The 57,671-nt window shown below is 40.8% G+C and carries 58 protein-coding genes, 1 pseudogene and 2 riboswitches (2 of these 61 cut by a window edge); of the genes and pseudogenes, 5 read left to right on the top strand and 54 right to left on the bottom strand.

Annotation, left to right across the window (positions count from 1 at the left end; all coding sequences use genetic code 11):
• Both H4683_RS05750 and H4683_RS05745 read right to left on the bottom strand, forming a co-directional pair.
• On the bottom strand, positions 1 to 689 hold the beginning of the coding sequence (locus H4683_RS05750; RefSeq protein WP_192597879.1) for a RecQ family ATP-dependent DNA helicase. Its footprint begins 748 nt before the window's first position; only the first 689 of its 1,437 coding nucleotides appear in the window; the start codon lies at positions 687 to 689; its stop codon lies beyond the left edge, outside the window.
• Complete coding sequence (locus tag H4683_RS05745; RefSeq protein ID WP_192597878.1) at positions 689 to 1,729, bottom strand: YpbB family protein; 1,041 nt, start codon at positions 1,727 to 1,729, stop codon at positions 689 to 691. The genes H4683_RS05750 and H4683_RS05745 overlap by 1 nt, the downstream gene beginning before the upstream one ends.
• Before the next feature lie 108 nt (positions 1,730 to 1,837).
• Here H4683_RS05745 and H4683_RS05740 point away from each other — a divergent pair, with 108 nt between their 5' ends.
• Positions 1,838 to 2,089 (top strand): ferredoxin, encoded by a 252-nt coding sequence (locus H4683_RS05740; RefSeq protein WP_192597877.1) that lies wholly within the window; start codon positions 1,838 to 1,840, stop codon positions 2,087 to 2,089.
• Between the two features lie 84 nt (positions 2,090 to 2,173).
• Here H4683_RS05740 and H4683_RS05735 read toward each other — a convergent pair whose 3' ends face one another.
• From H4683_RS05735 to H4683_RS05680, 12 genes are all read right to left on the bottom strand, one after another.
• Positions 2,174 to 2,755 carry an ECF transporter S component gene (locus H4683_RS05735; RefSeq protein ID WP_192597876.1) on the bottom strand — a complete coding sequence of 194 codons (582 nt, stop codon included), beginning with the start codon at positions 2,753 to 2,755 and terminating at the stop codon, positions 2,174 to 2,176.
• A 214-nt stretch (positions 2,756 to 2,969) separates the two neighbouring features.
• Positions 2,970 to 3,101, bottom strand: a riboswitch (FMN riboswitch).
• 76 nt (positions 3,102 to 3,177) lie between these two features.
• On the bottom strand, positions 3,178 to 4,398 hold the full coding sequence (locus tag H4683_RS05730; protein WP_192597875.1) for a hypothetical protein: 1,221 nt from the start codon (positions 4,396 to 4,398) through the stop codon (positions 3,178 to 3,180).
• Positions 4,364 to 4,927, bottom strand: coding sequence for an RNA polymerase sigma factor SigX (locus H4683_RS05725; RefSeq protein ID WP_192597874.1), 564 nt, complete (start codon positions 4,925 to 4,927; stop codon positions 4,364 to 4,366). Before H4683_RS05725 ends, H4683_RS05730 begins: the two co-directional genes overlap by 35 nt.
• 45 nt (positions 4,928 to 4,972) lie before the next feature.
• Positions 4,973 to 6,757: an ATP-binding protein gene (locus tag H4683_RS05720; RefSeq protein WP_192597873.1), complete on the bottom strand. Its 1,785-nt coding sequence runs from the start codon at positions 6,755 to 6,757 to the stop codon at positions 4,973 to 4,975.
• Positions 6,750 to 7,475, bottom strand: a complete 726-nt coding sequence (locus tag H4683_RS05715; protein ID WP_420826544.1) for a response regulator transcription factor — start codon at positions 7,473 to 7,475, stop codon at positions 6,750 to 6,752. The genes H4683_RS05720 and H4683_RS05715 overlap by 8 nt, the downstream gene beginning before the upstream one ends.
• Positions 7,476 to 7,611: 136 nt before the next feature.
• Positions 7,612 to 8,796, bottom strand: a complete 1,185-nt coding sequence (ccsB, locus tag H4683_RS05710) for a c-type cytochrome biogenesis protein CcsB (protein WP_192597871.1) — start codon at positions 8,794 to 8,796, stop codon at positions 7,612 to 7,614.
• The gene (resB, locus tag H4683_RS05705; RefSeq protein ID WP_192597870.1) at positions 8,796 to 10,448 is read right to left on the bottom strand and encodes a cytochrome c biogenesis protein ResB; all 1,653 of its coding nucleotides are present in this window, start codon (positions 10,446 to 10,448) and stop codon (positions 8,796 to 8,798) included. Before resB ends, ccsB begins: the two co-directional genes overlap by 1 nt.
• A 14-nt stretch (positions 10,449 to 10,462) precedes the next feature.
• A complete protein-coding gene (gene resA, locus H4683_RS05700) occupies positions 10,463 to 10,996 on the bottom strand; it encodes a thiol-disulfide oxidoreductase ResA (protein WP_192597869.1) in 534 nt (177 codons plus the stop codon).
• 106 nt (positions 10,997 to 11,102) lie between these two features.
• Positions 11,103 to 11,834: a pseudouridine synthase gene (locus tag H4683_RS05695; protein WP_192597868.1), complete on the bottom strand. Its 732-nt coding sequence runs from the start codon at positions 11,832 to 11,834 to the stop codon at positions 11,103 to 11,105.
• Positions 11,835 to 11,939: 105 nt separating this feature from the next.
• The gene (locus H4683_RS05690) at positions 11,940 to 12,947 is read right to left on the bottom strand and encodes a D-alanyl-D-alanine carboxypeptidase family protein (RefSeq protein WP_225941903.1); all 1,008 of its coding nucleotides are present in this window, start codon (positions 12,945 to 12,947) and stop codon (positions 11,940 to 11,942) included.
• A complete protein-coding gene (gene scpB, locus H4683_RS05685) occupies positions 12,944 to 13,555 on the bottom strand; it encodes an SMC-Scp complex subunit ScpB (RefSeq protein WP_192597867.1) in 612 nt (203 codons plus the stop codon). Before scpB ends, H4683_RS05690 begins: the two co-directional genes overlap by 4 nt.
• 1 nt (position 13,556) lies before the next feature.
• Positions 13,557 to 14,306 carry a segregation/condensation protein A gene (locus tag H4683_RS05680; protein WP_192597866.1) on the bottom strand — a complete coding sequence of 250 codons (750 nt, stop codon included), beginning with the start codon at positions 14,304 to 14,306 and terminating at the stop codon, positions 13,557 to 13,559.
• A 46-nt stretch (positions 14,307 to 14,352) separates the two neighbouring features.
• Between H4683_RS05680 and H4683_RS05675 the strand changes: the two genes are divergently transcribed.
• Positions 14,353 to 14,865 carry a DUF309 domain-containing protein gene (locus H4683_RS05675; RefSeq protein WP_192597865.1) on the top strand — a complete coding sequence of 171 codons (513 nt, stop codon included), beginning with the start codon at positions 14,353 to 14,355 and terminating at the stop codon, positions 14,863 to 14,865.
• On the opposite strand, the gene H4683_RS05670 is transcribed toward H4683_RS05675, so the two are convergent.
• From H4683_RS05670 to H4683_RS05615, 13 genes are all read right to left on the bottom strand, one after another.
• Entirely contained in the window at positions 14,862 to 15,227 is a 366-nt protein-coding gene (locus tag H4683_RS05670) for a GNAT family N-acetyltransferase (protein ID WP_192597864.1), read from the bottom strand. The two genes, H4683_RS05675 and H4683_RS05670, sit on opposite strands and share 4 nt — an antisense overlap.
• Positions 15,228 to 15,311: 84 nt before the next feature.
• Positions 15,312 to 15,416, bottom strand: coding sequence for a YdgA family protein (locus H4683_RS21275; RefSeq protein ID WP_225941902.1), 105 nt, complete (start codon positions 15,414 to 15,416; stop codon positions 15,312 to 15,314).
• Positions 15,413 to 16,741, bottom strand: a complete 1,329-nt coding sequence (lysA, locus tag H4683_RS05665; RefSeq protein ID WP_192597863.1) for a diaminopimelate decarboxylase — start codon at positions 16,739 to 16,741, stop codon at positions 15,413 to 15,415. The genes H4683_RS21275 and lysA overlap by 4 nt, the downstream gene beginning before the upstream one ends.
• A 75-nt stretch (positions 16,742 to 16,816) precedes the next feature.
• Complete coding sequence (locus H4683_RS05660) at positions 16,817 to 18,268, bottom strand: spore germination protein (RefSeq protein WP_192597962.1); 1,452 nt, start codon at positions 18,266 to 18,268, stop codon at positions 16,817 to 16,819.
• 1 nt (position 18,269) lies between these two features.
• Positions 18,270 to 19,058 carry a SigF/SigG family RNA polymerase sporulation sigma factor gene (locus H4683_RS05655; RefSeq protein ID WP_192597862.1) on the bottom strand — a complete coding sequence of 263 codons (789 nt, stop codon included), beginning with the start codon at positions 19,056 to 19,058 and terminating at the stop codon, positions 18,270 to 18,272.
• Positions 19,059 to 19,061: 3 nt separating this feature from the next.
• Positions 19,062 to 19,508, bottom strand: coding sequence for an anti-sigma F factor (spoIIAB, locus tag H4683_RS05650; protein WP_192597861.1), 447 nt, complete (start codon positions 19,506 to 19,508; stop codon positions 19,062 to 19,064).
• The gene (locus H4683_RS05645; RefSeq protein ID WP_225941900.1) at positions 19,498 to 19,851 is read right to left on the bottom strand and encodes an anti-sigma factor antagonist; all 354 of its coding nucleotides are present in this window, start codon (positions 19,849 to 19,851) and stop codon (positions 19,498 to 19,500) included. Before H4683_RS05645 ends, spoIIAB begins: the two co-directional genes overlap by 11 nt.
• Positions 19,852 to 20,301: 450 nt before the next feature.
• Entirely contained in the window at positions 20,302 to 21,609 is a 1,308-nt protein-coding gene (locus H4683_RS05640; protein ID WP_192597859.1) for a pyrimidine-nucleoside phosphorylase, read from the bottom strand.
• A gap of 5 nt (positions 21,610 to 21,614) precedes the next feature.
• Positions 21,615 to 22,808 carry a phosphopentomutase gene (deoB, locus tag H4683_RS05635; protein WP_192597858.1) on the bottom strand — a complete coding sequence of 398 codons (1,194 nt, stop codon included), beginning with the start codon at positions 22,806 to 22,808 and terminating at the stop codon, positions 21,615 to 21,617.
• Between the two features lie 34 nt (positions 22,809 to 22,842).
• Positions 22,843 to 23,742, bottom strand: a complete 900-nt coding sequence (gene xerD / locus H4683_RS05630) for a site-specific tyrosine recombinase XerD (RefSeq protein ID WP_192597857.1) — start codon at positions 23,740 to 23,742, stop codon at positions 22,843 to 22,845.
• Between the two features lie 123 nt (positions 23,743 to 23,865).
• Positions 23,866 to 24,324, bottom strand: a complete 459-nt coding sequence (gene fur / locus H4683_RS05625) for a ferric iron uptake transcriptional regulator (RefSeq protein WP_192597856.1) — start codon at positions 24,322 to 24,324, stop codon at positions 23,866 to 23,868.
• A gap of 95 nt (positions 24,325 to 24,419) precedes the next feature.
• Positions 24,420 to 24,935 carry a hypothetical protein gene (locus H4683_RS05620; protein ID WP_192597855.1) on the bottom strand — a complete coding sequence of 172 codons (516 nt, stop codon included), beginning with the start codon at positions 24,933 to 24,935 and terminating at the stop codon, positions 24,420 to 24,422.
• A gap of 54 nt (positions 24,936 to 24,989) precedes the next feature.
• Entirely contained in the window at positions 24,990 to 25,535 is a 546-nt protein-coding gene (locus H4683_RS05615; protein WP_192597854.1) for an NUDIX domain-containing protein, read from the bottom strand.
• A gap of 70 nt (positions 25,536 to 25,605) precedes the next feature.
• On the opposite strand from H4683_RS05615, the gene H4683_RS05610 reads away from it, so the two are divergent.
• Positions 25,606 to 26,508 (top strand): aldo/keto reductase, encoded by a 903-nt coding sequence (locus H4683_RS05610; RefSeq protein WP_192597853.1) that lies wholly within the window; start codon positions 25,606 to 25,608, stop codon positions 26,506 to 26,508.
• A 257-nt stretch (positions 26,509 to 26,765) separates the two neighbouring features.
• Here H4683_RS05610 and H4683_RS22340 read toward each other — a convergent pair.
• Positions 26,766 to 26,960, bottom strand: a pseudogene (locus H4683_RS22340) (hydrolase); the annotation flags it as partial.
• Positions 26,961 to 27,416: 456 nt separating this feature from the next.
• Between H4683_RS22340 and H4683_RS05605 the strand changes: the two are divergent.
• Positions 27,417 to 28,298 (top strand): S16 family serine protease, encoded by an 882-nt coding sequence (locus H4683_RS05605; protein WP_192597852.1) that lies wholly within the window; start codon positions 27,417 to 27,419, stop codon positions 28,296 to 28,298.
• Between the two features lie 128 nt (positions 28,299 to 28,426).
• Here H4683_RS05605 and H4683_RS21265 read toward each other — a convergent pair whose 3' ends face one another.
• The gene (locus H4683_RS21265) at positions 28,427 to 28,768 is read right to left on the bottom strand and encodes a transposase (RefSeq protein WP_225941923.1); all 342 of its coding nucleotides are present in this window, start codon (positions 28,766 to 28,768) and stop codon (positions 28,427 to 28,429) included.
• A gap of 629 nt (positions 28,769 to 29,397) precedes the next feature.
• Here H4683_RS21265 and H4683_RS05595 point away from each other — a divergent pair.
• Positions 29,398 to 29,958, top strand: coding sequence for a hypothetical protein (locus H4683_RS05595; protein WP_192597850.1), 561 nt, complete (start codon positions 29,398 to 29,400; stop codon positions 29,956 to 29,958).
• Positions 29,959 to 30,309: 351 nt separating this feature from the next.
• Here the strand turns inward: H4683_RS05595 and H4683_RS05590 are convergent, their stop codons facing one another.
• The 25 genes from H4683_RS05590 to H4683_RS05470 all read right to left on the bottom strand — a co-directional run.
• Positions 30,310 to 30,912 carry a response regulator transcription factor gene (locus tag H4683_RS05590; protein ID WP_192597849.1) on the bottom strand — a complete coding sequence of 201 codons (603 nt, stop codon included), beginning with the start codon at positions 30,910 to 30,912 and terminating at the stop codon, positions 30,310 to 30,312.
• Positions 30,909 to 32,024, bottom strand: coding sequence for a sensor histidine kinase (locus tag H4683_RS05585; RefSeq protein ID WP_225941899.1), 1,116 nt, complete (start codon positions 32,022 to 32,024; stop codon positions 30,909 to 30,911). The genes H4683_RS05590 and H4683_RS05585 overlap by 4 nt, the downstream gene beginning before the upstream one ends.
• 2 nt (positions 32,025 to 32,026) lie before the next feature.
• Positions 32,027 to 32,764, bottom strand: coding sequence for an ABC transporter permease (locus tag H4683_RS05580; protein ID WP_192597848.1), 738 nt, complete (start codon positions 32,762 to 32,764; stop codon positions 32,027 to 32,029).
• On the bottom strand, positions 32,765 to 33,667 hold the full coding sequence (locus H4683_RS05575) for an ABC transporter ATP-binding protein (RefSeq protein WP_192597847.1): 903 nt from the start codon (positions 33,665 to 33,667) through the stop codon (positions 32,765 to 32,767).
• 268 nt (positions 33,668 to 33,935) lie between these two features.
• Positions 33,936 to 34,427: a hypothetical protein gene (locus H4683_RS05570; protein WP_192597846.1), complete on the bottom strand. Its 492-nt coding sequence runs from the start codon at positions 34,425 to 34,427 to the stop codon at positions 33,936 to 33,938.
• 208 nt (positions 34,428 to 34,635) lie between these two features.
• A complete protein-coding gene (locus H4683_RS05565) occupies positions 34,636 to 34,797 on the bottom strand; it encodes a hypothetical protein (RefSeq protein ID WP_192597845.1) in 162 nt (53 codons plus the stop codon).
• A gap of 360 nt (positions 34,798 to 35,157) precedes the next feature.
• The gene (locus tag H4683_RS05560) at positions 35,158 to 36,429 is read right to left on the bottom strand and encodes a nucleobase:cation symporter-2 family protein (RefSeq protein ID WP_192597844.1); all 1,272 of its coding nucleotides are present in this window, start codon (positions 36,427 to 36,429) and stop codon (positions 35,158 to 35,160) included.
• Positions 36,426 to 37,013: a xanthine phosphoribosyltransferase gene (locus H4683_RS05555; protein ID WP_192597843.1), complete on the bottom strand. Its 588-nt coding sequence runs from the start codon at positions 37,011 to 37,013 to the stop codon at positions 36,426 to 36,428. Before H4683_RS05555 ends, H4683_RS05560 begins: the two co-directional genes overlap by 4 nt.
• 157 nt (positions 37,014 to 37,170) lie before the next feature.
• Positions 37,171 to 37,272, bottom strand: a riboswitch (purine riboswitch).
• Positions 37,273 to 37,543: 271 nt separating this feature from the next.
• Positions 37,544 to 39,259 carry a gamma-glutamyltransferase gene (gene ggt, locus H4683_RS05550; protein WP_192597842.1) on the bottom strand — a complete coding sequence of 572 codons (1,716 nt, stop codon included), beginning with the start codon at positions 39,257 to 39,259 and terminating at the stop codon, positions 37,544 to 37,546.
• A gap of 100 nt (positions 39,260 to 39,359) precedes the next feature.
• On the bottom strand, positions 39,360 to 41,081 hold the full coding sequence (locus tag H4683_RS05545; RefSeq protein ID WP_192597841.1) for a methyl-accepting chemotaxis protein: 1,722 nt from the start codon (positions 41,079 to 41,081) through the stop codon (positions 39,360 to 39,362).
• A 665-nt stretch (positions 41,082 to 41,746) separates the two neighbouring features.
• Positions 41,747 to 42,082 carry an iron chelate uptake ABC transporter family permease subunit gene (locus tag H4683_RS05540; RefSeq protein WP_338062400.1) on the bottom strand — a complete coding sequence of 112 codons (336 nt, stop codon included), beginning with the start codon at positions 42,080 to 42,082 and terminating at the stop codon, positions 41,747 to 41,749.
• A 228-nt stretch (positions 42,083 to 42,310) separates the two neighbouring features.
• Entirely contained in the window at positions 42,311 to 42,646 is a 336-nt protein-coding gene (locus H4683_RS05535; RefSeq protein WP_192597839.1) for a hypothetical protein, read from the bottom strand.
• Positions 42,647 to 42,906: 260 nt separating this feature from the next.
• Complete coding sequence (locus tag H4683_RS05530) at positions 42,907 to 43,662, bottom strand: exodeoxyribonuclease III (RefSeq protein ID WP_192597838.1); 756 nt, start codon at positions 43,660 to 43,662, stop codon at positions 42,907 to 42,909.
• 161 nt (positions 43,663 to 43,823) lie between these two features.
• Positions 43,824 to 44,300, bottom strand: a complete 477-nt coding sequence (locus tag H4683_RS05525; protein ID WP_192597837.1) for a hypothetical protein — start codon at positions 44,298 to 44,300, stop codon at positions 43,824 to 43,826.
• Positions 44,301 to 44,445: 145 nt separating this feature from the next.
• Positions 44,446 to 44,949 carry a DinB family protein gene (locus H4683_RS05520; protein ID WP_192597836.1) on the bottom strand — a complete coding sequence of 168 codons (504 nt, stop codon included), beginning with the start codon at positions 44,947 to 44,949 and terminating at the stop codon, positions 44,446 to 44,448.
• A 98-nt stretch (positions 44,950 to 45,047) separates the two neighbouring features.
• A complete protein-coding gene (locus H4683_RS05515) occupies positions 45,048 to 45,959 on the bottom strand; it encodes a pseudouridine-5'-phosphate glycosidase (protein WP_192597835.1) in 912 nt (303 codons plus the stop codon).
• Positions 45,960 to 47,060 (bottom strand): PfkB family carbohydrate kinase, encoded by a 1,101-nt coding sequence (locus H4683_RS05510; protein WP_338062399.1) that lies wholly within the window; start codon positions 47,058 to 47,060, stop codon positions 45,960 to 45,962.
• A gap of 98 nt (positions 47,061 to 47,158) precedes the next feature.
• Complete coding sequence (locus tag H4683_RS05505; RefSeq protein ID WP_192597833.1) at positions 47,159 to 47,812, bottom strand: MOSC domain-containing protein; 654 nt, start codon at positions 47,810 to 47,812, stop codon at positions 47,159 to 47,161.
• Positions 47,813 to 47,840: 28 nt separating this feature from the next.
• Complete coding sequence (locus H4683_RS05500) at positions 47,841 to 48,956, bottom strand: NAD(P)/FAD-dependent oxidoreductase (RefSeq protein ID WP_192597832.1); 1,116 nt, start codon at positions 48,954 to 48,956, stop codon at positions 47,841 to 47,843.
• Positions 48,957 to 49,181: 225 nt separating this feature from the next.
• The gene (locus H4683_RS05495; RefSeq protein ID WP_275403062.1) at positions 49,182 to 50,906 is read right to left on the bottom strand and encodes a methyl-accepting chemotaxis protein; all 1,725 of its coding nucleotides are present in this window, start codon (positions 50,904 to 50,906) and stop codon (positions 49,182 to 49,184) included.
• Entirely contained in the window at positions 50,903 to 53,038 is a 2,136-nt protein-coding gene (locus tag H4683_RS22110) for an EAL domain-containing protein (RefSeq protein WP_192597831.1), read from the bottom strand. Before H4683_RS22110 ends, H4683_RS05495 begins: the two co-directional genes overlap by 4 nt.
• A gap of 287 nt (positions 53,039 to 53,325) precedes the next feature.
• On the bottom strand, positions 53,326 to 54,123 hold the full coding sequence (locus H4683_RS05485; protein WP_192597830.1) for an ABC transporter ATP-binding protein: 798 nt from the start codon (positions 54,121 to 54,123) through the stop codon (positions 53,326 to 53,328).
• Positions 54,098 to 55,150: an ABC transporter permease gene (locus H4683_RS05480; protein WP_192597829.1), complete on the bottom strand. Its 1,053-nt coding sequence runs from the start codon at positions 55,148 to 55,150 to the stop codon at positions 54,098 to 54,100. Before H4683_RS05480 ends, H4683_RS05485 begins: the two co-directional genes overlap by 26 nt.
• 16 nt (positions 55,151 to 55,166) lie before the next feature.
• Positions 55,167 to 56,183, bottom strand: a complete 1,017-nt coding sequence (locus H4683_RS05475) for an ABC transporter substrate-binding protein (RefSeq protein ID WP_192597828.1) — start codon at positions 56,181 to 56,183, stop codon at positions 55,167 to 55,169.
• Positions 56,184 to 56,550: 367 nt separating this feature from the next.
• Positions 56,551 to 57,671, bottom strand: partial view of an NAD-dependent succinate-semialdehyde dehydrogenase gene (locus H4683_RS05470; RefSeq protein ID WP_192597827.1) — the 3' portion only. The gene runs 310 nt beyond the window's last position; only the last 1,121 of its 1,431 coding nucleotides appear in the window; the start codon falls outside the window, past its right edge; its stop codon occupies positions 56,551 to 56,553.

Here is a 57,671-nt window from a genome sequence, read left to right as displayed (position 1 = left end):
CCGGGCCCTGCCGTACTTAAGGTCCGCTCTTTAATCCATTCCGTTTTCTCACCCTCAGAATTCACCTTCACCATTGAATAAGATATGTTCGGGCGATCGACTGAATGCCGATGAATGGTAGGTGATTTCAACTGCAAGTATCGGGTCATGTCAGCAATGACTTTATCATCCGCCGTGGCAGTCAGCGCGAGGACGGTAGGTCGATTGGATCCACTAAAAAATTCGCCAATTCGTAAATAATCCGGTCGAAAATCAAATCCCCATTGAGAAATGCAATGAGCCTCATCAACGACAAGAAGCGTTACATTAGTAGTTTGAAAATGAGATGTGACATTTTTTTGTACGAGCATTTCAGGAGATATGAAAACAAATTTATATTGTCCCATTTCCGCCATAATTCGTTGCTTCTCTGAATACGATAGGAACGAGTTCAGAGCAACAACCCGTTTCTCACCTTGCCTTTTCATTGCCGCCACTTGGTCTTCCATTAACGAGACAAGGGGCGAAATAATAAGAACCTGACCATCCATTGCATAGGCAGGCAATTGATAGCATAACGATTTCCCCATACCTGTTGGTAAGATTGCAATCGTGTCTTTGCCGGTAATTACATCTCGGATTACATCTTCTTGACCAGGCCTGAATTCGTCAAAACCGAACTTTTCTTTCAGAATGCCCCGGATATCCATTATGTTTCACCCCCGGTTCTGGCACCTAAAATGAGCCGTATTTGAAAGTAAGAAAGCGACTCAAATTCAGATTTCAACAAACGAAGTCTCCTCGTTCCCATCTCACCCGCTTTAATAATGACCGCCTCCGCATCTTCCATAGATACGAATTGAGTAAGCGGAAATTCACGATCATCGATAGACATTTCGACGAAATGATCTTCGATTGTACTCACCTTTAACTTGCGGGTTATCGCGATTTCCTCCATGGACAGGCCGCGGTTGAAAAGTTGTTTTGTCTTTACCGAAGAATCGGTCAAATAAGTTGCAACTTTGATATTTTCAGCTGTTTTTCGCAAAATGGGTAAATCAGCAGATGATTCGATGACAAAAAGCAACTTATGTAGACTCTCTATAAATAATAGACGAATAGCATTTGGATTTAGTTTCAGATTGTTAGCTAACTGATTCCATGTCCACCCAGTTAAACCGTGACCAACTAATCGATGAGTAATAATTGTTTTTTGACTTTCATTCATTTCACTTCGATTGAGCGCCAACTTCAACTCTGTGCTTAGGTGATATGCAAATGCTGGTTCATCGAGACGTTGATTGTACAGCAATTTTCTAACAAACGTTTGGATATCTTGCTCCTTCTGAATCGGCATGAATGATTTTTCTCCAACTTTGAAATTCGAAACCGTCTGTACAATGAGTGATAATCTACCAAAGAATACCATTTCACTTCCTCTGTAATCCCAGCCGTTAAAATGGAAGGACGGCAAGTCACCTACAGCCTGAAGCCCTCTTTCTGTCAACTGTACAAGCGAATCATTTAAAATTGAAATAAAACCAGAATCATGCAATAGGTTAGCAGCCTTGTCAAACTGTTCACTGTGTAGTTTAGGTAAAATACCAAAAAAAGCCTTCAACCCATAGTATTCAACATCTTGTAGCGTCTGGCCTGAGCGTTTTCCACGCAATAAGTGGAGACCTGCATTAATGGTCCGTTCGCCATCCAATTTACTTATAACTTTTAACAGTATTGAAGAAAGGTTCATTATGATTTCCTCCGTTTGAAAGATGTTTTTTGTTGAAAACTCTCGCCAACATCATTAGAATGGAATGGGAAGTAAATTGTTTGTACGGAGAAAAGAGGAGAAAAGATTATGCCTAAATATACAATCGTCGATCAAGATACGTGCATCGCTTGCGGTGCTTGTGGGGCAGCCGCTCCAGACATATACGATTATGACGACGAGGGAATCGCTTATGTTATCCTCGATGATAACACGGGTACTACAGAAGTTCCAGAAGAACTATTGGAAGACCTTGAGGACGCTTTCGATGGTTGCCCAACCGACTCAATCAAAACTGCAGACGCTTCTTTTGATGGAGATGCGTTAAAATACGAAGATTGATACAATAGAGAAAAGGCCGTCCAAAGATTTTTTCTTTGACGGCCTTTTTTTATTTTAACTATAAGTAACCATTGATGTAATTAATTAGACCATCAATTCACTTCGTTGTTGTGAAATCCATTTTTTCATACTCTTAAATAGTAGTATTGTAATGACCATCAGCATGATTCCTTTGAACATGTTAAACGGAAGGATTCCCTTGACAACAAGCCCGTACATTACATCACTCGACATCGTAGGGAAGTTTAGGAAATACATATACATCGGTAGAAATACAAAATAATTTAAGACACTCATACCGATTGCCATCGCGATTGTTCCTGCAACAAGACCCATTGTAAGACCCTTTGATGTCCGAAATTTATTGAAGATGAAATAGATCGGCATGATGAACAGCAAGCCTGTCACAAAGTTTGCAATTTCACCGACGGGAATGCCTGTCGGACTACCCGACATAAACCAGTGCATGACGTTTTTAATTAATTCAACCAAAATTCCCGCAACAGGTCCCATTGTCATGACTGCCAGTACTGCTGGAACTTCCCCGAAATCAATTTTCAGGAAATCAGGTAAAACCGGCAACGGGAAATTGAACTGCATCAAAATCGTGCCAATACTCCCTAAGATTGCGACAAGAATCATCTTCCTCAATCTTTTGTTACTCATTTGTTCCCTCTCCTTTTGCGATTCACTTCAAAAGAGGAAAGGACGATCCGCAATCTGTGTCTACAAAAACTCCCCAAAGCAAAAACGCTTCAGGGAGTTGAAAGGCATAGTTAAATAGGCTATTAAAAAGGAACAAATTTTACATTCGTTCATCTTTTTAACTCTAACTTAAACAGGCTCTCTATTTGTGAACAACACAAAAAGACGGCCGCACCTTCACCTTCTCCCATCCAGACTATACTGTCGGCTCCGGAATCACACCAGAATCAGCTGTTAAGCTCGCGGGCTAGGAATATAAAATTCCATTACCGCCGGTCGGGAATTACACCCTGCCCCGAAGATGAATCAATATTTTGTTACCACTTTATTATATACAAAGAAACCCACATTGTAAACTTGATTGTTTACAATGTGGGTTCTATTCATTTCAATATAAAAGGCATCGGATTCGGGCCGATTGGAATCGGTAACGGTTGTGTGAAGTCAAAACCATTCCACTGTTCTTGAACAATATTCTCGAATTGCAACTGCGTACCGAAGCTTGCTCCAGTAAGAAGCATACCTTCAATCATCTGCATCGCCTTTTTCGGTTCCATACCATCCAAGTCCAAATGCCTTTCGAATTTGACTGTCGTCAATCCTTTGTCTTCCACTATTTCAAAATAAATATCATTTGGAATCAATGGTGAATAAACATCATTAGGTTTCATCTTCATATCCTGAAGTGCTTCATCCAACGAGTCATAGGACTTGGAAAAATTCGATGACAGCAATTCCATTCCCTGTTCTTGTTCGAATAAATAATAATTATAAGCGTTATTCCCACTCTTCAATTCCATAGGTTTACTCGGTTCCCCCGCCTGATCGAATTCATGTGTCCTACCATCTTCATTCTCAAAACGGATTTGTTTGAAACCGAAAAATGTATCTTGCAAAGAGTTGCTATAGACAGCTAGCGCCCCAGATGCAACGTCGTAACCATGACCCTTTGGCAAGGTATGGATGAGGGTCTCGCCCTCCACTGAAAGCTTGCCTTTATAAGGATGATATTCCGCAAAACCAAGTGCTTCCTCGTCAATCCGACTAGCATACATATTATATAACTCAAAACTCGTCGGTTCCGCTACCCCGAAATCTTCTGCGATTTGGCTAGTTGGAATGACAAATATGACAGGTACACTTTCGGCAGCAGAGCCCGCTAATCCTAGGTGGAACACTGTACTGCCTTCTATATCTTGTGGGTAAACGGCGGAATGAGTCACCATGCTTCTAGCAACTGGAAAGTTTGCGGGTGCTTGCTCCGCCTCATTCATTGCGGCACTATTTTCCATGCCTGTATCGTCTACCGACGTTCCCATCTTCATCTTCATTTTTCCAGCCGAACTTTCTTCTGATACAACCTCTTTCATTGCGCCTTCATTCCCTCGCAACATAGATGGGATTAGCAAACTCAGAAAGAGAAGTGCAGCGATTGCTATCAATGCAGGCATCCATTTATTTCTATTTTTCCGACTTGGGGCTGTTAAACGTTCATCTTGCTTCAAACGCGTCAATATATCCGACTTTGAACGACTATCTTGGATATCAGGCATACTTTCGAGAAGATTTTTAATTTTGCTGTCGGCCCATTTCTTGTCGGTCATCTATTTTCCCCCCTTCTGTCGGAAGAGAATTCAATTTCTTCTGTAATGCTTTGATGCCCCGGTGCTGCGTCGTCTTCACTTTTCCTTCTGTCCAACCAAGCGTTTCAGCTGTTTCAGCGATGGACAAATCTTGGAAATAGCGCATAATGATAACTACTTTCTGATCACCGGTGCATGTATCAAGTGCTTGCAATAATTCTTTCATCTCTTCGCTGAGCGTTACAAGTTCTTCCGGTAAAATGCCCGTAGAAACAAGTTCACTTTTTTCCCAGTCGAATTTATCGAACTGATACTTATTACGAACCGTATTTTTTCTAAAATGATCTATCGCGACATTTTTCGCAATCGAAAAAAGCCATGTCTTTTCCGAACTTTTCCCTTCGAAACCTGCATATGCCCTTAGTACCCTCACGTACACTTCGTGTGTGAGATCCTCAGCGTGATCGCGATCTCTTGTCAAATAGACTAGAAACTTGAACACGTCATGATGATACTGGTCATAGAGCCGATGGAAAACGGAGTCGTCCATTAAATCCCCCCGTTCAAATTATTAGTCGTTGTTCAAGCGTTTAAGTTACATTTTCTTTATAGGTAATGTGCAACTAAAGATTGTTCCTTTTTCATCGCCTCTTTTTGCAGTGATGGTACCGCTATGAGAATCAATGATATTTTTAGCAATAGCGAGGCCAAGACCTGTTCCACCTTTTCCTCTCGTTCTCGCTTTATCCGCTTTGTAGAACCGCTCGAAAATGAATGGCAAGTCATCCTCAGGGATCCCTACCCCTGTATCTGTTACTCTAATTTCAATTGTCTCCCTATATCTTTCGACAGAAAGCGTCACTTTTCCTCCATCTGCTGTATGACGAATCGCATTATCAATCAAATTCGTAAACACTTGCTCAATTCGATCTTCATCGACATGCGTTATGATTTCAGTGTCTTTCGAAGGGGTATATAACAATTCCACATGCGCATCCCGTGCAACTTGCATGAATTTATTGACAATTCGACTTAGAAAAGGAATCATCGATACATCATCTTTATATAAACGCATATGACCTGACTCCATTCTCGCAAGGTCGAGTAAGTCTGTCACAAGCCTTCCCATCCTCTTCGATTCATCATGAATAATTTGCACCATTTCGTTACGCTCTTCGTCATTCGTTGTGACGCCATCAAGAATCGCTTCACTATACCCTTGCAGCATCGAAATCGGCGTCCGCAGTTCATGCGATACGTTTGCTATGAAATCTGAACGGAGCTTATCGAGCTTGTGCTGATCTGTCATATCACGTAGGACTGCGACCGCACCACGGATACTGTTTCCACTATATAACGGACTAATAGAAATCCCATAAAACCGACCGCCAAGTTCAAGTTCGTCTTCCACTTCTTCCGCAAACGTAATGACATGTTCAAGCATATGAAAAATTTCAGGAGGGATAGGATCCGTCCCTTCAACCGCTCCACTTTTAAAATACCAATTTTGTAATAATCGTTCGGCTTGTGGATTACTGAGCAAAATCGTGTAATCACGGTTAAATGTAATGACTGCATCTGTCATGGATGTAAGAATGCTTGAAAGCTGTTCCTTTTCCTGATTAATGAGTTCTACATGATACTTGAGTTGTTTTCCCATTTGGTTGAATGCAGTTGCAAGTTGACCTATTTCATCATTTTGCAAAACAGGAAGTCGTGTATCAAAGTTCCCTTTGGATAATTCAAAAGCCGCTTGCCTTAATCCACGTAAAGGGGATGTTATCCTCGTCGACAAGAAAAAAGCAAAAATAGTCGTCAAAATAAATGCAATGAACGCAGATAAGAAAACAATATTTGTCGTCCTCCTTGTTGTCCTGTGGATTGCTTCAAGACTTTGATAAATGATAACCGAACCCGCTATTTTCTGTTCTGTTTCGAACGGGTACGCAAGGACAAGATATTGTTCCATGACGCTATCTTCAGTTACTGAAGGAAGAATCATTTCTTTCACAATTTGACTAGTTGATTTGTCATTTGATGAAAGTACAGAATCAGAAAGGATTTTACTTTCAATTGTCTCCCTATTCAATCCCTTATGAAAGGAATGAATGACTTCTCCGTCTCGTCCCACAATCACGGCACTCGTTTCATCATCCAGAATATCTTCAATAATTAACTGCATCGATGATTCACTTTCATGATCCAAAACAATTTTACCAATCGTCGTTGCGTCCCTTCGCAATGAATCTTCCGCTTGCTTGGTATGAAAATCATCTAAAAATTCTAGAAGTAGCACAGTAATGATAAACAATACAAAGGAAACGAGAAGCAATATGGTTGCCCATAGCTTCCCGACGATTGAATTCCATATTCTATTCATTCGGGACCTCGAACTTGTAGCCAACACCCCAAACTGTCACAATCATTTTGGCAGCCTGTTCAGAAACACGGCTCAGCTTTTCACGAAGCCTTTTAACATGCGTATCCACTGTTCGGAGGTCCCCGAAGAATTCGTAATGCCAGACTTCTTTCAACAGCTGTTCTCGATCGAATACTTTGTCAGGTGACTTCGCTAGAAAATAGAGCAACTCGTACTCTTTTGGAGTGAGATTCACTTCTTTTCCATCAGCAGTGACGCGATGTGCATCGTGATCTATTGTCAACTGTGGAAAGACAACGAGATCTTTCGATGTAGATGCAGATGCTACTCCTGGGAACGTCACAGACCTTCTAAGGATCGCTTTGACACGAAGAACAACTTCACGTGGACTAAATGGTTTAACTATGTAATCATCGGCACCGGACTCAAAACCCGTTACCCGGTCAGCCTCTTCGCCTTTTGCAGTAAGCATAATAACTGGCGTCATTATCTTCTTTTCTCTCAGCTCTTGTAATACTTCGAAGCCATCTTTCTCTGGCATCATCAGATCGAGTAAGATACAGTCATAATTATTTACAAACGCTTTTTCGAGTGCGTCTGCCCCATCAACCGCTTCTTCAATTTCATAACCTTCCCGAGTGAGGTACATATTCAATAGACGACGAATCCTTTCTTCGTCATCTACAACTAACAAAGTTACTTTATCTTCCACAACGATTTGCCCCCTTCAACATGATTCTATTTCTATTGTACAAGTCGACACATGAAAAAAGAAATAAAAAGACTGCACGGCGGTTAGAAAACTACCCTGCAGTCCACTATTAAATCCAAGTAATGCTCTATACGCGATTTTCTTATGCGTATGAATGCAATCCTGCAATGATCAAGTTTACGGCAATAAGGTTAAACATGATGATGATAAAACCGATCACCGCAAGCCATGCTGATTTTTCGCCATCCCAACCGCGTGATAAGCGTAAGTGAAGGAATGCTGCATAGAATAACCACGTGATAAGTGCCCATACTTCTTTCGGATCCCATCCCCAGAACCTCGACCATGCCTCGTGTGCCCAAATCATCGCGAAAATAAGCGCTCCTAGTGTAAACACCGGGAAACCAATCATAACGGCACGGTAGCCAATTTCATCCATCAGCTGAGAATTCGCTTTTTTAGCGAAAGGCTGGAACAAGGTCGCAATCGGTCTGCGGAAAATAAGCCGTAAAATCAAGTACAACAGGATTCCTGTTGTAACTGCCCAGACAAAAGTTGTTAATGTCTTCGCATTTATGATGGCAGGCATTTCAGCCCATGGTGTCATTACTTCAGGCGTAATTGCCTTATATTGATGCATCCCGAAAAGCGGCGGATAGTTGTACTCAATCTTGGCTGGCTTTTCATTTTTATCGATATAAGTGAATTCTGCCTCATAGCCAATAAGTTTAAATGTCGTTGAAGATAATACGAAACCGACCACAAGGATAAGCGTAAAGATAACTGCCTCTATCCAAAAACGCTGTTTTGACTTTTTCGTCAAATCAATATTTTTCAGTAGGAAGATCAGTCCCGCTACCGCACTGATTGCAAGTATCGATTCACCAAGTGCTGCTGTGATGACGTGGACTGTCAACCAATAACTTTTCAATGCCGGAATAAGTGGCGTAATTTCCCTTGGGAACATGCTCGCATAGGCGATGATAATAATCGCGATTGGCAATGCAAACAAGCCAAGTGATGGCGTCCTGTATAAATAAAATAACAGGATGAATGATCCAACAAGCATCATGCCGAACGCTGTCGTGAATTCAAACATATTACTAACAGGTGCATGTCCTGAAGCTATCCACCGGGTGATGAAATAGCCGATATGCGAAATAAATCCGATAATCGTGATGATAATCGCTATTTTTCCCCACCGGTTATTCTGATAAGTTGCTTCCGATTTTGCCCCTTTTACAGCACCGCCAAAAAATAGTGTTGCTACAAGGTAGGCAATGAATGAAACAAGGAGCAGATTGGAGCTTAACGCTGCAAGACCCATTATGATTGTTCCCCTTCCTTAATTTCTAAATTGGACTCCTTGTCCTGCCTGTCTTCATATGCTGGCAAATCCGCAAAGTCCTGTACTTTGTCCAATTCTTTCTTCAATGAGAACCAGTTTTTATTCGTATGACCTGCAATTAGCAATTCGTTATCTAATCCTTTTTGAATCCAGATTCTTCTATGATTCCAATAAGACCCTTGTATAACACCAATCATAAAGATGATGCCTCCCAAGAGAAGGATATAGAGTGTTTTATCCTTCCGAACGACAAATCCGGATTTATCACGCATTTCCGCACTGACAAATTTAACTTTATAAGCATTTTCTTCTGTTTCAAGCGTTTGTTGAATCGCTACAAAACTCATTTCTCCTTTAGGTTTCTCCGGTGTTATCATCTTGAAGATGAATGCTGGATTATTCGGGATTGATGATTTGGATTTCGGTTCTCCATTTTCCATTCCGTCAAAGTCTGGATAATAATCACTTAGAACAACGCTCGCTCCTTCAGCAATTTCATAGTTTTGTTCAGGATCCACAAGATTGACAGTGAATTCTCCAAGCGATTTTTCCGTTGACTTCTCCATTAACTGGAATGTCATCGATTTCAAATCTTCATCCTGGCGGTAATCCATTTGAAATACGTTGAAACCATCAAAGTTAAGTGGATCATTAACAATGATTGAATAGTCTTTCACAAACTCTTGATCACCTGAACCTGGAAGTGCACCCTCTTTGTCCTTGTACAGCGCCACATCTGTTTGATAATTTTTCGCAATCATACCGACACGATCGAGCGCTTCACCAAATACTTCACCGGCTTCATCTTTCGTATACGTTTCCATAGTGAATTTCTTACTTTCCAAATAGTAGCCCGTTGCACCTGGAACCGCTTTTGTATCCCCTTCGAGGAGCCACATCGTTTCATCGACATAAAAACCAGGAATGCCGCGCAATAAAATACCGATAAAGAAAATGATAAGTCCGGTGTGATTGACGTAGGGACCCCATCTAGAGAAACGGTTTTTTTCAGCTAAAAGGGCTCCATCTTCAGTCTTTACATTATAACGAAGTTTTTTCAATTTCTCCTCTGCTTTACCCAAGGATACATCAGGTTTTTCAGTAGGCCCTTCACCGTAAATACGTTGTTTCTTCATAAAAGAAGGATGGCGTTTCGTCCGTTGCCTTTTCAATGATTTATAAAGTGGGATAACCCGATCTACACTGGCGATGATAATAGATATACCTAGCATTCCTATTAGTGTAATGAACCACCAGCTATTATACATATCATGAAATCCAAGTTTATAATAGGCTGTGCCGAATAGCCAGTACAGTCGTTCGTAGTATGCAGCCAGCTCTACTTCTGTCGTTGCTGGCACATATAATTTTTGTGGAAAAGCCGTACCGATTGCCGATGTCACAAGAACAGCAATGATAATGCTGATTCCAATTTTCACACTTGAAAAGAAATTCCATATCCGATCGACAATCGATCGATTATACGTCTGTGATCTTCTTGCCGAACCTTCATAGCGCATGTCGACAAGCTGGCTGGCTTTCGCTTCTTCTGTTTGCGGTCTTCCACATCGCTCACAAAGCACTGTGCCGAATGGATTTTCATGACCGCACTGGCATTTGATTTTGCTCATTTCGAATGTTCTCCTTACTTGGGTTGAATGCTTTCCATATGAGACCGTATTTCTTCCTCAGACATTGCCCACTTTATGATTTTTTGTATTTTACCCTTGTCATTAATGAGAAACGTTGTAGGTAGCGGACTGATGTTATAGGCTTCCTTTACAACCTCAGTCTTATCGATAGCAATTGGGAACGTTAACTCATATTGATCCCTGAACGCTTTTACTTTCAATGGGGGATCTTTAATCGTTAGTGCTAAGATCTGGACATCTTTGCCCTCAAATTCCTTGTGTAACTTCTCCATATGAGGCATCTCTTTTTTACAAGGTCCGCACCATGTTCCCCAGAAGTTCAAGAAAACACCTTGTCCTTTATAATCGGATAACCGGTGTTTGTTACCTTCAAGATCGACAAGTTCAAAGTCAGGCGCCATATCACCGACTGCTAATACTTTAACTTTGTCTTTAAAAGCAACTGCATAAATGACTACTGAAACTAAAAGTAATAGAACGATTGTCCTTATGATAAGGCGTTTTTTCTTTTTATCCGCCTTGGCCATATACCCACCGCCTTCAAATTGATAACTAACTTCCGACCTTCATTATACCAAAATGATTCTTCTAGATGCGTTCCATAAATGAATGGATTGTGAACGTTTTGATGGATTAGCCGATTTTCCCTGTTTCTGCGAGGACACGTAGCTGTTTCACTTCATGTGTCGTCAATTCACGCGCTTCTCCTGCATTCAATCCATGGGTCGTTAGCATTGCGAAGGATTCTCTTCGTAATTTTTGGACTGGACAACCAATTGCGTCAAACATCCGGCGCACTTGACGGTTTTTTCCCTCCGAAATTGTTATTTCAATGATTGCTGTACTTGTTTTTTTATCAACCGTCTGCATTTTCACATGTGCTGGGGCCGTTTTTCCGTCCTCAAGGTCGATGCCGCGTTCAAGTTTCTTCAATGCTTCCCGTTGTGGAATTCCTTTTACTTTGGCAACGTACTGTTTCTTTATACCGAATTTGGGATGCGTCATCAAATAAGAGAAGTCTCCGTCATTCGTTAGGATAATAATGCCCGATGTATCATAGTCGAGCCGGCCGACAGGGAAAATCCTTTTATCAACATAAGGAAGTAGGTCCATGACCGTTTTCCTTCCCTTATCGTCGTCAACTGTAGAGATGACTCCCCTCGGTTTATATAAAAGGTAATAGACATAACTTTCTTTAACTAGCTGTACACCTTCAACTTCTACCCGATCCGAATTGGATACCTTTGTACCGAGCTCCGTTACGACTACTCCGTTCACCTTCACTTTTCCATCAACAATGAGTATTTCGGATTTTCTCCGTGATGCAACGCCTGCTTGTGCCAACACTTTCTGTAATCTTTCCATTGTGTCACCCCGTCCTGTATTCTGTGAAAAATTATGTCACACTTTGCTTCAAATGAAAAGAAGACCGACCTCTGTAACGGTAGTCTTCTTAAAAACGTCTCCATTTCATCTCAATTGTCTAATCGTTATTTCCGTTGTTATTAGTTGTTCAGTGTCGAGACTTACAGACCATAGACCTAAGCTCCTCTCATTTTTACCGCGAGGAATTCGAACAACATTCGAAAGTTTCTCCTTTTCCCCTTTTTTTAGTAAAAGCCGGATCGGCGTTCTCAATTCAGCTTCAATTCCTGGGAGAATAGCATAGGTTCCTTTTTTCGCAACAGTTAATAGGTCGTAAGATGAAAACACTTTATCCGCCAGCTGCCTATGCGTATTCCAATCGTCGCCATCATTCAGTGTGACAACAATAACTTTTTTCCCTTCTTTCTCGAAGTAGGTTACAAGTGTGCGACCCGCTGCTTTCGTAAAACCAGTTTTTCCTGCAATCGCATTCGAATCTGAATGGAGAAGGCGATGCTTATTTCGCCAACTGAATGTTTGTTCAGCACCCCGATAAACATGTTTTTTCGTGGTGGCTATTTCACGGAACTTATCATTTTTCATCGCGTAGTGCATTATGAGTGCTGTTTCGTATGCAGTGGAAAGATGACGATCATCATGCAAACCAGACGGATTTGTAAAGACCGTATCATTCAATCCATAATAGAGTGCCTTGGTATTCATGAGTTCAACAAACCCTTCGGATGATCCACCTGCATGTTCGGCAAGCGCATGTGCTGCATCATTCCCCGAGCGTAGCATAAGTCCATATAGTAAAGCATCTGAATGAATAGTCAACCCTTGCTTTAAATAGAGTGACGAACCTTCTGCCGAAGCGGCTTGCGGGGAAATAAGAACATCTCCAGATGGCGTACCGCTTTCAATATAGGTCAACGCAGTCCAAATTTTTGTCAGACTCGCGATTGGCAATCTAATATTCTCGTTAGCTCCATCCAATAATCTACCCGTGTCAGCGTCAATAACTGCCCATGCTTGGCCGGCAGCAGTTACTTCTTTAGGTCCAATACCAAAAAAAAGCGAGAAAAGCAGGACAACAATCATCGCGCGTTTCAAGAACCTTCTCCTCCTCCATCATTTTCCATCGCAAATGCTTCTTGAAACTTTGTCATGAATAAATCCGTATCCACCCCTTCATTCGCCTCTTCTTGTAGGAGAGGCGGCAGTGCATCAAGTGACCCCAATCCGAAACGATCCAGAAACAACGCTGTCGTCCCATAGAGAATCGCTCGTCCACTTCCTTCCATGCGGCCTTTTTCTGTAAGAAGCCCTTTCGCGATAAGTGTGTTGATGGGCCCTTCAGATTTAACACCTCGAAGATCATCGATTTCCACTCGCGTCACAGGTTGCTTGTAAGCAATAATAGCAAGTACTTCAAGAGATGCCTGTGTCATAGATTTAGATGACGGATTTTCAAGCAATCGTTTTAGATCCTCCGCAAATTCGGATTTCGTCACAAGACGATAAGCACCTCCGAGAAGTTTTAACGTAATGCCACTAGTACCCCGCGCTTCGTAGCTTGCATGTAACAAATCAAGTGCCTCAATGACTTCGACCGCTTCTCGTTCAGTCAGGACGGTCAGCTGTTTGGTCGTCAGCCCTTCATCTCCTACAATAAACAAAAAACTTTCAATCATTCCGGTTAATTGCTCCATTACTTCCATTTCATTCACCCTCCCGGCGGAACGACACAGTTAGTTCATCAAAATTACCGTGTTGCTCAACAAGTATGTTCCGACGTTTCATCAATTCAAGTAAAGAGAGGAATGTAAGAACTAAATCCGACCTATCTCCCTCTTCAAAAAGGGAATGGAAATCACAAACTCCACTACTTCTTTCCAATGTCGCCATAATTTCATTCATCTTTTCACCGACAGATCGTTCCGTTTTCATTATACTAGCCGTAAGTGGTGCTTTTAGTCGCTTTCTGTCGAGCATTTTTTGGAACGCACCAATCAAATCAAAAACACTCAAGCTGTCTTCCATCTCACTTATGATAACTTCGCCGAATACTGAAAGATCACCAGGGGTTCTTGTGAAATAATCAGATCGTTCATCTGCGGATTCTTTTAAATTGATAGCCGCCTCTTTATATTTCCTATATTCAATCAGGCGAGCAACAAGTTCATCACGCGGATCGTCTTCCATATCAAACTCCATGTCGTCGTCAAACTCTTCTCCCTCATGAACTGGAAGTAACATTTTACTTTTAATCTCGATTAGTGTCGCCGCAAGTACAAGGTATTCGCTTAGTTCATCCAACTGCAATACACGCATCGTTTGAAGATGCTCGATGTACTGTTGTGTCAATTCAGCCATCGGAATATCGTATATATCAATTTCAAGTCTGTTGATTAAATGTAATAATAGATCTAACGGGCCTTCGAAAGCCTCGAGTTTCACTTTATATGACATTGTGTTACACCTACCCATCGTATTCGCTATAGAAAGGACTGATAGAATGCATCCATACCATCATCCACTATTCGTAAAGTTTATTGTTTATTTCAATCAAAATCAAGATTATTTCGAATGTCACGAGGTTTTAGAAGACTATTGGAAGTCAATACCCGATAGCGATAAAGAGCATCCTCTCACAGCTTTCATCCTTCTTGCAACGGGATTGTATCACTGGCGAAGGGGAAATAGTACAGGTGCGTATCGAACACTTCGGAAGGCAGTAAAAAACTTCTTAACGTTCATCTCTAAGAACCCTACTTACACGGAAGAAATTGATTTTAAGCGTTTAATTCACGACGTTCAAAACAGTATAAATCGCTTGGAAAAACAGTTGCCATTTGAATCCATCTCACTTATTGTAACATCCTCACAATTGACAGCACTTGTTGAATCCGCGGAACAGTCCATGGAACTCCTTTCTTTCGAAAGTGACGCGCTCATTCATAAACATATGCTCCGGGACCGTAGTGATATTCTCCGAGAACGCGAAGAAAAGAAGAAGGACAGATGCTAAAAATCTGTTCCTTCTTCTATTTCTTTACATTTATTTATGAACGAATCTGTTTCTTCTGTACCTTTGCATTCCTTATCCGAAAAAAGTGCTTGCACCTTCATCACCATTTCCTTACCTATCCCTTCTCCACGAAAAGATGGGTTGACAGAAATATGTTGTAACGTATAGGTAGTGTCACCCACTATTACTCCGACCAGACCGATGAAATCATCATCCTCTTTTAATAGAAACAACTGCCACTGGTCATCCGTTTCGTAGTGATAAATCATTTCTTGTAATTTCTTCACTGATTTGTCTACAGGCATATAAGAAAGTAGCCCCATCGCAATTTTTTCATAAGTTTTCTTATAACGTAAAAGCATCGATTGAATCCCTTCTTTTCTGAAAATCCCCCGTTAGTTTGTCTACGCGTGACGGAGTCCTCTCAATAATAAGCGATCGTCATGTCATCTTGGGTCTATCACCGGCGCGATGAAATACCAGTATACCGCTCCCCACATAATCGCCGCAAGTACAATGAATACAAAAAGGAGGATATTGCGTTTCTTCATACCGTCTCCTCCCGTTTCACGCTTTGAAGAGGAATATCAAGTCTAACGACGTCTTCGTATGTTTCCCTGCGAACGACAAGTTGATGTTCACCATTTTCACAAAACACGATTGCTGGCTTCGGAAGTCGGTTATAATTGCTTGCCATCGAGTAACCATAAGCTCCCGTGCAGAAAACAGCGATAATATCTCCTTCAGTTGGATCTGCAAGGAATGCCTCTTCAATGAGCTTATCTCCTGATTCACAACATTTTCCTGCTAGCGTCACTTTATCTACATGAGGCTCTTCGATACGATTCGCAGTAGCGGCTGTATATTTTGCACCATACAGTGCAGGACGGATATTATCCGACATTCCCCCATCGACTGCGATATATTTTCGAACATCTGGTACTTCTTTGGTGCTTCCAGCTGTATAGAGCGTTGTACCTGCATCACCAACGAGGGATCTGCCAGGTTCAACCCAAATTTCAGGTACGGGATAATTGTGGCTTCGGGTCATCGATAGCACAACCTTCGCCATCTCTTCGACATAAGCAGAGGGATGAAGCGGTTCGTCTTCTTCTGTATACCGGATACCAAATCCACCACCTAAATTCAAAACCGTACATACGAAATCGTGGTCATCACGCCAGGCAACCATTTTTTTCATTAATACTTCTGCTGCAAAACAAAAAGCATCCGACTCGAATATTTGGGAACCAATATGACAATGCATACCGAGCAATTCGAGATAGGGATGATCATGCAACTGAAGAAATGCCTCATCCGTCTGACCATTTTTCAAATCAAAGCCGAATTTGGAATCTTCCTGTCCTGTCGTAATATAGTCATGTGTGTGCGCCTCTACTCCAGGTGTTACCCGGATGAGCACATTCATCTTCTCTTTACGCGTCTCCGCTATATCCTTCACCATCGTAATTTCGGAAAAATTGTCGATAACGATACAGCCTATTTTTTCATCAAATGCATATTGAAGTTCGGAAAAGCTTTTATTATTCCCGTGGAAATGAATTCTTTCTCGTGGAAATCCTGCGGAGACCGCTGTAAACAATTCCCCTCCAGAGACAACATCGAGCGACAGACCTTGTTGTTCGGCAACTTCATAGATTGCAATGGACGAGAATGCTTTGCTCGCATACGCAACTTGTGCCCGTACGCCAACGTTTTTAAAAGTTTCTTTAAAGGCCGCCGCCCGTTCTCGAAATAACGCAACATCATAAACGTTAAGAGGAGTACCGTACATATGTGCAAGGTCGATAGTATCGACGCCACCAATTGTCAGATGGCCTAACTCATTGACCGATTGTGTTCCGTAGAAATACATAATGCCTTCCCCTTTCAAATTCTAATATAAATATAACTAGAACTTTATCATAAAGATGCGGGTACTAGCAATGATCTATGAAACACGGTCACGATCTGGTGAGTCAGTAATGAATGGTCTCGGTTTGTCTACAGTCATCGGGAACCTTATAAGAATGCGCAACATCGCTTTCGGGAAGAACGGCACTGCAGGCCATAAATAAGGGACATCCATTGGCTTTAGCGCACATAAATAATAAAAAATGACTACGAGGGATAAAAAGAATCCAGGCGCTCCCAATAATGCAGTCAACAACAGAATACATATCCTGAAAATTTTAGTTGTAATGCTTAGCTCATAGGAAGGAATTGCAAATGTTAAAATAGCACTTAATGCGGCATAGAGCACAACTTCGGGTGTGAAAAGTCCAACATCAATTGCCACTTGTCCAATGACGATTGCCGCCACAAGACCCATTGCGGTCGACATCGGGGTTGGTGTATGGATAGCTGCCATTCGGAGCACCTCGATTCCAATATCCGCAAGCAATAACTGAATAAGTAAAGGAACTTCCCCTAATTCTTTGGGCCCAATGTAACTCAATATATCCGGAAGATACTTATTTTCGGTCGCAAGTAAATACCAAAAAGGTAGAAGAATGAGGCTTAATGCAGTTCCAGAAAAACGCATAAGTCTAACAGCAGTTCCAATTAACGGGGCCTGTCTGTACTCCTCTGCATGTTGCAGGTGATAGAACAATGTGACCGGCACGAGAATAACAGAAGGGGATGTATCCACCATAATTGCAATATTTCCTTCTAATAAATGCGCTGCACAGATATCCGGACGTTCTGTAAATCGTACAAAAGGTACTGGATGAAAGCCCTGTTTAAAAAGAAATTCCTCAAGCGATTTGTCTGTCATTGTAAGTCCGTCAGTACAAATGGCATCTAGTCTATCTCGAATGTAAGCCAGATGTTTTTTACTTGCCGCACCTTGTATGAACGCGAGAACGACATCTGTTTTCCCACTCACTGATGTGTTATGCATTTCGAAACGTAAATCTTCTGTGCGAAGTCTCCTCCGTACTAATGCCGTATTCGTAAGAATGTTTTCCGTGAACCCATCCCTTGAACCGCGAATGACTTTCTCGTTATCGGGTTCTTCCGGTTGTCTTCCGGGGTAGGACCTAATATCTATCAAAAATGCATAGCCGTCTGGAGTAATGATCGCCGCTTGACCACTTAAAATGGACTTTAGCAACTCTTTCTTTTCTATAGCCGCCGTTATTGCATGGTAAGGAAAAAAGGAGAGGAAACGTTCTGCTCCATCCCCCTCCAATATCTTCCCATCACCATTCCACTGCATCTCTGTCAACAAAGTCGTTATGACGATTCCATCTACAAGTCCATTAATATAGAGTAATAACGAAGGCATATCCCATAAATGGACTGACCTAGCTGTCGCGTCGAATGTTTCGTCTTGTCCAAAACAAGCTTCGAACCACTCTTCTCCTTCTTTCATCGACTGGAACAATTTCTCCATTATATCAATCCGTCCTCACTGTTACCGTACTATCCTCTGCATTCGTGCCCATCCAAGACTTCAATTGAGCTAGGATTTTCTTTTCAAGCCGTGACACTTGAACTTGTGAAATTCCAATCCTCTCCGCAATATCACTCTGCGTACAATCAAGGTAGTAACGCATATAGATAATCGTCTGATCCCGCTTGTTCAACTTAGTAATGACGTCCCTAAGTGGGATATGATCGAATACCCTTTCAGATCTGTCGTCCCTTAGCTGATCCATGAGTGTCAAGCTATCTCCTTCACTTTCATACAATTTTTCATGAAGAGATGCAGGATCACGCAAGGCATCCGATGCGAGAATGACATCATCAACAGTCACTTCTAGGACCGCAGCAACTTCTGAAATGGATGGTGATTTACCATGATTTTTAATGTAATCATCGGTTGCATGACGGATTTTGAAACTGAGTTCCCGGATGGAGCGGCTCACCTTCACCATTCCATCATCCCTAAGAAACCGCTGAATTTCACCGACAATCATTGGGACCGCATAGGTAGAAAATTTCACCTCATATGAAAGGTCAAACTTGTCAATTGATTTCATGAGACCGATGCAGCCAATTTGGAACAAGTCCTCAGGGTCAGCTCCGCGGGAAGCAAAACGTTGGACGATGGACCAGACGAGTCTAGTATTTCCTTCTACCATCAACCTTCTCGCTTCCTTATCACCTTCCTGCGAAATTTTTATCAGTTCCCTCATCTTCTCCTGAGACAACAAAGCGGGTTTTTTTTCAACAGATGTGTCCATAAGTCACCTCATTCTGCTTACTTCCGTAACCGGAGAAAACGTTTTCTCAAACTTGACGACCGTTCCATTACCAATGACTGATTCGACAGATAAATTGTCTGCAAAGCTTTCCATTATTGTAAATCCCATTCCTGACCGTTCCATGAAGGGTCGGGTCGTGAACATCGGCTCCATCGCCTGCTCCACATCGAAAATCCCTGCCCCTTCATCACTTACCGTCATCGATATTTTATTTCCTTCAATCAATGCATGGACTGTGACAATACTTGTTCCATCGCATTCGTATCCATGAAGAATCGCATTTGTCACCGCTTCCGAAACAATCGTCTTAAACTCTGAAATTTCTTCGATTGTCGGGTCAAGCGGCGTGATGAAACAAGTCATCGCCATTCTTGCTAGCGCTTCATTTTCTTCGATTGCGACGAATGATAACGTCATTTCATTGTTCATGTAAAACCCCTCCGATTTCCCTGATCGCCATGTCAATCGTGCAGTGCCTAATATTTGGTCCAAGACCGGAAAAGTTGAATATTTTCTCCATCGTCGAGGACGGATTCAGTATCAGCGTTTCCCCTTCCAAAGGTGCTAAATCACGCATCCTTCCAAGAATGAGACCGATTCCTGCGCTATCCATGAATCCAAGCCCTTCCAAATTCCAAATAACAGCCCGCACTTGTCCAGTAAAGATGGATGAAGAAATATGAGACCGGATTCGATTTGCCTCATGATTGTCCAACTCCCCTCGTAATGTCGCAATAATAATCCCATTGTCAATGATTTCAATATCAGCCATGCTGAACCCCTCCTTCTCTAGCGAAACATTCCACATCAGGAAGACCAAACCCTCCTAGCTGACAAAACTAGTCACGGATAGCGCAAGATTCTTACTTTTCGACAGGTTCTACCCATAATGGAAGTATGTGCATTTTCTTTATCATTTACACATTCACTACGAAAAAATAGTTAAGAAGTACATACTATATAAGTTGAATTTAAGTTTTACACTTTTGTTGATTCTACATATGCTTGTTTGACGCGTTTGTTTCAACTATTCAAGTATAAATGGGCTGTTGATCTTTCGTTCAACTTATATAGTGCGATGGATTGGTCGCTTGAGCGAGAGATCAGTCGCTTCGACGTGTGGATTGGTCGCTTGTGCAGTTATCGTCTGCTATAAATTAAAAAAGGCTATCCCATTAACCCGATAAAACCTGGTCAATGGGATAGCCTTCACTATTTAAGTTTAGCCCGTTATCATTTCACCAATGAGACGTGGGCTTTCTACCTGTTGCTTTTCAATGAAAATATGTTGTTGGATAAGCGTAATAGAACGTTCCACATTCTCTAAATTTGAATGGATGATTGCAAGTGGTTCTCCTACTTGTACTGCATCCCCAATTTTTTTCTTCAACACGATGCCGACCGCAAAATCGATTTCATCTTCCTTCGTTGCCCTTCCAGCTCCAAGAAGCATCGCTGCAACACCAATGTCGTCCGCTTCCATCTTCGTTACATAACCTGAAGTGAGTGAAGGTACTTCAATCTGGTATTTTGCAGAAGGCAACAGAGTCGTATCATGAATGACTTTTGCATTACCGCCCTGTGCTTCAATCAGTTTACCGAATAATTCAAGAGCCGAACCGTCTGTAATGACCGCTTTAAGCATAGTCCGTGCTTCATCGATGGAAGCCGCTTTTCCTCCCGCCACAATCATCTTGCTACCAAGTACAAGACAAAGTTCAGTCAAATCTTCGGGACCTTCACCCTTTAGTGTTTCGATTGCTTCAATGACTTCAAGTGAGTTACCAATCGCAAATCCTAGCGGCTGGCTCATATCAGAAATCACCGCCATCGTGTTCCTGCCTACTTGCTTTCCGATTGCCACCATTGATTCAGCAAGCGCAATTGCATCTTCTTTCGTTTTCATAAATGCGCCTTCGCCCGTTTTCACATCAAGGACAATTGCATCTGCACCTGCCGCAATTTTTTTACTCATAATCGAGCTAGCGATAAGGGGAATACTATCGACCGTAGCGGTTACGTCACGAAGTGCATACAGTTTTTTATCAGCAGGGGTCAAATTACCACTTTGACCAATGACCGCAAGTTTCAAGTCATTCACTTGCTGCACAAATTGTTCTTCCGTCAATTCGATATGGAATCCTTCAATCGCTTCAAGCTTATCGAGCGTACCCCCTGTGTGACCAAGACCGCGGCCGCTCATTTTAGCGACTGGCACACCACATGCGGCAACAAGCGGGACCAAAATCAATGTCGTCGTATCCCCAACGCCGCCTGTCGAATGCTTATCGACTTTAATACCTTCAATTGCGGATAAATCAATCTGATCGCCAGACTCTACCATCGCCATCGTCAAATACCCTTGCTCTTCAGCCGTCATCCCTTTAAAATAAACTGCCATTAGGAATGCGCTCGCTTGATAATCAGGGATAGACTCATCCGTGTAACCATTTACGAAAAAGGTGATTTCTTCCTTAGAAAGCATCTCACCATTGCGTTTTTTCTCGATAATATCAACCATTCTAAACATTAAAATCACACCTTTTCTTCTAATAAACCCAAGAAACTACGACCGAATTTCGGCATTTTCACATTAAAGTTATCTGCAATCGTCGCGCCGATATCCGAAAACGTTTCAGTTTGCGGCAAAGCACCCCCATGTTTGAATGAGGGCGAATAGATGACTAGAGGCACATATTCACGCGTATGGTCCGTTCCAGGGAATACGGGGTCATTGCCATGGTCTGCTGTAATGATTAGCAGATCATCCTCACGTAACGCCGCCATAATCTCTTCAAGCCGAACATCGAACTCCTGTAGCGCATTTCCATAGCCGAGTGGATCTCGTCGGTGTCCGAATAATGCATCAAAATCGACTAAATTTGTAAAGCTAAGCCCTTGAAAATCCTTATTCATAACATCAAGTAATTTATCGACACCATCCATATTGCTCACTGTACGAACGGAATCTGTAATACCTTCCCCATTAAATATATCGGAAATTTTACCGATTGCAATGACATCATACCCGCTATCCACTAGCTCATTCATCACAATACGGCCAAACGGTTTAAGTGCATAATCATGACGATTTGTTGTCCGTGTGAAATTACCAGGTTCTCCAACAAACGGACGCGCAATGACACGGCCTACTAGAAACGCTGGTTCCAATGTCAATTTCCGTGCAATTTCACAAATACGGTACTGCTCATCAATCGGAATGATCCCTTCATGCGCAGCGATTTGCAACACAGGATCTGCAGATGTATAGACAATGATTGCACCCGTCTCCATATGTTCCTGACCCAGTTCGTCAATGACTGCCGTACCACTTGCCACTTTGTTGCCAATCACTTTACGGCCCGTCTGCTTTTCCAATTCATCGATCAGTTCTTTCGGGAAGCCATTCGGATATACTTTAAATGGCTTGTCGATGTTAAGACCCATCATTTCCCAATGGCCAGTCATCGTATCTTTTCCTACAGATGCTTCCTGCATTTTTGTATAACAGCCAAGTGGCTTATCTGCAATCATGATTCCTTTAATTTCACTGATATTGGATAATCCGAGTTTACCCATATTCGGCATATCAAGTCCATTCATTTCTTCACCAATATGCCCAAGCGTATTCGCCCCTTTATCCCCAAATAAATGGGCATCTGGTGATTCTCCGATCCCCACAGAGTCGAGTACAATAAGGTGAATGCGTTTGAATGTCTCTTTTCCCATAATAGTAACCTCCTAAAAAAGTTTTATTTCGTGCTTACGCTCTTGGATGGAATTTCACATAAACTTCCTTCAATCTTGTACGGCTGACATGTGTGTAGATTTGTGTCGTCGAAATGTCGGCGTGGCCAAGCATTTCCTGTACAGCACGTAAATCTGCACCGTTTTCAACGAGATGCGTTGCGAAAGAGTGACGTAAGATGTGTGGAGTCAGTTCCTTTTGTATACCCGCTTTTAGCCCATGACCCTTCAATAGCTTCCAACAACCTTGACGGGATAGCCGCGCGCCCCGCATATTAACAAACAAAGCTTCGGCACCTTTTTGCTTCACAATGAAAATCGGCCTCGCCTCATCAATATAACGTTTACATGCCTTAATTGCACTTCCTCCAAGGGGCACAATCCTTTCCTTTCCACCTTTCCCGAAAATACGGACGAACCCCATCGTTAAATGGATGTCATCCATATTCAATCCAATCAGTTCACTCACACGCATCCCCGTCCCGTACAATACTTCCAGAAATGCATTATCCCGAACACCTTGGGGCTTCGAACGATCTGGTATATCAATCAATCTGTCTACCTCATTCATCGATAAAACACGGGGGAGTTTTTGTTCAAGTTTAGGTAGCTCCAAATGGACAGTCGGATCCTGTGTCGTCACTTTTTCCCGAAGAAGAAACTGATGAAAAGAACGGATTGACGAAATATGCCTCGATATTGTCCTTGAAGACTTTCCTCCCCCTTTCAATTGTTGCAAATAATCAAGGATTTTAGTTCGGTCGACATTGGCAAGCGATTCATAACCGGCTTGTTCCATAGAATCCAAATACTCCTCAAGGTCACGTCGATATGAAATAATTGTGTTACTCGACAGCTGACGTTCCACTTTTAGAAAGTGCATATAATCTTCAAGTGCAAAACGAGTGTTTTTCATATAGAACGGGATTTGGAATAATAATTTCTGATTGCGCTAATTTTATACAAACCCCTTCCCCCTTTCGACATTGACAGACTTAATTTCAACGACAAAAGGGATAGCATCTCGCCATCCCTCTTGTCATTCCACATTATCATCTACGTCAGATTTGCACCTTTTACAAATGCCGTGAAACGTTAACCAATGATCTTTGATGGCAAAATCAAAGCGACTTTCAACAATCTTTTCGACATCTCCAAGAAGATCATCCTGAATTTCATCAACTGTCCCGCATTCGATGCAAATGAGGTGGTGATGAAAATGTGCAGCACCTTCTTGCCGTAAATCATACCTCGACACACCGTCACCAAAATTGATTCTATCGACTATTTTCAAATCCGTTAGCAACTCAAGCGTACGGTATACGGTAGCAAGCCCAATTTCCGGTGCTTTCACTTTGACGAGTAAAAATACGTCTTCCGCACTCAGATGGTCTTCCTCGTGCTCAAGGAGAACCAAAACCGTCGCTTCACGCTGAGGCGTTAACTTATAACTAGCCCCATGCAATTGTTTCTTAATCCGATCGATTCGGCTTTCCATAAGACGCCCCCCCTCAAACTGATTCTATTATACCAAATGCGCTTTCGCAATGACAACAGAAAGGAAACAGGTGAACGAATTATGTTTCTCGCATTCTATCTAAGAATGTAATAGAAGAACAACATCTCGATTGTTAGTATTGCCGCTGATAGTAGAATAAGTATCGGTATCACACGTGTATTTCGTCTTTTCCTAGTCGTTGTACGCATAAAGTAAGGCGGACTGAGAACAGCACAGTATACTAGAAATAAGAAACAGCAAATGAGCTGAAACGGGAACCACCAAATCGAATACTCCATCATCTTCATACCTGAGCCAAGTAAATACGATGAAGATAATCCAAAAAGAACACATTTTACCGCACCCATAAACAAAACAATAAATCGTGTTTTCTCAGATATTGCGAATGTATATGCAATGACGAAAAACAGAACTGCTGTCCCAATTGGCCTTATGAAACTTGCATCATACCCCTGAACGACACGGGCATCATAAAATACAATCACTTTCTCTATTGCAGTGGTTGACATCTCGCGGAATAAGAGCGTGCCTCCGATATAACCGACCGCTAAAATGATGAAAAGATAAACAAAGGATATGGAACGGACCATAGGCTGCACCTCCGTGTTGTTTGTACACCATATGCTTGTCCGTCCTGATTTAGGTCATTTAGATAGAAGATTTTTTGCATAAAGGACCGCGAATGCGGTTTTAGCATCAAATATCTTTCCACTCTTGACCATTTCTTCTGCTTCTTCAACTGTCACTTCCATGAGATCTATGAATTCATCTTCATCCCCCGCTGCTGGGTTTTCAATTTCAAAAAGATCTTGCGCTAAATACAAATGGATGATTTCATTCGCAAACCCTGGTGATGTTGCGAATGACTGGATATATGTAAATTCTTTTGCTCCATAACCCGTTTCCTCTTCTAGCTCCCTCACGGCGGTCACTTCAGGTGCCTCTCCAGGATCTATTTTGCCAGCAGGTATTTCTATCAATGAACGTTCCAATGCTTTTCGATATTGTTCTACGAGAACAAGTTTACCGTCGGCAGTGATTGGGATAATTGCCACCGCTCCCGGATGTTTAATTAATTCTCGCTTCACCAAATTACCATCAGGAAGCTCCACCTCTTCAACTCGTAGTGAGATGATCTTTCCTTTGTATAATGTCTCGCCAGATATGGTCTTTTCTTCATATTTATTCATCGTATTCAATCCTTTCTTGTAGAATTTCTAATGCCGTCATTGTACCATGAACAAAACAGGGGGTGCAGTTATGGAGAAAAGAGAAATAGGGAAGAGTGATTTATTCGTGTCAGAAATCGGTCTTGGTTGCATGTCCTTACCCGATGATTTGACAGAAGCGAAGAACATCGTCAACGCTGCGATTCACGCAGGCATCAATTATTTTGATACGGCAGATTTGTATGACGGCGGCAAAAACGAAGAACTTGTCGGCTATGCACTGAGAGGTAGACGGGACAAGGTCATCCTTGCAACGAAGGCTGGAAATAAGCTGAATCCGGATGGCGGAGGTTGGACGTGGGATTGTTCAAAAAAACACATCATGAACGCCGTAAAGAACAGCTTGAGTCGCCTCGAAACAGATTATATCGATTTGTACCAACTCCACGGCGGAACGATGAAGGATGACGTCTTCGAAACGATTGACGCATTCGAAAGTCTAAAAAAAGAAGGACTCATTCGTCAATATGGAATTTCGTCCATCCGACCTACCGTCATTAAACGATTCCTAGAAAATAGTTCCGCCATCTCAGTCATGATGCAATCTAATTTACTAGATCGCAGACCTGAAGAATGGTTTCCGATGATTCATGATGCAGGAGCCTCGGTTATTACAAGGGGAACAATTGCTAAAGGTTTTCTGACATCCGAAGGGCTGGCGCGCGTAGAACAAGCGAATGGATTTGTCGACTATAATACAGATGAACTGAAACAAACCGTTCAGGCATTGGACGAACAATCGAAGGATTTACATGCAGCAGCCATTGCTTTCGCATTGCATGATAAAACAGTCGCTTCTGCACTTATCGGTGCCCGTACTACAGAGCAGCTACTCGATTCGATCATTGCTTATGAAAAAAGAACGCCCGATGAGGAAATTAATAAGCTGAAAAAGCTTGTGCAGTCGCATCAATATAAAGAACATCGGCTATAATTTTAGGGGTACCCGATTTGATTATTTTACAAGTTTTATAAGACAGGTTTCTTCTTTTTTTAGTATATAAAAAAATCATTCAGATGCTTTCTCTGTATGTTTGATTTTATTTTTAAGCTACTCATCAAATGCGCTAATTCTCTTTTTGCGATTTCCAAGATTCTCTTATACAATTTTGTATCAATATATAGGGAACCCCGCCTTGGTGAGGTTCTCTATCTTAATTATCCTAATCCACCCTTTAGTTAAAAATTATATTATGTAAGAATAGGTTTTATATTCCATACCCCCTTATCCACTGAGGTTTCTATATAACCAACTATTTGATCAAATGTAAATACATTTAGTTTTTCATTTATGACTTCCTTATCGTATTCCATATCTCCTAATACATAAGGAATGAATTCTTCGACATCCTTGGACTTAACCTCTTCCAAATCTAAGATTGTAGGAAAAACCAAACTTGGTATTACTATGTCAATGGTTCAGAAGATTAACAAGTACCGTGAAAAATGCGGAATGGAATTAATCTGATGGTCCCAATTATATGAGTAACATAGAACTTATAATCTAGTACATATCGTTAGATGGAACGCGGAATGCTGGGAAACCAGCACGTTCCGTGTCGAGTAGGGGAAAAGCTAAAGATAACATCAAATGCTTACCTATTGCTGACGAATAGTTGTATAATAGACTGGGTTATTATGGTATAGTTGGATTGTGGAGGGGTAGAATATGTTAAAGTATATTAGTATATTATTCTTAACTTTAATGGTTAAGGAAATTTTAGCTTGACTTTTCATTAACGGGTGCTTTAATTCAAGAAGGAATAAAGCTTATTCCATCTAGAGCTAAGGGCAGGTTAGTTCAATAAGAATACATAAGATAAACGGGGGCATGGTTACTCAATGAAAAAAACAAATATCGTAACTGGTGTTTTATCTATTCTTTTTTATCTTGTATTTCTATTTTTATATCTTCAAGATGTCATCAATGAATTTATATTTTTATTTATATTATTGATTAGTTTAATCATCTTGGTGATCATATTTTTAGTGTTTCGAAAAAAACGTGTTACTAAAAGGAAAATCGCAATTGCAACTTTCATCATCTTTCTATTATTTTGCTATGAGTTGCCACTGATAGGATACTACACATCCCCATCACACTTTGTTTACGCATATATAGAACCAACTGTGGTATTAGAAGGTTCTGAGATCTATTCGATAGGGGTAAATAAATTAACTTTAGAAAATGAGAAAAGTAAACAGGCTGTTAAGGAACTTTTGACCAAACAACATGTAGATGTACTATCCGTTTTTGAAGTGAATAAAAAAAATATATATGGTAGTAAGAATAGACAAATATTAAAGTGGCTACATCTTCAAAAAGATCATTCACCAGAAGAGATGAAGGAGAATTTGTCTCTATATTTAGGGCACGAAGATGAATGGCTTACAACTTTCCTTAGTCGAGACATTGGAGGAGATAGTGCAGGGCTTAGTTTAGCATTAAGTGGTCGATTCAAACAAGGTGATTTCCAAAATCAATTGCCTATTGCGGTTACTGGAGCAATTAATGGAAATGGTGATGTATTCAGTGTTGGGAACATGAAAGAAAAAATACAAATTACTGAAAAAAGTGGTATTCCATTTATGATCATCCCAAGTGAAAATGCTGAAGAAGTAACAGTAATACAAAAAGAACTAAAGGCAAACGTTGAAATTTTTGATGTATCACATGTCGATGAGGCCGTTCAATTAATCCACAACTTAAATGAAAAACGTTAAGATAAGTCTTTGATTCAGGAAGGGTTTAACGTATTACAGCGTCTTTGCTAAACCGCAGGAACTTACGCTCTTTTGGGGAATCAATCTGTTCCGTCCCTTTATTAGGAATAGACATTATTTTCATATAGTTAAAATTCATAAAGAACGCGGTTTTTCAGTACTTGAAACCCCGCTCTTCCATACATTATTCGTTTGATTGTTTTTAATCGATTGACATGCCCTTCTACTGGGCCGTTACTCCATGGCTCCTGAATACTCAACACGACAGCACTCCTATCCTGTTGGACGCCACGGATGAAAGCTTGTATAAAAAGAGAGTCGATTTCTTCATATTTCTCTAGCCAATCTACTAATTTTCCACTTCTCTTTTCCGTAAACAAGTTTCGGAAGTTTTGAACGAGTTCATCGAGTTCTTTGATTTTTGGAAATCCCTCTAAAAGTTCGAGATGCAATTGATGAATTCGTTCCATATGATCGCCTTTTTTAAAATCCCAAATCACTTGAATGATTTTCTGACGAAATGAAAATATTTTCGTCTTGCCTTGCACAGTGTTGCGTCGTTCCTCGGCAATAATTGTGTTTAAAGTAGAGCGAGAACCTGTATAGCCTTCCGAACGACAGGCTTCTTCAATCTGGTTACCCGTTTGACTGTCTAGAATCAAGGTCTGAATGAGGGGACGAAATTGTAGATATGGCGAACCTCTTTGGTGATTCGGTTTTTCTGTTTGCCGCAAATCTGCATAAACAGTACCACAGGAAAGATGAAGTTTCCTTTTGATGGCGGCTATCGTATAGCCACGGCGAATTCACGAAGAGAGTATTTGGAAAAAGATAATAAATTTTACTGGAAAAAAGTTCTTTACCGAGCTATGATAGAATACAAAACTTTACCTAAGAAGGATACGGATGAACAACAAACGATATCAAGGTCCTATTTTTGACTACTTCGAGGAGTTGAGCGATACAAGATAGGAAGGGAAGGTTCGCCACATTTACTATTTTTGCCGATATAATAATAAGATGGTGATATGTCTGCCTCAAACTCTACATTATTAAACAGCAACTATAAGAGTTTATTGGAATTAACAGGAGGTGTCTTATGAATATCAATAGAGTATCTAACATAAACCAATACGCCGCTATGTTGGCAAAACAAACTCAAGTGCAAAACAAAGCGCACAAAACTACTGAGCTAACTGCTCCGTCAGTGAAAAATAACAACGTGGATACCGTAGAAATCACAGTCATTTCGGACCTGGAAAAGGCGGAATTGGAACGCCGTGCAGCTTTGGATAAAGTCAGCCCCCAGGAGGCTTTCATGGCTGCTTTAGCGACCGCTCAGAATAACGAAGATGTGGAGCGAAGTAAGGAATTAGCAGCAAAATTTGGCCCTATACAAGCAAAAATGCTTGCTGGTAAACCATTGACTACCGAGGAAAAAAGTTTTATACAGGAGCATTACCCTGAATTGGCCGCAATCGTGCAGCGTGTTGAGCGGGAAATACAGGAACTTCGCAACCAAGTTAAAAACTGTAACTCAAAGGAAGAAAGCAGCCGATTGATTATGGAAAAGAAAATGCAGTTTATGAACGCAGGTAAAAATGATAGCTTTATTTTATTCATGATGCCTGCGTTTGACGAAGCCTTCCGAAACATATAGGGCATTAGATTCTGTAGACATCATGCTGAAAAAATGAGGACTTTCGGATTAGAGAATGTGGACAAAAAAACTATGGAAATGATAAATAAATATACAAAAAAGGAGAATTTCTCGGAGAGGTATCTGAGGAAAATATCATTATTGCTGAAAAAAATGGGATTAGCATTAAAACAGATGAGATTACGCTGTTTATTATCCTTTTTATTCCAAAAAAAGAACAAAAGAGAGATTCTGCTTGTGGAACCTCTCATGAACTAGAATACTACTTTCCAAACAAAAAACAACTACACAGATGATTTCTCTAGATGATTGTTTCTTGTATACCAATCACCAAAATTATTTAATCACCTGTTAAATCCATCCCTTTTCCTCAGCAGTCGTTATCGCCTCGATTTTATTTTTCGATTCCAATTTCTGAAGGATTTCGGACATGTAGTTCCGAACGGTTCCTGACGATAAAAATAATTCGCCAGATATTTCTTTCGATGTTTTGCCTTTAGCGGCCAATTTTAAAATTTCCTGTTCACGTTTGGTAAGGGGGTTATCTTCATGATACGTATTGATAATCAATTCAGGCGCAAATTCATGCTTCCCTTTCATCACTCTACGAATCGATTCTGTGAGATCGTCGATTGAGCCATCCTTCAGCAAGTAACCATGGACGCCAGCCTTTACTGCCCGTTCGAAATAACCGGGGCGGGCAAAGGTAGTTAACATGATTACCTTACAAATAGAACCTTTCCCTTTTAATTCAGCAGCTACTTCAAGTCCGCTTTTCAATGGCATTTCAATATCCATGAGGCAAATATCGGGTTGTAACTCACCTATGAGATTCAGTGCTTCTTCACCATTTTCTGCTTGTCCGATTACTTCCATATCCTGTTCATAGTCGAGCAGTGCACCCAGAGCTCCTCTCAGGATACGTTGGTCTTCTGCAATGACAATGCGAATCATAAAGCGAAAACCTCCTCCTGCTTAACAATTACTGGTACATTCATTATGACCGTTGTGCCTGCTCCCGATTCAATCGCGAGCTTGCCTTCGATAAGTGCTAGGCGTTCTTGCATACCGATAAATCCATTGCCCTCACGATTATTTTCAGTAAACCCTATTCCATCATCTTTTACGATAATGGTGAAATTCCCTCTTTCATTCTCAAAGCTGATAAAACAATTTTCAGCTTCACTATGTTTCACACTATTTGTTACCGCTTCACGAAGACACATTCCTAAAATATTTTGCTGCAAAGGGGGAAGGTCCGGTAGTTCGGTTTCAATATGAAATTGAATTCCGGCCGCCTTCAAGATTTGCTCCATATCCGCTAATTCCTGAGCAATTGTGATGGTTCGCATGTCGGAAACCAACTCCCTCACTTGCCTAAGCGCAGAACGTGAAGTCATTTCTATTTCTTTAGCTTCAGCTTTCACTTGCTGAGGATGTTTTTCAGCAATTCGTTGGACGAGTTGGCTTTGTAACGTGATAAGTGATAGCGTATGTCCCAACGTGTCATGTAAATCCCTCGCAATTCGGATTCTTTCCTCTCGCTTTATTAACTCCTTAATTTGTTCATTTGCCTGATCTAACTGTTGCTCTAACTCTAATCTCTTATTCATCGATTGAATACCGAATGGGGATGCGATCATCACGACTGCAAACGGTAGAAAAGAAAAAAATCCAAACATGGTGCCCTGATAAAACACAATAATCACGGTTAAAATAATAGCTGATGCAAAGGACATCAATGCTCGATTAAACTGTCTCTTATTTCCATACCATCCAATAAAGTTTGATGAAAAAAAACCCAAAAATAAATTATAGGGATTGTAACCGATACTTAAAATCATGACGATTCCTACTTGTAAAATCAACCAATAAGAGAACCTTTTTTTAGAAATGGTGCTATAAAGCTGTCTGTATGATAGTAGAAAGAGCAGTATTAAACCGTAGCCAATTACTGCCTTCCATCCCGTCTCATTCATCACCTGGAAAATTGGCATGAATAAATAAAATAAGAAGATATAGGGAAAGACACCATATTTCTTCGGAAAGAATTGAAATTTACTCAAGACTACACCGCTTCCTGTTTCCTTCGTATATACGTTGATAATACCATGAACACTAGAAGATAACCTGCTAAAATTAGGATATTTTTTAGTTCAGGTGCCTGGCCGCGAATAATTTCCCATGCGCCGTTACCATAATTATATGCCGGAAGCCAAGCGCCGATTGTTTGGATTGTTTTCGGCAAAACTTCCATCGGCATCCACATCCCTCCGGTTATAGCTAGGAGTATATAGAGGATGTTGCTTACCCCACTCGCAGTATCCACTCGCTTCATTGTCCCTATCAACACACCAATTCCGAGGAACGGCAACGAACCAAGCAAAATCCAAAGTCCACTCATGATCCATTCAAAAGCCGATAATGAAACCCCATTCAAAAGCACGCCTGCTATAAAAATGACCACAATCGAAAACGCATGGACCACAGACTGCCCAATCATTTTCGCAGTAAAATAAGCCATACCTGATAGTGGCGTTACTTTCATGAAGTTCGTCCATCCTTCCGAACGCTCTTGTACCATCCGAATGCCCAACGTCATAATTGCACTTCCCATCACACTAAATGTGGCCACGGACATCAAAAAATGTGCATCCCAAAGTGCTTTATCAGGAACTTCCGTATTCACAACCTTCGTGAAAATAAAATAAAAAACAATCGGCATAAAAAGGGACCAGATAATAAAGTAAGGGTTGCGGAACATCCTCAAAATCTCAATTTTGCATTGATTCATGAAAATCTGCATTTAAATCGCCTCCTTTTGTTCTACAGTCAGCTGCTCGAATGCTTCTTCAAGTCGACCTTTTTCAATGGCAATATCATATACATCCAATTGTTCAGTGAAAATTTTTGATAGAATCAAATCTGTATCGCTTGTTAATATGAACGTCCTTCCATCCTTAACATACACATCGGATACTTGAGGTAATTGTAAAAACTGCACTTTCGGGAATGGGTGACCTGTACTAAATGAAACCGATTGCCTTAACAAATTGCCCTTAATAGCTTCAGGCGTTCCATCGGCGACAACCTTCCCTTTGTTGAATAAAATAATTCGGTCGGCAATATCATCGGCTTCCTGTAAATAATGGGTTGAGAAGAGTATCGTTTTACCTTTGTCGGCAAGTTCTCTCACCGTTTGCCAAAACACTTTGCGGGCTGAAATATCCATTCCAACTGTCGGTTCATCAAAAAACAATAGCTCTGGATTACCTGCAAGTGCCAATGCAAAGCCGACCCTACGCTTTTGTCCGCCAGACAGCTTTTCGGTACGTTTATTTAAATCCTCTCCACTCAATCCGGTCAAGCGAATAAGCTGCTCGATAGACAACGGATTCGGATAATAGCTTCTGAACAAGCCAATGATTTCCTTCACCTTCAGACCATCCATTAGACTGACTTCCTGCAGCATAACCCCAATTTTTTCACGGACCTTCTTATCCCTCGCATCTGCGTTAAAAAGCTTTGATTCCCCATTTGTAGGATACAATAGTCCGAGCATCATTAATATTGTTGTACTTTTTCCGGCTCCATTCGGCCCAAGAATAGCGACAATCTCCCCCTTTTTTATCGAAAAAGAAACATTATCTACTGCTTTTTTCTCTTTAAAAACCTTTGTAAGCCCTTTAATTTCAACTGCATATTCCATTGAGGCACCTCCGCACGTAGTAATCTCATTGTATGTAGTTAGCTAAATCCGGATCAGTAGACTAAGTCATGAAAACAAGGTGACAAATGTCATCTATTAATTTCGAGCTATGAAAAACATAATATATAAGTTGAATTTAAGTTTTATACTTTTGTTGATTCTACATATGCTTGTTTGACGCGTTTGTTTCAACTATTCAAGTATAAATGGGCCGATGATCTTTCGTTCAACTTAACTAGGCAATAAAATAGCAGGGAAAATTCTTCCCTCACTCATCGTCACAAGTGTTTTCAATCCGTATGTCATGGGTCAAGGTTTTGATTACAATGTCAATAGTGTCTACTTTTGCAATCAACTCACGGATAAAACTGAAATCCTCTGCTAATTTACATGTGCATTTTGATTCATTTCTCCTGGCATCCATGTATTCATCAAACAACAGGCAGACATCGTTCTCTAGTTCCTTTTTCTCAATAATTTTTTCTTTTAGAATTATTCCTTTTATATCTGCGCTAGACAGCACATCTGGTGTGTTTTCCATGCGGAACATTTGACCCGTTTTTAGTTCTTTAATGCGATGATACAATTCATCCTGAATTATGCTTACATTTGCGATTGACTGTTTAGTGCCGCGGATGTCAACTTCCATTAATGATAGATTTAGCTCACACATGCATGAGTCTATTTCTTCGATTAGCTCACTCATGCGTGCTTGTATGATGTCAGTCTCGTTTTGATTTAGCTGGTTTTGTAATTTCATCTCAAGATCTCCTTTTAGTTTAGTAGTCTACCAAGACCATATTTGTGGGTTGATTTTGGTCCATTTCCATGATTTCCATGATTTCCATCCTAATTTTACTCATTAGTTCTAGAAAGAATTCACAGTTTTTAATTTCAGTTTCTTCTGTTTCTCTAGGAGCATGTCCCAAAACTCCTTTAGTCTATCCTCATCTAGACTCTTGATCTGATTAAATAGTTCCACTTCGCCAAATTTGATTGATATGCTTGTCCTCCTTCTTCAGTTTGGAAGGATACGTAAATAATTGAATATATTCTCTAATTAACTGTTCAGCAGTCATCACGACATCTACCTTCTCATAAAAAAGATATCCATATTTATGAATAATCATAGTATACAACCATTAATACATAATTTCTCCATTCGAGAAAATAAAGTTTGTCTGGCGTGTCTAGCACTATCTGCATTTCTTTTTTTAAAAGGAATACCAAGTTTTTAAAAATCAGATTTCCGCACTGACAGTTCACTTGCAAGTGTACTATCAAGATTAGTATTTTCCAACCAATTCATATAAAAATTTCAATGACTATGAACCAATAACATCATCATTTATTTTTCTTAAATGGATTTTTTCAGCATAAAAAAGTCACCTCCTTAATCTACATAAATAGAAATAGGAGGCGACATAGTAACATATTTTATTTCAAAAAGTGTGAGGTAATTCAAGGTGATTTTTTATTTAATTTTCAGCCTACTGAACAACTTTCCCCTTTTTCGAAGGGAGCATATTAAAGAGAATATTGAGCATGATGGCAGTCAAACTACCTGCGACGATGCCGTTACTTGTGAAAATTTGAAGACTGGTAGGCAATTGGGCAAATAAATTCGGCACAACGGAAACACCTAAACCTATTCCGATTGAACAAGCGATAACCATCGCGTTTTCTTGTGACTCTACAATCACCTTACTTAACATTTTAATGCCTTGTGAAATAACCATTCCGAACATCGCAACCATCGCACCACCCAACACAGCTTTTGGAATGATAATTGCAACAGCCGCAATTTTCGGCATGAACCCAAGAGATATAAGCATCACAGCAGTAATTAAAATGACCTTACGAGATTTAACACCCGACATTTGAACCAAACCGACATTCTGTGAAAACGTTGTATACGGAAATGCGCTAAAAATCCCACCGATTACTGAAGCCAATCCTTCAGCACGATAGCCTTTTTCCAAATCCGCCCGCTTAATATCCTTGTCGCAAATATCACCTAAAGCGAAATAGACACCCGTTGATTCAACAAGTGAAACCATAGCGACTAGTGTCATCGTTAAAATCGGCGACCAGTGGAACGTCGGGACACCGAGGAAAAACGGTTGCACTATATGGAACATGGATGCATCTGTCACTGCGCTAAAATCGACAACACCAAGAATAATTGCCACAACCGTCCCTGCAACCAACCCAAGGAGAATCGAAATCGCTCGTAAAAAACCATTCGAAAATCGATAGATGAGAATGATAAAAAGAAGTGTCCCAAAAGATAGCCCAACATTCGTCATAGATCCAAAGTCAGCTACACCTTGTCCGCCACCCATATTGTTCATGGCAACAGGAATTAGTGTAATCCCAATGATGGTCACGACTGACCCTGTAACAACTGGTGGAAAAAACTTTACTAGTTTCCCGAAAAAACGACTAATTAATACGATAATCAAACCAGATGCGATAATCGCACCATAAATAGCGGAAATTCCGAATTCATCCCCAATCGCGATCATCGGACTAACCGCAGTAAACGTACAACCTAACACGACGGGTAACCCGACTCCGAAAAAGCGGTTCGTCATAATTTGCAAAATTGTCGCAACTCCACACATTAAAATATCGATGGATACGAGATACGTCAATTGCGTTGAGTTTAGACCGATAGCCTCCCCAACTATGAGAGGTACAATGACAGCCCCCGCATACATCGCCAACAAGTGTTGGAATCCTAACAATGTCGATTTCATCGAACGGCTGCCCCCTCGGAAAATGTCACTTTTCCGTCTTCAAGTGATGCGATGATTGCAAGTGATTCCACGCGGATACCCTGCTTACGAATCATTTTCCCGCCTGGTTGGAACCCTTTTTCAATGACAATCCCAACACCTGCCAACTTCGCAGACGCCTGTTCTATAATATCTAGAAGTCCCAGAACGGCTTGTCCGTTCGCTAGGAAATCATCGATGATCAAAACTGTATCATCACATGTGACGAAATCTTTTGAAACAGAAATCTCATTCGTCTCATCTTTCGTAAATGAATGAACACTTGCTGTATATAAATGATCAATCAACGTCAATGATTTTCGTTTTCGAGCAAAAATCGCAGGAACGCCCAATACAAGTCCCGCCATCATTGCTGGTGCAATTCCAGATGACTCAATGGTTACAATTTTCGTGATGCCTGCGTCTTTAAATCGTTCTGCGAATTCTTCGCCTATTGCTTTCATTAGAGGGGGATCAATTTGGTGATTCAAGAATGTGTCCACTTTTAACACATCTTTTGATAACACTTTTCCGTCTTGTATAATTTTGTCTTTTAATAATTTCATAATCCTATTCCCCCTAGTTGTTTTTCACGATCAAGAGCCAAAAAAATAAGCCCAGCGACCGTGCATCCAATCAAATCCATGAGTGGAGCAATGTCAGCCGGGCTTATCGTCCGAAAGGAAAAGAAAAGAGAACATGCCCGTAAAACCAGCATGAACCTTTCAATTCGTTGCTTCCCATAGTCGATTCGTTTACGGCAAATCGGTAGAAACTTGCAGGCCATATCCCCGCGATTATATGAGTGAATGCTATTAGAATATTAGTATAACATGTGATTTCATTTCATCAATACCTTTAAAGGAAAAAGATTATTCATGCAATTGGTAACTGAGATTCAAGGATTATTGGCTAGAAATCATCGAAGTTGGCATCTAATATTAATACAACTAGTATACAAAAAAATAATGTTGACTCCCTCAATGAAATTGGGGAAGTCAACACTTATTGAAATTGTATGGACTTTCTCAGTGGTCATGATTTATGCCCGATTTTCCTTATTTTCAGAGGATTTCACCTTCAAAATTCAGGATTATTAATATCCTACAGCAGCTCCGTCACCACGCGGATCAGCACCACCATACTTCACATTGGTTTTTGGATCAATTAAGATAGCGCCTGCATGTCCTAGCGTCTCAGAATAATCATCTAGTACTTTGACGGGATGACCACGACGAAGCATCTCTTCTACTACTTCGTCTGCAACTCTGCCCTCTAACTTCAAGTCGTTATTGCTAGCCCCCCAGGTTCTTCCATGAAGCCATCTTGGCGCCTCAATTGCGTCCTGAACACTAAAGCCATAATCCACAATCCGGGTGACCATAGCAGCCTGAGTCTGTGGTTGACCTTCGCCTCCCATTGTTCCATATACAAGGAATGGTTTCCCCTCTTTAAACATCATTGCCGGATTTAACGTATGAAATGTACGCTTCTTTGGCTCCAGATGATTAATATTATTGGGATCTAGAGAAAAATAACTGCCTCTATTTTGTAATAATACACCTGTGTCCTCAGCTACAATACCGGAACCAAATTCATGGTAAATACTTTGTATAATAGAAACGGCATTACCATCTTTGTCTACAATTCCAAACCATACTGTATCCCCTTTAGGATCAAGTGGTTTCACTTCAATTGCTGCCTTGTTCATATCGATGCGCTCAGCCATTTCCTTACCATGTTCTTTAGACAATAAATACTCAATAGGAATATCATTAAAATCAGGATCTGTTACATACTTATCACGATCTGCAAATGCCTGTTTAGTGGCTTCTACTAGTACATGATAATAGTCTGCTGTCCCCTCTCCCAAACCCTTCATATCATAATTATTGATGATATTTAAGATAGAGAGTGCAGCAACACCTTGAGTATTAGGCGGTAAATTATACGCCTTGTAGCCACGATAATCGGCAGAGATTGGATCTACCCAATTTGCTTTATGTTGTTCAAAATCTTTTAAGGTTAAAAGTCCACCATTAGCTTCAAGTTCGTTCACTATCTTTTTCGCTACTTCACCTTTATAGAACCCATCCGCACCTTTTTCAGCAATCATTTTTAAGGTTTCAGAAAGTGGTTTTTGTTTAAATACTTCCCCAGCTTTATAGGGTTCACCATCTTCATTCAGGAAGGTATCGGTAAAACCTTTGAACCTCTGCAAGTTTTTGAACTCTTGATCTGTTGGATCAATTACCTGTGTTGTAAATCGTTCTTGACTAGGCGTCACAGGGAATCCTTCTTCAGCATAGTGAATCGCATCTTCTAGCAATCTATCCCATTTTAAACTTTGTTCCATGTTCTCTTTCGCGTAATTATAAGCTTCATCCCAACCTGATATTACACCAGGTACTGTATTAGTAGATAAATAACCTCGTGCAGGTATGGTATCATAACCCTGCTTTTTATAAAAATCGATAGTAGCTTTTTCCCCAGAACGGCCACTGGCATTTAATGCCTTGAGTTCATCTGTGTGGGCATTGTAAATTAACCAAAAGTTATCTCCGCCAATCCCGTTCATATGCGGATAGACCACAGCTAAAGTAGCAGCAGCAGCCACTGCTGCGTCAACAGCATTACCACCCTCTTGCAAAACTTTTGCTGCGGACTGTGAAGCAAGATAATGCGGCGTGGTGACCATACCATTTAAAGCCATTGTTGTAGGACGATTTGCCGCATCAGCAGATGGAAATGATAATAAAGTCAAGCATAATACTAATGTGAGACTTACTAAACTCTTAATCCGTGATTTCATCTCTTTCCCTCCAGTTAATTGTTTTTTTGATATAAAAATCACTGCCCTTCATTCGGAATAATCACCCCCTTTCCCATTAGTTAATTGGTCTCCTCGTTGATCACACGGTAAACTTCTTACTTAATTCGTATAATTCATTAGCTTGGCCAGCCAATGTTTTCATTGACATGTTAATCTCTTTGGTCATGGCAGTTTTTTCCTCTATAGCTGCTGCTACATTTTGAGTATGTGAATTGGTCTCTTCATTAAATGCGCCTAAATCGGATACAGAATTGGATACACCTTGCGCACCTTTATTCACCTCAGTGATTGTTAGGGTTATCTTTGTTACTTCAGTAGCCACTTCAGAAACATAGTCATGAATTTCAGCAAATATCTGACCTGTATCCTTCACCACATCGATTCCTATCAGTACCGCTTTACTACTGTCTTGCACGATTTCTTGACTCTGCTCTGACTCTATCAATACGTTGGTGATGATCCCTTTGATTTCCTCTGCAGAGCGATTGGATTGTTCAGCAAGTTTGCGGACCTCATCAGCCACTACTGCAAATCCACGCCCAAATTCTCCTGCTCGTGCTGCCTCAATTGCCGCATTGAGAGCCAGCAAATTGGTTTGCGAGGAGATTTCAGAAATAACGGTTACAAAGTTGCTAATTTTTTTCGTATTTTCATTAAGGTGATGCATAACTTCTTGGATTCTCTCTACTGATTTACTAATCACATTCATCTGCTGTACCGATTCTTCTATCCGTTCTTGGCCTTTTTTGCTCACTTCACTTGCCTTAATCACCACATGATTCACATGATTCACATTAAGAGCGGTCTCATCAAAACTAGCGACCAATTCCTCCATATAACCAGAGAGATTTTGTAAGTTATCAGCCTGTTCCTCAGAGCCCGACGCAACCTCCTCAACTGAGTGTGCTATTTCTTCGGAGGCTCGATCCAGATGATCTACTCCAACAGATAGCTGATTGGCTGATGTTTGCATGCTGTTAGAGGAATGCATCACTTTAGAAATAACAAATTGTACTTGGCTCACAGCATGGTTCAGCATCTCTCCCATATTCCCTATTTCATCTTTTCCTATAACTTTTACTCGTTTCGTAAAATCTCCATCACCAAAAGCTTCTACTGCTATTTTCATTTCCGTAATGTTCTTTGTAAAACGTGTAGTAATAAAGAGTGAGACAAGTGCAACAACAACCATACCAACTAATATAATAATAATAGTAATGTTTCGGATCAGTTCTGATTCATTGTAAAATCCATCATAGTAAGAACCCATTACCAGCACCCAATCCCAAGGTTCGAAGTATCTTAAATAGGCCATTTTAGGTCTCGCCTTATCCTCACCGGGATTTTGCCACATAAAGGAGTAATAACCTTCCTTTTGGTCATACATCTCTTTATTCACATATTTCCCTTCCACGTTGGGATCGTTTTTCACCTCTCCTTCAAACACTTTTGGATGCATTACAGCTCGAATCTCTTTGTCGTAGGCAAAAAAATAATCCTCCTGCCCAATTCGTGGTGATTTTTCTGGTATAACTCGGGTTTGATCCGCTTGCTTTTCACCAACCAGCGCTTCGCGTAACATTTCTTGTGCCTCTTCTTCACTAAGGCTGCCATTTATTACTTGTATCTGTAAATTTTCAGCTAGAATATAAGCGCTATCCACAATTTGTTTTAAATGTTCCTTTTTACTATTGACTAGTGAATCTTTTGAGATAAAATAACTAGTCATTCCCAATGCAATGAGTGGAATTAATGATACTAGTAAAAAAGATGTAAGTAATTTGGTTTTGATAGAGTTCATAAGTAAACACATCCTTCTAGATATTGTAGTTTAGTAAATCATACTTACTTTTTCAATAAAGTTAATTTTCAATCATTGCAGGGGGCTTCATCCCCCACTTATTCTTCTTGTTTCCTCGAAGACTTTAAGTGAGGGTCTTACCGCCCATTAACGCGGAACAAAAAAGCTGTTTTTATAAAATCATAAAAACAAATAACAAGAAACATCTGTCACGTTTCGATAGTCCAGGAATTTAAAATTCTTATACAAATTACTTTATACCTATGTATTTCGCATGTTTTTACTTTTTAATTCTATATAACTAATCAATTTAAACGAGTTTTATACAGAAAAAGTAAGTAGTAAATTGCTACAATCGTTATGGTAGCTAGTGTATCATCTCTACTTTATTTTATCCACAGTTTAATTTTTCATTTTTTATTATAAGAAATCAAAATGTGAAAAAAGACTTCCGATAAAGTCGATTCGACATAGGTATTTTTGATCGTGGTCAGATCTTCTCCTCCCTTTAGTAGCTCAATTGTTTAGTGTATAAACGATACATTACCTTATCTCCATCCTTACCTCGTCAAATTTATCTACCGCGATTCAAGCACACTGCACCCAAAATAAGCATGCTCAAAGTTGCATGAACCGCTTGTACACCAAGCAGCAGTGATTTCCCCTTACTTTCCCACGAATGACTTGCGTAGCAGATATAAAAAGAATGGTGCCCCAAGCAGTGTGGTCACAGCACCTACAGGCAAACTGGTCAAATTATTCTCCATCCCTGGGAAAGGTAGCCTAAGCGTGACACTTTGCCCGATCCAGTCCGAAGCGAGTAGCAGAAAAGCTGCAAACAACGCACTAATTGGAAACAAATAAATCGGTCTCCTCCCTACGAGCAGAGCCGCAATATGCGGACCAATCAATCCAATAAAACCAATTGCACCAACAACAGACACGGATGCAGCCGTTAAGGCGGACGCAACAATAAGAAGGATGAAACGTGTACGATTCACAGCGAGACCCAGCCACGATTGCGATAAGCGCACGCGGCAGCCGCAAATTCCATACAATGTGACGAAAGTCGGTATCGCCACCTCCGTTAAATAACGCTCGCTCTACTTCCTCAGGTGTTAACATCGTTTTGCCCAGCCCAATAAGCAGCATACCTACCGTCCCGTGGCTTCCCCTAGCTGCAAGCACAACGCAAAATCCACCGAAATCGAGTAGGAGCATGAATTTGTTCATGCGCCTACTCGATTTCCTTTAGGGCCGTAAAACTCAGGCTGCGTTGCAATGGTGCGAACGCAGCTCTCGGCAATGGCAGTTGGTTCGAGTCCCAGCTCTGCCATTACATCAACGCAAAGAGAAACGACACATACAACGTTCACTACCTTATTAGGAAATTCAAGCTCCGTGCCAGTTGCATCGACAACCGTTTGCGATTCGTATTGTGTTGTCTCAGTCGAAGGTACATCCGTCGCATTGCCCACCTTTTTGTTGGTGTCGTTGCCACATGCTGAAACGATTAGTGCAGTAGCTAAGAGTAAGCGAAGTACTTTTATCTTTGGTCTTTTCATTATGCAAATTCTCCTTACCTGTTATTAATAGTAATCATTACGTTTTATATTATATCAGAATGATTCCGTTTTGCACAGCTAGTAGAAGAATGAATAAGCAATTCATGTCGGCCTACCCACTTCACTCCTACTATTATCACAACTGATTTAATAATTGAAAGCCTTGGAATCAATTCCATAACAAAAAAGAAGAAGCACCTCACGTATAAACCTGTTAAATCACAGGCTTGCGCGTGAGGTGCTTCCCTTTTCCATAAGAGTCACCATTCAAGTTCAAGTAAAATCGGGCAATGATCGCTTCCAAGTACATGCGGATGGATTGTCGCATCCTTCAATAACGGCTTCAACTTACTTGACGCCAAAAAGTAATCGATACGCCAGCCAATATTACGCTCCCTTACCTTACTCATATAAGACCACCACGTATAAGACCCTTCCTGCTCGGGATGGAAATGACGGTATGTATCAATGAATCCTGCTTCCAATAGCGCAGACATCTTCCCACGTTCTTCAAATGTGAAGCCCGAATTCCCGATATTCGATTTCACATTCCGAATATCGATTTCTTCATGCGCCACATTCATATCACCACATAAAATGACGGGTTTCACCTTGTCTAGTACAGTTAAATAGGCATGCATCTCATCTTCCCAATCAAGACGGAAGGGTAGACGTGCCAAATCTCGTTGAGCATTCGGCGAATAGACATTTACCAAATAGAATTCTGAAAACTCAAGCGTAAGTATCCGGCCTTCATCTTCCGCAGCCATTTCCCCAACGCCATATTTGACGGATAACGGTTGTTCTTTCGTGAATACTGCTGTTCCGGAATAACCCTTCTTCAAAGCATAATTCCAATATTGATGGTAGCCATCCAACTGTAAATCGATCTGCCCTTCTTGCAATTTCGTCTCCTGCACACAGAAAATATCTGCATCGACTTCTTCAAAATAGTCAAGAAAACCTTTCTTCACACAAGCACGTAGCCCATTAACGTTCCAAGAAACCATTTTCATCTTTGATACTCCCCTTTTTCACTTGCTATTTAAGTTTCGCAACATGCCATCTTCGTACTCAATGTAAGTCACATCTAAAATATCCATTCAATTTCTCCATAGTTTAGCGATTTTATTGTTTGTATATTGTTGCATCTTTGATTCAAAACTAGAGTTTGTTGTTATACAAGTTTATTCAAAATCTCTAATTTATCTAAGTCTTTTTTATTATTTTTTGCTCTTCTATACCCGTCTTGGGACGACTTATTATAGACTTTAAGGTAATCCGATACAGTGAGTAAGTGGTATTTCGCTCCGTCATCTTCAAATACATCTAATTCTTTATAATTTATATCCGCAAATTCTACTAAATCCTCCGTAAAAGCAAACCCGATTTTAATATCATTTTTTATAAATTCATGTTCATTTAAGTCAACCATTGTATAGCCTAACTGCTCCATTGCATGTTGGAGGATATTCCATTTCTCTTCTAAAAAAGTTAAGGGAACAAGAATATCAATATCTTGGGGAGAAAAGTCGACTTTTGTTATTCTTACAAGTCCCAATGAACCATATAAGACAGGTACAATGCCTAACTGTTGGTTTAAAATTCTAGAAATGTTTATAAACTCCCGATATAAATAGAGTTCTCTAGTCATAATTTCTCCTTCTCTTAACCTTTATTAATACCAAGTGTTCCAACTGAGGAAAAGCATCGCTAAATGCGATGCTTTTGGCAAAATCGATATATTTAACTGACTTATTCGCTTCTGCGAACGGTATCCGTTACCATAAATACTACTTTCAAACCTCCGGAGCTTCCATGCCAAATTCGGCCCATTCCTCACGTGTTGGTCCGTAAACACCCGGTATACGAAGACCCGCTTGACGCATCAGGACCGTCAGTTGACCGCGGTGATGGATCTGGTGAAAGACAAGTATTTGTAAAATCGTTGCGACTGTCCATCGTTCACCGTACATATCATGTTCATCCGATAATATGGCATCTGTCCAGTTATTTTGGATAGCACTTATCATCGCTTCGTTGCTCAATTGATATGCTTTGACAATGGCGATAGCTGATGTCGGTAAAGGTCCTTCATGTTTCGCCCCTTCAAATTCTAGGCCTGTCCGCGATACCATTTCATGAACAGTTGTTACGATATGCCATGCGAGACGGCCAATCGTTCGTCCTTCCGCTGTTACCTCCTGTGCGAGTGATGCATCTGTCAATGTATCGAGCAATTTTTGAGTCGATTCACTTTCATATTTCCAAATGGTCAAAAAATCTTCAATGGTTCTAAACATCGTTTCCGCCTCCTTCTCTTTTATTTATTCGCTAAAAGATGTGAATTTCCCTTTTATGTCCTCTAAAAAACCCCCGTAAGCTTCACGGGGATCTGAACTTATTTCCTATTAAATGCAACCGCTATCTGCGCACCGATAACTGCATTGTTCTTCACAAGCGCAATATTGGCATCCAAACTTTTTCCTTCTGTTAGGTCTTTCACTTTTCCAAGCATAAACGGCGTGACATCTTTACCCGCAATCCCATTCGCTTTTGCTTCTTCAAGTGCTTTTTCGATGATGCCATTGATGAAACTTTCTTCCATCGCGTCTTCTTCACGAATTGGATTTGCAATGATAGCTCCTCCGCTTATTCCAAGATCCCATTTCGCATGAAGCATATCCGCAACTGTATTCACATCATCCGCACGTAAATTGACTGGGAATTCACTTGCGCGCGTGTAGAATGCTGGCAAGACATCTGTTCCATAACCGACAACTGGAACGCCTTTTGTTTCTAAGTATTCAAGCGTAAGGCCAATATCTAAAATCGATTTGGCACCGGCACAGATTACAGCTACATCTGTTTTTGCGAGTTCTTCAAGGTCTGCAGAAATATCCATTGTCGTTTCTGCACCTCGATGCACACCACCGATTCCGCCAGTTACAAAGATACGAATGTCAGCAAGGTCCGCACAAATCATCGTCGCTGCAACAGTCGTCGCGCCCAATTGTTTTGTCGCAATTAGATAACCGATATCGCGTCGTGATACTTTCGCTACCCCTTTACTATTGCCGAACATTTCGAGTTCTTCATCGGACAGTCCGATTTTAATCATCCCGTCAATTAATGCAATTGTTGCAGGTACAGCACCGTTGTCACGGATAATTTGTTCCACTTCACGTGCTGTTTTCACATTTTGGGGATAAGGCATACCGTGAGAGATAATTGTCGATTCGAGCGCAACAATCGGTTTCCCTTGTGCCATTGCTTCTTTCACTTCGTCTGAGTAGGATAGATACTTTTTCATTTAAAATTCCTCCATTTCAATTTCAATCTGTGCTTTTGATAATTCGGGACGCACCGTATACGATGAACCCAGTGTTTTCGATGCGTTGACGAGCCCACGCTGAATTGCTTCGCGTGTATCCATTCCTTCCAAATGCCCATAAAGTACGCCAGATACGAAAGCGTCACCTGCTCCAGTGACATCTTCAACAGTAGCACGTTGAATTGCGGGGAATCTGAGAATATCCCCTTCAGTGTTTCCTGCCATTACACCACGAGCACCAGCCGTGACAGCTACATTTTGCGCACCCACATCCAGAAGTCCTTGTACCGCAAGTTGCCAATCCTCATCATTCTGAATGGCAATCCCTGTATAGGTTTCAGCCTCATCCTGATTGCAGATGAACCACGTCACACCCTCCAGATTATCCGGCATTCTCACCATTTTCGGGGATGAAACAGGAACAATCACAAGTCCAGTACCGTGGAATAAAGCTCGTTCTTTTACATATTCAACCGTTTCTTTCGGGCAATTTAAATCGATGACCGCGAGCGTAGCATTCGCAATCAGTCGTTCATGTGCTTCGATATACGCAATCGATAATGATTCATATACTTCCATATTCGCCATCGCGACCACAAGCTCGCCGTCAGGACTAAGAACTGCGGAATAAGATCCTGTCGATTCGCCCGGCAACAGTCCGACAGCTGTTACATCCATATGTACTGCGGATTGTTGCTGAATGAGTTGCCAGTCCGCATCGTTACCTGCAACGGTTAGAAGACGGATGGTAGAGCCCAATCTACCTAAATTTTCACCGATGTTCCGAGCAACACCGCCAACTGACACAGTCATCGTAGCCGGGTTCGATGTGCCAAGCTGTGCCCCTTCATTCAAATGGAATTTTCGGTCGACGTTCGCTCCACCGATACAAACAATTTCATTATCTCGGGACAAAATATATGCCCGTCCAGTAATGATGCCGCGCTTTGTCAGTCCCGAAATCAGATTTGCCAATGCGGGTCTGGACATGTTTAGCTGATCCGCCATTTCCTGTTGGCTTAAATAGGGGTTTTCACGTATCAGCTCAACGATTGCCGTTTCCTTGTCATTCAATGTCATCACCCTTTTTAACATTTGTTTATATCATAAACTTTTGTTTGTTTAATTGCAAGAAAAAACTCGGCAGGAGATCACCGAGTTTTCTTTCACCTTCTAAGTCACTTCTCATTGTTGGTTAGCTGTTCAAGTTTTGTAACGAATCTAGTTCGCCAGCTATCCGATAGTGCATCTACGGAAAGGATCTTTTTAATGGCATCCATATTATTTTTATCATGATACATAATGTCGTTCGCAAATGCAACCGAGACTTTTTCAGGATGAACCGAAGTTCGTTTAATCGTAGAATCCGGCTCCACCATGCCTTCTTCAAGTACCCGACAGTAAAATCCAGTGTACCCCGTATTTTGTACACGAAGCGTCAAATCTTTGACATCATGGCGACCAGCAATTTTATAACATGGCTGCCTTGGTTGACTAATTTGAAGAACCGCTTCCCCTATTTTGAAAACGTCTCCGATATGTACATCTTCTTCAAGCATGCCAATGACCGTTAAATTTTCCCCAAACGCCGCAATAGGCAACTCCCTCTTAAGATCCTGTTCCCAATAAGAATAATGCTCATACGGATAAACGCAGACTGCTTTATCGACACCGCCGTGGTGCTTAAGGTCTGCTTGTCCGTCCCCTTCAAAATTTAGTTTTGCAAGATGGGTATGTCCTGAGACAGATTCCTTATAAAAACCGGTTTCAACTTCCTTGCCATTGAAGTTTGCAGTTTTGGGTTTCCCGACATTCAAAGATAAGATGTTCATCCTAAATTCCCCCTATTTTATATCTATATCAACTAATTGCTCCTGCTACATCATACAAATCCAAATCAATTTTAACCTGTTCTCCCATCGCAAGCATAGCGAGTTGCTGGCCCAGAAAAGGTCCAACTGTCAATCCTGAAGCACCCAGTCCGTTAGCTATCAAAAGCCCTTTCACACCTGGAACCTCCCCAATTATCGGGAGAAATCCGGGTGTAAATGGCCGGTATCCGACGCGCGCTTCTATAAATGTACCATCAGCCAATCCCGGCGCTACCTCCAATGCTTTCCCTACTACTTCATGTAAACCGCCCGCAGTCACCCGTTGGTCGAATTCCATTCCATCTTCATGTGTTGCACCAATAACAACTCGTCCCGCGTCAAATGCAAGAATATATTGATCCGTTGGTGGCATGACGACTGGCCAATCAGCAGTTTCGGTCTGTTCAAGCTGAAGATGAACAATCTGGGCTTTCTGGCCACTCACTTGCAAATTAATTCCGAGAGGCTTTAATAGTTCATCCGCCCATGCTCCTGCTGTTACGATGACAGTTTCAGCCGTATAATCATTTCCGTCAACTCGGACACCCGTCACTTCATTATTCACATGAATTAATTGTGCTGAGCCATTCACAAATATAGCACCATGCTTCTTTGCCGCGTTGACAAGTGCATTCCGTAGTGCACGCCCGTTTACGCGCGCCGCCCCACTAATCTGAACGGAGGCATAGTCCGATGATAACGGAGGAAACAAAGCTAACGATTCAACTGTATTTAGTTGATGAATATTTCCAATTTCCGGCGCATTCTCACGTCTTTTCATCGCACGCTCTTCCATTTTCGAAAGTTTTGCGTCATCCGTATGCACACTAATCGCCCCTACTTGACGATAACCCGTATCCGTTTCTCCGTCTTCTTCCAGCTGTCGGATAAGCGCTGTGTAATAGGCCGCCCCATTTTTCGCCAGTGAATACCAGGCTTTGTTTCGTCGCTGGGACAACCATGGACAAATAATTCCAGCTGCCGCATCCGTCGCTTGTCCGGGATCTTGCCGATCTACAACCGTCACACTTGTCCCCGCTTTCGCAAGATGGTACGCCGTCGATGCCCCTAAAATTCCAGCGCCAATTATCATTATTTCTTTCATCTAAACACCTTTTTCTTTGTAACTTCTCCCACTATCATAACTAGATGGCCTAGCAACAACAATGAAAAAGACATAACTCGCTGAAAGTACAACGGGTTATGTCTTTTCGAATGACATGGATAATCGAATCGAGCTATTCGTTAAATTGGGATTTTAGTTGAATCAGGCACGTTTAAATCTAAATTCATTGTTATGTCGATACGAGGTAACCGCTTACCCTACCGTTTATTCTGATTCAAGCTGATTAAGTAAATGAATGACTGTATTTGACGCCCCTTGAAGTAACTTAAATGTTTCCTGTGCTGCTTCAATATGACCCGTATTGTAGTGCATAACTGCTTGCCTAGCAAATTCATGAACTTTCATATGCGGAGCTTCAAGCATGGTATAGACTTTTTTATTTTTTATTTGCAAATCTGTCATACCATAATACCACTTGCCTAATCTACACTCTTTGTAAGAAATTATCTGATCCGACTCCAATGTTTCGACTCCGATAAGGATATTATATATTTTCCATTTCCAAAGAAGATGATCTGTTTTCGCCACTCGAATAATGTCTTTATCTGTCAATTGTATATTTGTTTGTAAAAATGATAGCCGGTATTCGTCTAGCTTTTTACTCAACGTGAAGATAATTTCCCCCGTTTTCTTTGCAATTTCTTGCGAGTTTGTCCCTAAATCCAAAATAAACGAGTTACGCTCAGCAATTTCTATTACAGCGGAGGTCTGCTCTTTTGTCATCGCCGCAATTTGAGCAGTGGAATTATTGATTTCCTGCATTTTCGTCGTGATGGCTTCAAGCTCCTGGTCTGCAAGGACAGCTCCTTTTACACTTTGTTCAACCAATAATCTCGTACTCTCCATTTGCTCTGTGACATGCTTGGAAACTTGTTGCAACGAATTCATATTTCCACTAATTTGCTTCGTTTGCTTTCTCGTATGTTCGGCAAGTTTTCGTACCTCCGAAGCAACAATTGCGAACCCTTTACCGTGTACACCTGCTCTTGCAGCTTCAATACTTGCATTTAAAGCTAGTAGATTTGTCTGATCGGTGATTTTCCGGATGACTTCTACAACTTGATGTGTTTGGACAATTTCCTCGTTTAAATATCTAATTTGTTTTGCCACATCTTCAAATACCTGACCGACCTGCTCAATATTCTCCAGCGCGTCATTGATGACTTCCTTACTCTTTACAGCTGTTTGCACTGCTTCATCAGTACTTTCAGCAACTCTAAGCGAGTGATTGGCCACATCCATAATAGATGCACCCACTTCCTGTGCGGCAGATGTCACACTATGGCTTTCTGCAATCATTTCTTCCATTCCCATAATAAGTTCGCTGGTTGTTTCCAGTTCTGTTACTGATTCGAGCATATACGAAATATCAAATAAATAACGCTTAAATGTTTCTTCCATATACACACTTACAATAAGCTGCTGATCAAAAGCTACCAGTTTCTGAACTGCAAGTACACAGCTGATCAATTTTTCAGGTCGACCTTTAATTTTCTCTACTAAGATGGTGGTCATCAATTGAAGAAGCAAGTGATGTGCCGTCATGAAACTCTCAGCAGATAAATTAATTTTACTGTGTATTTTACCAATCACAATACGGCTTTTAACATAGTTTTGATTCACTTCTGCCTTTAGAAATTGTTCGACATACTGCTCCATTGTCTTTTTAAGCTTGTCAACAGTGGAATGCGTACCAATTAGTTCTTGAAGGTGGCTGACAGAAATAATCTGATCATAAAATGTTGTAACGAGTTCATCTTTATACTTTTCAAGAATTGATGCTGCTTCCCTTACGTTACGTAAAGTATTCTCATCAATCCCCATAAAAGTCAGACTCTCTTTTGCACGTTCCTCGACATCGAGACTTGTTACCTTGCCGTATGTAAAATACTGCTTCCACAATTCTTCTTTTCTTCTGAATAAGTTCAATTAAATCCCTCGCTTTTCACATCGTTTTTCGAGATGTATCGTTGACTATTTCTTAAATAGACTTCGAATTCATCTTCAGTAAGGGGTTTGCTAAATAGAAATCCTTGTGCTTGACTACAACCATCTTCATGTAACACTGCAAGTTGCTCTCTTGTCTCCACGCCTTCCGCAATGACATCCATGCCCAGTGTTTCTGCTATTGTAAGCACAGCTTTGACAATCGCCTTACTTTCTTCATTCGTATCGATATCTTCAATAAATGATCTATCGATTTTCAATGTATCTACAGGTAACTGTTTTAAATAACTAAACGAACTATAGCCCGTTCCAAAATCATCAATGGAAATACGAATCCCAAGACTTCTTATTTCCTCCAAGATTGATGTAGCATCATCTACGTCTACAAACGTACTCTCAGTCACTTCAATTTCAAGCCAACATGACTCAAGACCCGTTTCCATTAATATCGTTTCAACTTTAGTAACAAAGTCAGGCTCCATAAGCTGTTTGACAGACACATTTACCGATACTCTTAAAAACGGAAGTCCTTGTTGCTGCCATTTCTTATTTTGTGCACATGAACGTCTCATCACCCATTCTCCCAACTGGATGATAAACCCATTATCTTCAGCAAGCGGGATAAATCTCTCTGGCGAAATCAAACCAAGCTCTGGGTGTTGCCACCGAACAAGCGCCTCCATCCCATTGATTTCTTCACGAAAAAAGCTTATTTTAGGTTGGTAATGGATATGAAACTGTTCTAGTTCTATCGCTTTTCTTAATTCATTCTCCATCAATATGCGTTCAAGTGATTGCATCTCCATTTCACGGGTAAATAAAGCATAACCACCTCGCCCACTTTTTTTCACACTATAAAGTGCAGCATCCGCTCTCGAAAAAAGCACATCAGCTTCTTTTCCATTTTCAGGATAAATCGCAATCCCAATACTGCAAGACATTGTATAACTATTTCCCCAAATATCAATTGGTATCTTAAAGTATTCAAGAATTTTTTCAGCAATTTGCTTCACATCTAGAATATTTGATATTTTTGGTAAAAGAATTGTAAATTCATCACCACCAAGACGAGAAACAAGGTCATATTCACTAAGGGATTTCCTAAGAAGGCGGGCTGTTTCAATCAAAATCACATCGCCCATTTCATGGCCCCACGAGTCATTAATATATTTAAACCGATCGAGATCTAAAACCATTACAGTAAAACTTTCCTTCGTTTGTTTTGCATTCTCCACTTCTTTAAACAGCCTATCGAAAAAAAGGCGCCGATTCGGTAAATCTGTCAAAGGATCATGATACGCAAGGTGATGGATAACTCGCTCTGACTTTTTCCGTTCCGTAATATCCCGTGCTACAAAAACAAACTGACGCACTAATTCAGCGTTATCAAAAACTGGATTTATCTTAGTTTCACACTCCATATATTCCCCTCTGCTCGTACGAAAACGAAACTCGATCTGTGAAGAAAACATTTCTTTTTCCATGATTTTTCTCATTTCATCCACTACTGAAATACGCTCATCTTCATGAATCCAGTCGGTTATGGTAGAATTTTTCATCAATTCTAGGTTGTACCCTAGTACAGTTTCACACGAAGGTGAAAAATAAATGAAATCTCCATTCACATCAACAACCCCAATCAAATCGGATGTATTTTCTGTGATTAAACGAAATTGTTCCTCACTATCCCTTAATCTCTGCTCTGCTTCAATCCTATTAGTAATGTCATTGCGGATGGAAACATATTGATGCGCTTTTCCTTTTTCATTTAAAGAAGGAACAATTGTCGTATCCACCCAGTAAAAGGATCCATCTTTTGCACGGTTTTTAATTTCATCTCGCCAAATATTTCCTGATCCAATCGTTTTCCACATTTCTTTGAAAAATTCTGATGGATGAAATCCGGAATTGAGAATTCTATGGTTCTCCCCTAGTAACTCTTCCTCAGAATAGCCAGATATCTTGCAAAACTGTTTGTTTACGTTGACGATTGTTCCACGTCGATCTGTAATCGCAACGATGGATGACTTATCAAGTGCATATTTAACATCAGCTAACTCTTGTTCAATAGAATAGTCGATTTCATTCACTCCATCCTGTATTCTTTCATTCACTTTATGCCCTAGAGTTATGCAGGCCTAACTACCTATATACGCCATCCGTTTTACCCACAAAAAAACCGACCATGCTTAATATGGTCGGTTGCACTACTCGCTCTTAACCATTCAAGTGCCTAGCATAAGAATGATTATTCATAGCTCCCTGAGAAAACCAAGTCTGTTTACAACAGAATCATACTACATTTTACTCAGGAAGTATAATGATAATATTCACGAATATTATTATTCCAATATTGTTTTAGAAAATTATACTGTTCTATAAAAAATTGGTATTTACTTTTTTATACAGTTAATAATGCTGCGTCACTCGTTAATTTTTCACCACGAATGCGCTGGAATTCAGCCATTAGCTTTTCAATCGTTAGGTTATTCTTTTCTTCGGCTTCCACTTCTAATATGATTTGGCCTTTATCCATCATAATGAGACGGTTCCCCAGGTCCAGCGCCTGTTGCATATTATGTGTGACCATGAGTGTCGTCAACTGATTTTTTGCAACCAGCGTTTTTGTTAAGTTCGTAATCAATGCTGCACGGGCTGGGTCAAGGGCCGCTGTATGTTCATCGAGTAGTAAAATGGCCGGCTGCGTAAAAGTAGCCATCAACAAAGACAGTGCTTGACGCTCTCCCCCGGAAAGCATTCCAACTTTTGCATTCAGTCGGTTTTCAAGATTCAAATGAAGTGTTTCAAGCGACTCCTGAAAAATTCCCCTACGCTTCTTATCTACACCTCTACGTAAGCCACGTTTCTTGTTGCGGGAATAAGCTAACGCCAAATTCTCTTCAATTGTCATTGCAGGTGCCGTGCCGGCCATCGGATCTTGGAACACACGTCCAATCATCGAGGAACGTTTGTATTCAGGTAATCTCGTGACGTCTTTAGCTGCAATTTCGATGTTGCCAAAATCGGGGATAAGTGCACCCGAAATCATATTCATCATTGTTGACTTGCCCGCACCATTACTGCCGATGACGGTTACGAAATCCCCTGGCTTCAAATGAAGGTTAATTTCATCGAGTGCAATTTTTTCATCTGGCGTTGCTTCGTTAAATATTTTATTGATTTGTTTTAGCTTCAGCAACACCCGTCGCCTCCTTTTTCAGCATAAGGTCTTTCTCGGCCCACCGTTCCATAAGACGCTTTGATTTCCGTTTTTTCTCGCGCCGCTTCTCAAGAATCTGTGGCAAAATCAGAGCGCATATGACAATAACAGCCGTGATAAATTTCGTATCCCCTACGTCGAGTATATTGATGCGAAGAGCAAGTCCAAGAACAATTCGATAAATTATTGCCCCGGCAATAACTGCAAGCGTTGTCCGCATAATCGTTTTCGTACCAAAAATTGCTTCTCCGATTATAACGGATGCAAGACCGATGATAATCATCCCAATCCCCATGCCGATATCGGCAACTTTCGAATACTGAGCGAATAATGCACCTGAGAATGCAACCAATGCATTCGAAAATCCTAATCCGATAATGACGAGTGTATCCGTATTCGCCGAGAAACTTCGAATCATTTTTTTATTGTCGCCAGTTGCACGTATCGCAAGACCGACTTCCGTTTTCAAGAACCCATCTACGAAAAATTTGATGAGTAGTGTAATTAGTATCATGATGACAAGCGTTCCCCATGTAGAAGGCAAGTATTCGATGCCTAAATTTGAGAGGAACTGATTAATCGTCTTATCAATCCCAAGCGTACTCCAAAAAACTTGAAACTTACTAAATAGTGACTCCGTATTGAATAATGGAATTGTTGGACGGCCCACCGAACTATCGGTTGTAAGTCCCATGATCCGTAAATTGATTGAATAGAGCGCTATCATCATCAAAATCCCTGCAAGTAAGGCATTTATTTTTCCTTTTGTATGCAAGAGACCTGTAATGCAACCAGCGACAAAACCAAGTGCCATGGCCACGATTGTCGCTACTAACGGATTGTAGCCGAAGAAAATCATCGTTGCTGCAACCGATGCTCCCGTCACAAAACTTCCGTCAACCGTTAAATCTGGAAAGTCCAACACTCGAAATGATAAATACACTCCGAGTGCCATAATTGCATAGATGATTCCTTGCTCCACAGAGCCAAAAACAGCCGAAAACATAAAGAGTCATCTCCTATCATTCAGTAAATTCAGCATTCCATTCATTCTTGATTTCAAGACCGATTGCCTTTGCCGTATCTTTATTCATAATAAATCTCAGGTTTTGAGGAATTTGTACAGGCAGATCAGCTGGCTTGCTTTCTCCCTTTAGGATTTTAACAGCCATTTGACCCGCTTCATAACCGATATCGTAGTATTCAAACCCGTAAGCACCTAAACCACCACTTTTAACAGAGTCAAATTCGCCAACCATCAACGGAAGCTTATTATCATTTGCGACAGAAATAACCGATTCAAGTGCAGATACGACCGTATTATCCGTGATAATGTAGATCGAATCTACTCTACCTAGTAATGATTCAGCTGCCTGTTTTACATCCGCAGATGTCGCAACAGATGCTTCTACTACCGTCATATCCATGTCTTTTAATAGTTCTTTCACCGCATCCACTTGAGCGCGTGAATTTTGTTCGCCGGCGTTGAAGACCATTCCAACATTTTTTGCACCAAGTTCTTCTTTCAAGAACTTCATTGTTGACGGGATTGCCTCAGGATGATTATCGATTGTACCCGTCACATTGCCTCCAGGACTTTCCACTGAAGTAACCAAATCAGCACCGACAGCATCCGTCACCGATGTAAAAATGATTGGTATTACTGTTGTTACGCCGGCCACCGCCTGTGCACTTGGTGTCGAATTGGCAAAAATCAAATCAACACCAGAACTTACAAGGTTATTGGCAATTGTCATGTTGTTGCTGGCATCGTTTTGTGCGTTTTGCACCTCGTACTCCACATCCAAACCTGCATCTTCCAATGCTTTTTTAAAGCCCTCATAAGCAGAATTTAAAGATGTGTGCTCTACGTATTGTGTAACGCCAATTTTATATTTCTTTGTATCCTCGTTTTTTTCTAACGGGTTTTTCCCACCTGACTGCGATGTTGAATTTTTGTCTTCACCTTTTCCACATGCTACAAGAATTAGCATGACACTGAATAGAATAACCGCATACTTTTTCCAGTTTAGCTTCATTATTTTTCCTCCTTGGATTTTTATACTTTTAATAATAATTACTGTTTCATCAATAATTATTCGCTATACTACACTGCTCTTACTATGAAGTCAATAAGATTTTAAATTTTTGAAAAACTAAAGCGCTTTCAATTTTGGCGGGTATTCTTTTTTCATCAAATAATATTAATAATACGTAATATTGAATTAAAATTCAATTATTAACTTATACTATTCTTACTTACCCAATGAAAAGAGTGACCAGCAATTCCAATAGGATTGCTAGTCACTTCTTCCATAAAAATTCTATTTTTCATACATCGCAATGAGCAGTACTGATACATGAAAAGGAACCGACTTTCCCTTACACAAATATAGATTTTTCTAGTTAATTCATTCCAATTGCCACATACTGTGACTCAAGGAAAGCATCCATTCCTTCGTGGCCGCCTTCTTTGCCCATTCCACTTTCTTTCATGCCACCAAAAGGTACTTGCGCAGCGGAAGGAGTCCCATCATTCCACCCGATAATGCCAAAGTTAAGTTGTTCAATTAACAGCGTTCCTTTTGCAACACTTTGAGTGAAGACATAGGCAGCTAAACCATATGGCGTATCATTTGCAAGCTGAATGGCTTCTTCGACTGTTTCAAATTTTTGAACAGGTGCAACAGGACCAAATGTTTCTTCTTGCATGATGATCATTGATGGATTTACCCCGCCAAGTACTGTTGGCTCATAGAAGGTTCCGCCCTCATCTGTTAACGCTTTACCTCCAGCTAATAGAGAAGCACCTTTCGATAATGCATCCTCAACATGCCGAGATACCTTGTCTACACTACTACGATTAATGAGTGGCCCAATATCTATATCCTCGCTGATGCCATCTCCAACTTTTAATTTCTTAGCAGCCTCAGCAAACTTTTCTAAAAACACGTCGTGGATACCTGATTGAACATAAATTCGGTTTGCACACACACAGGTTTGACCGGCATTTCTAAATTTAGAAGCCATAACGCCTTTTACAGCCACCTCAACATCCGCATCGTCTAAAATAACAATCGGTGCATGGCCACCAAGCTCCAATGATAATCGTTTAACTTGATCCGCACTTTGTCGAATTAATACTTTACCAACTTCAGTAGATCCAGTGAACGTAATTTTTCGAACCTTGTCATTTTCCATAATCGCTTTGCCTATTTGCGATGAAGAACCGGTCACTAAGTTAACAACCCCTTTAGGGAATCCAGCTTTTTCACACAGCTCTACTAATTTAACAGCTGATATCGGGCTTTCTCCAGATGGTTTTATGACAATCGTACATCCAGCTGCTAATGCAGGTCCCATCTTACGTGTCAACATAGCTGCCGGGAAATTCCACGGCGTAATTGCTGCGACAACTCCGACTGGCTTTTTCCATACTTGCATACGTTTTTCTCTCGTATGTGAAGGCACCGTTTCACCATAAACACGTTTTGCCTCTTCTGCATACCATTCAATGAACGTAGCGG

Origin of the sequence: Sporosarcina limicola (assembly GCF_014873855.1) — a bacterium.
GTDB classification, from domain to species: Bacteria; Bacillota; Bacilli; order Bacillales_A; family Planococcaceae; genus Sporosarcina; species Sporosarcina limicola.
The sequence above is the reverse complement of the archived record's forward strand: the minus strand, read 5'-3'. Positions and strand labels throughout refer to the sequence as shown.

Excerpts from the sequence above, each read along its gene's own strand:
- H4683_RS05645 (WP_225941900.1), bottom strand. The coding sequence starts at position 19,851 with ATGGCTGATATTGAAATCATTGACAATGGGATTATTATTGCGACATTA.
- H4683_RS05730 (WP_192597875.1), bottom strand. The coding sequence starts at position 4,398 with ATGACCGACAAGAAATGGGCCGACAGCAAAATTAAAAATCTTCTCGAA.
- H4683_RS21265 (WP_225941923.1), bottom strand. The coding sequence starts at position 28,768 with ATGGAACGAATTCATCAATTGCATCTCGAACTTTTAGAGGGATTTCCA.
- H4683_RS05515 (WP_192597835.1), bottom strand. The coding sequence starts at position 45,959 with ATGAAAAAGTATCTATCCTACTCAGACGAAGTGAAAGAAGCAATGGCA.
- H4683_RS05670 (WP_192597864.1), bottom strand. The coding sequence starts at position 15,227 with ATGCTTTTACGTTATAAGAAAACTTATGAAAAAATTGCGATGGGGCTA.
- H4683_RS05535 (WP_192597839.1), bottom strand. The coding sequence starts at position 42,646 with ATGAAAAGACCAAAGATAAAAGTACTTCGCTTACTCTTAGCTACTGCA.
- H4683_RS05555 (WP_192597843.1), bottom strand. The coding sequence starts at position 37,013 with ATGAAATTATTAAAAGACAAAATTATACAAGACGGAAAAGTGTTATCA.
- H4683_RS05655 (WP_192597862.1), bottom strand. The coding sequence starts at position 19,058 with ATGGACACATCTGTTGAAAAAAAACCCGCTTTGTTGTCTCAGGAGAAG.
- H4683_RS05530 (WP_192597838.1), bottom strand. The coding sequence starts at position 43,662 with ATGAAAATGGTTTCTTGGAACGTTAATGGGCTACGTGCTTGTGTGAAG.
- H4683_RS05615 (WP_192597854.1), bottom strand. The coding sequence starts at position 25,535 with ATGAATAAATATGAAGAAAAGACCATATCTGGCGAGACATTATACAAA.
- H4683_RS05510 (WP_338062399.1), bottom strand. The coding sequence starts at position 47,060 with ATGACATTGAATGACAAGGAAACGGCAATCGTTGAGCTGATACGTGAA.
- H4683_RS05560 (WP_192597844.1), bottom strand. The coding sequence starts at position 36,429 with ATGAAATCGACATTGTTAGGATTCCAACACTTGTTGGCGATGTATGCG.
- spoIIAB (WP_192597861.1), bottom strand. The coding sequence starts at position 19,508 with ATGAACAATGAAATGACGTTATCATTCGTCGCAATCGAAGAAAATGAA.
- H4683_RS05675 (WP_192597865.1), top strand. The coding sequence starts at position 14,353 with ATGCATCCATACCATCATCCACTATTCGTAAAGTTTATTGTTTATTTC.
- H4683_RS05570 (WP_192597846.1), bottom strand. The coding sequence starts at position 34,427 with ATGAAATTACAAAACCAGCTAAATCAAAACGAGACTGACATCATACAA.
- scpB (WP_192597867.1), bottom strand. The coding sequence starts at position 13,555 with ATGGAAGTAATGGAGCAATTAACCGGAATGATTGAAAGTTTTTTGTTT.
- H4683_RS05520 (WP_192597836.1), bottom strand. The coding sequence starts at position 44,949 with ATGTTTAGAACCATTGAAGATTTTTTGACCATTTGGAAATATGAAAGT.
- H4683_RS05545 (WP_192597841.1), bottom strand. The coding sequence starts at position 41,081 with ATGAACTCTATCAAAACCAAATTACTTACATCTTTTTTACTAGTATCA.
- H4683_RS05590 (WP_192597849.1), bottom strand. The coding sequence starts at position 30,912 with ATGATTCGCATTGTCATTGCAGAAGACCAACGTATCCTGAGAGGAGCT.
- H4683_RS05695 (WP_192597868.1), bottom strand. The coding sequence starts at position 11,834 with ATGGAAAGATTACAGAAAGTGTTGGCACAAGCAGGCGTTGCATCACGG.
- H4683_RS05680 (WP_192597866.1), bottom strand. The coding sequence starts at position 14,306 with ATGTCATATAAAGTGAAACTCGAGGCTTTCGAAGGCCCGTTAGATCTA.
- H4683_RS05580 (WP_192597848.1), bottom strand. The coding sequence starts at position 32,764 with ATGCAGATTTTCATGAATCAATGCAAAATTGAGATTTTGAGGATGTTC.
- H4683_RS05500 (WP_192597832.1), bottom strand. The coding sequence starts at position 48,956 with ATGAAAGAAATAATGATAATTGGCGCTGGAATTTTAGGGGCATCGACG.
- lysA (WP_192597863.1), bottom strand. The coding sequence starts at position 16,741 with ATGTATTTCTACGGAACACAATCGGTCAATGAGTTAGGCCATCTGACA.
- H4683_RS05605 (WP_192597852.1), top strand. The coding sequence starts at position 27,417 with ATGAAAAAAACAAATATCGTAACTGGTGTTTTATCTATTCTTTTTTAT.
- H4683_RS05475 (WP_192597828.1), bottom strand. The coding sequence starts at position 56,183 with ATGAAGCTAAACTGGAAAAAGTATGCGGTTATTCTATTCAGTGTCATG.
- H4683_RS05640 (WP_192597859.1), bottom strand. The coding sequence starts at position 21,609 with ATGTTTAGAATGGTTGATATTATCGAGAAAAAACGCAATGGTGAGATG.
- ccsB (WP_192597871.1), bottom strand. The coding sequence starts at position 8,796 with ATGGGTCTTGCAGCGTTAAGCTCCAATCTGCTCCTTGTTTCATTCATT.
- H4683_RS05610 (WP_192597853.1), top strand. The coding sequence starts at position 25,606 with ATGGAGAAAAGAGAAATAGGGAAGAGTGATTTATTCGTGTCAGAAATC.
- H4683_RS05725 (WP_192597874.1), bottom strand. The coding sequence starts at position 4,927 with ATGGACGACTCCGTTTTCCATCGGCTCTATGACCAGTATCATCATGAC.
- ggt (WP_192597842.1), bottom strand. The coding sequence starts at position 39,259 with ATGAAATCACGGATTAAGAGTTTAGTAAGTCTCACATTAGTATTATGC.
- deoB (WP_192597858.1), bottom strand. The coding sequence starts at position 22,808 with ATGGGAAAAGAGACATTCAAACGCATTCACCTTATTGTACTCGACTCT.
- H4683_RS05575 (WP_192597847.1), bottom strand. The coding sequence starts at position 33,667 with ATGGAATATGCAGTTGAAATTAAAGGGCTTACAAAGGTTTTTAAAGAG.
- H4683_RS05740 (WP_192597877.1), top strand. The coding sequence starts at position 1,838 with ATGCCTAAATATACAATCGTCGATCAAGATACGTGCATCGCTTGCGGT.
- H4683_RS05595 (WP_192597850.1), top strand. The coding sequence starts at position 29,398 with ATGAATATCAATAGAGTATCTAACATAAACCAATACGCCGCTATGTTG.
- resB (WP_192597870.1), bottom strand. The coding sequence starts at position 10,448 with ATGAGCAAAATCAAATGCCAGTGCGGTCATGAAAATCCATTCGGCACA.
- H4683_RS05745 (WP_192597878.1), bottom strand. The coding sequence starts at position 1,729 with ATGAACCTTTCTTCAATACTGTTAAAAGTTATAAGTAAATTGGATGGC.
- H4683_RS05720 (WP_192597873.1), bottom strand. The coding sequence starts at position 6,757 with ATGAATAGAATATGGAATTCAATCGTCGGGAAGCTATGGGCAACCATA.
- H4683_RS05480 (WP_192597829.1), bottom strand. The coding sequence starts at position 55,150 with ATGTTTTCGGCTGTTTTTGGCTCTGTGGAGCAAGGAATCATCTATGCA.
- H4683_RS21275 (WP_225941902.1), bottom strand. The coding sequence starts at position 15,416 with ATGAAGAAACGCAATATCCTCCTTTTTGTATTCATTGTACTTGCGGCG.
- fur (WP_192597856.1), bottom strand. The coding sequence starts at position 24,324 with ATGGAAAGCCGAATCGATCGGATTAAGAAACAATTGCATGGGGCTAGT.
- resA (WP_192597869.1), bottom strand. The coding sequence starts at position 10,996 with ATGGCCAAGGCGGATAAAAAGAAAAAACGCCTTATCATAAGGACAATC.
- H4683_RS05505 (WP_192597833.1), bottom strand. The coding sequence starts at position 47,812 with ATGAACATCTTATCTTTGAATGTCGGGAAACCCAAAACTGCAAACTTC.
- H4683_RS05565 (WP_192597845.1), bottom strand. The coding sequence starts at position 34,797 with ATGATTATTCATAAATATGGATATCTTTTTTATGAGAAGGTAGATGTC.
- H4683_RS05735 (WP_192597876.1), bottom strand. The coding sequence starts at position 2,755 with ATGAGTAACAAAAGATTGAGGAAGATGATTCTTGTCGCAATCTTAGGG.
- xerD (WP_192597857.1), bottom strand. The coding sequence starts at position 23,742 with ATGAAAAACACTCGTTTTGCACTTGAAGATTATATGCACTTTCTAAAA.
- H4683_RS05525 (WP_192597837.1), bottom strand. The coding sequence starts at position 44,300 with ATGACTAGAGAACTCTATTTATATCGGGAGTTTATAAACATTTCTAGA.
- H4683_RS05620 (WP_192597855.1), bottom strand. The coding sequence starts at position 24,935 with ATGGTCCGTTCCATATCCTTTGTTTATCTTTTCATCATTTTAGCGGTC.